Here is a 50575-nt window from a genome sequence, read left to right on the forward strand (position 1 = left end):
TTTTGTTAGCTATTTGCGCAAGTAAATTGCTAAACGAACACTAATGTTTCCAATACTCACTGCACGGGTAGGAACAGCCACGTCTCTTGCTCGTGTTCTTTTAATGTAGGTCGGGTCTTGACCCGACGCGCTGTTGGGTAAGGCACCCAACCTACGCTGGAGAACAACATGGACAGTAACAGAATGAATGAACGCGCTTTTATTCATTACCACACCGCGAAACAGAAACAGTTTTTTAAAGCCTTTGCGCGCGACTACTTAACCTATTTAGGGAATCCCAATCCCAGCAACAAGCAGCTTGCTGAAGTACAAACCTTGCTGTCACGGGCGTGGGTGCAGCGGCCGCTTTGTATCGATGGGCGTTTAACCCCGCGTGAGCAGCAGTGTTTGTATTTATCCTCGCTGGGGAAAAGTATTAAAGAGATTGCTACCTTTTTTGCTGTGTCGGAACGGCAGGTTGTGTGGCTTCGCAATACGATTTTTCAGAAACTTGGTTGTAAAAATATAGCGGAGGCGATTGCCAAGGGTTTGCGCTATGGGGAAATCGCAGCGCCTGAGTAAGGCCAATGGAAAAGGGGTAGCTCCCCGCCTGCGGGGAAACATTATGGCAACACGATGTTGGGCGAAGGGTCCAATCGACAATAAAGGAATAAATCATGACACAACTTTTAATCGTTGAAGACAATGTTATCTGCCAACAAATGTATCGTTCGTTATTGAGTGATGAGTATCAATTGACTCTGGCAGAAACGGCACAACAAGCATTGGAAACACTGGCCACCCAATGCTTCGACTGCATCCTGCTTGATCTGGGTTTACCGGATAGGCCGGGGGAGGAAATTTTACCGTTGATTCGGGCAATCCCTCTCTATGAAAGGACACCCATTATTGTGATTTCAGCGCATGTGGATGAGCCTTTAGGGAAACACTGTCTGGCGATGGGAGCGAATCATGTTTATGTGAAACCCTTGTTGCCGACCATGTTGCGGCGCATGGTGGAGAGTGTGTTGATTCATTGATGTTGAGGGTGTGTTGAAATCCCCGGGTTACAGCCTTGGCTTAACCCGGGCTACAGGCTACATTTTTGTCTGTTAACGGTTATTCATCTTCCCAGGGATTAATTATTTCGACAGGAATATGTACAAAATCTTTAACATTTCTAGTAACAAGTTTTAGATTATGTACTATTGCAGTAGCAGCAATTAAAGCATCTATGGCGGATAAATGATGTCCCTTTAATTTACTTTGTACTTGTCCCCACATATCAGCTATTTTTTGGTCGATCGGTAAAATACGCTCTTCAAAATAATCAGGTAGTTGTACCTCAAGAAAATGAGAGATAGTTCCATATTTTTGAGGGTCGGTAATTCCATTAATCCCTTTCCTTATTTCACCCAGTGTTAGGACACTAATAAAAAGCATTGAGCTATCTTTCTCCTGCAGCCGTCTCATTACTTTTTCATTCGGTTTCGGTTTTACCAATTCGGAAATAATATTAGTGTCTAATAAATAACTCGAAAGGACATCTAAAAAATTACTCATAAGTCGATATCCCTCATTCCACTTTTATCGCGAGTTATTTCTAAATTTACATCGATTAAGGGTGATTGGCGTAAAAAATCGACTAGATTAGGTTTTGGCTTAATAAGTTTCTTATATAATTCCATGGATAAAACTACCACTGTCGGTTTACCCCTTAAGGTGATCTCCTGAGGTTTGCCAGCAGATGCTTCTCTTACTAAATCACTTAAATGAGCTTTTGCTTGCTGTAATTGCCAAGATTGCATTTTATTTTCCAATAACTAGTCAGACTAGTTATAAATATAGTAAATAAGTTATTAAATGTAAATAGGTGCGGGGCCGTAGAGCAGTTATGATGACCGGGCTTGAATTTTGATTGTTGAATACAAGATTCAAGCCATGACCCTATTTGAATCATGTTGATGTGAAACCCTTGTTGCCGACCCTGTTGCGGCGCGATGTCGTCTTTCGTGAAGAGGACTCCCGACTTCGCAAGGATTATGGGGCTGAAAATTTCGCCGTAATTAGACACATTGTCCTAATCTTCTAAAGCAAGAAAAATCAAAATAAATTGAGCTTAAAAAGAAAAGGATACATGGCAACATTGGAACCCAATCTCTTGAAAAAATAGTAGAAATTGTATGAGATTTTCAATATCGGCTGTCCTGGGGGTCAGAAAGCGTTTTCAATAACTAATAATTCCTTAAGAATCATCGTATATTATGACCGTGATTTTTAATTTGCATGAAGACTGTAATAGTTCGATGAGTTAATAGAGGTTAATGATGAGTAAAGGCCGGGCCCAAAAAAATCTGAATGAACGTACACACTTAATTCAAAGTCAACTAACATCACGTCATAAAAAATTATCGCAGCCCATTGAAGCAGCTAAAAAAGGCAGCCTGGATCTCGAAAGCTTAAAGCAATTAAAAATAGAATTAGAAAAACCAGTTAGATTATCAGAAACTTTGTCTATTCAAATAGAGGATTGCCATCCTTCTACGGGTAAATACAAACGCGCACTACCCAAAGGCTACCAATCAGATATTACTGCCGTCAATAAAGCAATTACTCGAGCTCAAAAATCCATCCAAGCTGAACCCATCGAAGAACAGCAACCTAATCTAGAGGGGATGAAAGCAGACATCCAGGCAAGAAAGAGAGAAATTGCTCACAGTTTTAATGTCAAAGCTAAAGATGGTATCCAAAAAATAAAAGACATCTGTCAAGAACATAACATAAAAGAAGTTGGAAAACAGATCGCCGATTTTTTTCATGACGAACATCGAAATTTAGATTTAGAAGCCATTGGTGATTATTTAAGTGGTCCAGATGCCGAGAATAAAGAAGCATTACAGGCATTTACCGCTCGGATCAATTTAGCGGGTCAGAAATTTTTACCCGCTTTAAGAAGTTATTTAAAAACCTTCCTATTACCTAAAGAATCGCAAAAGATTGAACGGCTTTTAGAAAGTTTTAGCGAAGCTTATTGTATGCAAAATCCTCAAGGGCATCTTGCTGATAAAACAGCTGGCTATGTGTTAACCATGCAAGCCATGTTTATGGCTACTACTTTTCATAACCCCAATGCAGCCCAATTTAAAATGGACTTTAAAAAAGTTAAAGATATCTTAAAGGGAGCTAATAGTGGCGCAGATTATGACGAGAATTTTTTACAAGAGATCTACAATGATATTAAAGCAAATCCTTTTGAATTGAATTTCGTTAAAGCGAGCCCTGGATATGAATTCAATTCTCCTACACTCGACCATGATTCTACGTTTAATAAATTAGATTTATTGTTGCAATCACCTGCAAAAGCTCAAGTTATTTTTCCTGGAATAGGTGAGCACGTCAAAGCAACTGCCGATCAACCAAAATCTTGGTTAAGTACTTTGACTGGATATCAAGGGACAATCACTCTAACTAATGAAAATACACAAGAGATATTAGCTACTCTCCAGGTTTATAGTCCGAGTGTCATTTCCAAATGGATATTTGGAGACACACACAGAGTAATCATACAACCTGTTTCCCAAAATGGACTAGTTGCTCAAGCGAACATCGATTTAGCAGCAAAAATAGCAGCTAGATTTGAGTTACCAGTAACTCACGTTAAAGCAACCTACCACTATCTAGAAGAGGATTTACAAGCTGCTTATGGTAAAGAGAAAGCACTTATTCCTCCAACAAATTCATCCAAAAACCGCCATAGCTGGTGGTCATTCACAGCGGAAAAATCAGAAGCTCAACAACCTGAGAAAAACATGTCTCTAGGAAGCAACTCCTAGTTAGACCTGGCAGCAGTAACCTGATTGTTTACTTGGGGGGGAACCCCCATTGCGGCATCGTACCTGTTAGGGGTGTTTTGAAATCCCGGGTTACAGCCTTTGGCTTAACCCGGGCTACGCGGGAAGACAAGAGTTCCCAAGGTATTTTATGCAACTAAATTTAGTTGCAACATTCTTCAAACTACCAAAGACGCTCATTCTTTTTCAGAAAAAGAAAAGATAAAAAAGCACGCCAAAAGGAATGTCATAATAGCGAGTGCTAAAGGTTGGGCGAGGTGCCCTACTTACTGAGAGATGGTGCCCGCCCGAGGGGAACCCGACATAAAAGAGGCGCTGCACTTAAAGCTGCAGGTTCCTATTATGGCAAGGAGTCCAGCTTCGCAGATTTTTTATGGTTTTTTTGTTTTTTAAACATAAAGGAAATTTGTCCCCCACGCTCAAGAATAGCCTCATAAATAGGTTCTATGGTGTTGATGCCGTGTTGAAGCCTCAATGCCTGTAAAATATCATTTGAAGTAATGCGGCAACACTGGAGGCTTTTTCTCACGTATCTTCCATTTTTAATGATAATAACTTTCTCCCCTTTGATGTACTTTCCAATCCCATGACTTTTATACGTCAAGTAAGCCAGGAAACGGTAAACCAAAACAATCAGCATACAGACAATCATTGAAGGTAAGAGGGGAATATTATTCACAATGGCCTCACCGAGTATGGCACCAAGGATGATGTAAATAATAAAATCCAATGGGGAGTGATTCCCATAAAGGCGTGACAGGTTCACCCTGAATAAGATAATCGCATACAAGGTAATGATGAGGCCGCGTATATATAAACCGTAGTCCCCTATTTCGCCGAGCCCAAAGAACTTTTCCATGTTAGAGATCCTTTCTTTATCGTTAATTCTAGCATAGCAACGCACAGCACCTGTTTGACGGCCGTCTGTTCAACTGCACATTCGGTGATGTTGGGCGAATCAGATGGGTATGAGGTGGATGCCTCCGATCTTGTCCGTATCGGCAGCAATTGGTTATTGATTGGGCGGTAAGACCTCTTCCCCGCTTTCGCGGAGAAGAGCAAAGGAATGAGAAGGCTTAGTCTAACTCAACATCGGTTTCTGTGTCGGTTTGTGCCAGGAATTTATCTTCGTGGTCGATGATGAAACCAGCAAAAATACGGACTAAACGATCATCAAGTTTTTCCGGATAATGTACGCTGACAGTCCAGGTTTTATCGCCCAAATTGCGATTGATTTCAGCAAGTGGGTGAGGGTTATCAGGGGTTTCCAGGATCGCAAAACGGTGGAAATCGGGAGTTGCGTAGGCCGCTGCAATCTCTTTGTAATTTCCTTCTTCATCGTATTCATAGATAGTGAATTTTGCGGCTTCAAGCGTTGCAAACTTTCCGCTGATTAAACCAATTTTTACACCGCGGGTATCATAAACATCAATATCTTTTGCCCAGTGATACAAGATGCCAGGTGACAGCACGCGAGTGATACCAGTCGCTTGCCAGCCATCTTTATTCGATAAGTCATAGTTGTCACGAATACGGAAGGCACTCTTCTTTACTGTTCCGGGGTAGGTGTCTTGTTGTGTGGATTTAATCTGGTATTGCTCAGAATATTTATAAACATGTTTTGAAATGGTAAAGGTATAAGGATGATCCTCATGAACGCTTGCCAAGGCTACAGACGACAATATTGCAAATAGAACAAACAGGCACGATCTAAATGATTTTCGCATTTTCTACTACCTTATATTGATTAATAATATTGCAGCAAGCATGAGTCAGGATTCAGTAAATAATCCAAATAATTTACAGAGTTACCTAACTTCAGGCAGCAGTATCATAAAGCAAATTGCCAAAAAAGTACTAAGGAAATTTGTTACGGTAGGTATCAATAAAATTGGATTCTAGGCTTCCACAGCAACGGCATGCCCTGCGCCTGGTTCAGGCTTGGTAATCCACACGATGGGAATGAGAGCCAGGAAGATAAGTGATGAGACCCAGAAAATATCATTTAATCCCAGCGTATCGGATTGTACATCGACGATTCGATTAAACAGTGCATAACTTTGTTGTTGGTCGATACCTAAAACATTCTGGCTCAGATTGATGAAGTCATTAAAGGTGGTTGTGTAGGGTGTTGATTGTTCGGTTAATTGCGAGTGATGCACAATGGCGCGATTATTCCAGGTCGTGCTCGCAATGGAGGTGCCAATGGCGCCGCAAAATACGCGTGCAAAATTGGATAAGCCTGCAGCCGCCGCGATCTTATCGGTAGGTAATCCGGCAAGAATAATCAGTGATAGCGGGATAAAGAACATCGCGACAGGAATCCCTTGTAATAAGGTAGGGATCACCAGGGTCCAGGTATCGACATCACTGGTATAAAGCGAGCGTAGATAGAAGACAAGTGCAAAAAGAAGAAAGGCAATGGTTGTGATCACCCGGGCATCGCACCTGGGTAAAATTCTTCCGACAATGGGTGAGCAAATCACCGCAAAAACACCGAGGGGTGCCATCACTAATCCGGCATTGAGCGAGGGATAGGCCAGATCTTGTTGCAACCATTGCGGTAATAAAACCAGGTTACCAAAAAACACGCCATACCCCACCGCAATAGCGATTGTACCGCCAGTAAAATTGCGGCCGGCAAAGAGGGTAAGATCGATCACCGGATTTTTCTGGGTTAATTCCCAGACGAGAAAATAGCAAAAGCCTACCCCTGCAATAATAGCGAGGATAACGATTTCGGGTGAGTTAAACCAATCGAGATTTTTGCCCTTATCGAGCATGATTTGCAGGGCAGCAACCCAGATGATCAGGAGTATCAGGCCGATTGTATCAATCGGAAAAATTTTTCTGGCCGTCTCACGATCATGATAAATCCACCAACAGACGACAGCAGCAAACAGGCCGACTGGGATATTGATATAAAAAATCCAGGACCAATCATAGCTCGCCGTTATCCAGCCTCCCAGGGTTGGGCCGGCAATCGGGCCGACGGTCGCAGTCATTCCCCAGAGCGCTAAAGCAATGGAGCTTTTTTCCCTGGGGTAAGAGCCCAGCAAAATAGCTTGCGATAAGGGAATCAAGGGACCTGCAACAAAGCCTTGCAATATTCGGGCAAAAAGTAAAAAAGGTAAATTGGTTGCCAAGCCGCACAGCCAGGAGGTCAGCACAAAGAGTATAATAGCCCCCGTAAACAAACGAACCTGACCAAAACGCAAGGTTAACCATCCCGTTAAAGGGATCGCGATCGCATTAGCCGCTGCAAAGACAGTGATAACCCAGGTCCCTTCATCGAGAGAGACACCCAGATTACCAGCAATGGTGGGAATGGCGACATTGGCGATTGATGAATCAAGGACAATCATAAAGGTAGCAAGGGCAACAGCAATCGTTGCGATGACAAGCTTAGCCCCTTCTAAAGGAGGCAGGGCCGCGTGTTGCGCTTGTTCGCTAGTCATTGGGAAGTTCCCTTTGCTGAACTGGGGGCAGGCTCTTGCTCCTTGGGTGCGAGATTGATGGTTTTGGCTACATTTTCCTGAATGACTTTCATGGTCTCGATATCGGCTTGCTTCCCTAAATCATCATAAATCGTTGTGGTATACCCGGGTACTTCGGAGGCTTCACTGATGTATTTTCCACTTTGATCACGAATATTGACGGTGACTAACATGGATAAGCCAATACGCAAAGGATGCGCTTTCAGCTCTTGCGGATCAATCATAATACGAACGGGCAATCGCTGGACGACCTTAATCCAGTTTCCTGTCGCATTTTGCGCGGGCAAGAGCGCGAAGGCACTTCCTGTGCCTGCGGAAAAACCCACAATCTTGCCATGATATTTGACGGAAGAACCATAGAGCTCTGCGATCAGGGTGGCTCGCTGACCAATACGCATATCCCTGACCTGTTTTTCTTTAAAATTGGCATCAACCCAGACTTGCTCCAAGGGAACAACGGCCATTAATCGGGTGCCTGGGGCGATACGTTGTCCAACCTGCGCCACGCGTCGGGAAATTTCACCAGCAGCGGGTGACCGTATTTCACTGCGCTTATAGGCAATATAAGCTTCCCGAAATCTTGCTGCTGCCAATAAAACACTGGGATGCTGTTGCAGGTTTGTATTTTCGGTTAAGGCCCGGTTTGCTAAAAGCGCGGAACGGGCTTGCGTTAGCGAGGCATCAGCGCTTGTCAGGTTGTCTTTCGCATGCGTTAATTCCTCATTCGAAACGGCGCCATAACCTATCGCTGCTTTACGGCGGCTTAAATCTAGATGTGCTTTAGCCAGCGTTGCTTCCTTGTCTTTAATACTTGCAGCTAATCCCTCGTTATTAATAAATAATTGCTGGGTATTGCGTATGGTGGATCCCAGATTGGCTTCGGCCTGTTGCAGTGCAATAAAACTGTCAATCGGATCCAGTTGCACTAAAACCTGACCGGTTTTTACAAACTGGGTGTCGTCCGCTTTTACCGCGATAATCGTACCGCCCACTTGGGAGGTGATGGGGATGACATTGCCATTCACGTAAGCATTATCAGTTTCCACATAAAAACGCCCTACGAGCAACCAGTACAAGCCATAAAGGACCGCTATCAGCAAAAAAACGAGGGTCATTGAGGTAAGAATAACTTTCCGCTTCTGATGCATTCGCTGTTCATCATCGGGCTGGGTAATAACCTGTTCTGACATTAACTCTCCTGCTGTACTTTTTTGCATTTAGCAAATTGGGGCTGCAAAGCCCCCGCCAAGTGCCTTAATGAGTGCTATCTGCAGATTACGGCGACTTGTCACAAGTTGCAAATGTGCTTGTTGTTCGTTCAAATAGCTAAGCTGGGCATCCAAAACCACTAATTGTGAGGCAAGGCCGGTCCGGTACTGAACACGTGCCAGATTGTAGGCATGTTCGGCTGCATGGAGGGCTTCTTTCTGCGGCCCTAATTGCCTGTCGACGGATTGAATCGAGGCTAGCTGCATCGCCACCTCACCCAGGGCGCGATTAAGCGTGCTGTTATACTCAGCGACGGCCTCTTCATAGAGTGCGTATTTGCTGCGAAGTTGGGCCCGCAGGGCGCCAGCATCAAAGATAGGTAAACTAAACGCTGCGCCCATAAATCTTACATTGGCAGTGTTCGTTATATCGCTCAGTGCAAACGCCAGGAAGGCTGCGCCGGCGACTAAATTCACATCCGGATAAAATCTCGCCTTTGTGCCTTTTATACCATGACGGCTTGCTTCTACTTTCCAGCGTGCTCCCACAATATCAGGCCGCCGACCTAAAAGGTTTAAGGGCAAATTGTCAGGTAATTGCGGTGTCCTGGTCATTTTTAATCGCGGCTGGGTAATCCCCAATCCCCTATCCGGTCCTCCACCGAGTAAAACACCTAATTGCTGGCGCAACGTGATGATTTCTCCTTCGGCAGCAATCAGCTGGGTACGGGCTGTTTCTGTGCTGGATCGTGATTGGTAAACTTGCGTTTTGGTATCCAGGCCGGTACGTAAACGCACCATAGAAATTTTATTCAACCCCTCGCGTTGGGCAACTGTCCCCTTTAATACATCACGTAACGCGTAATAGTAGGCCAATTGATTGTAGGTTGAGGCTACCGAAGTGGCCAGGGAAAGGCTGGCTTCTTGCGCTGCAGCCTCTGCCGCCTTTTCCTGTGAAAGGGCTTCCCTGAGGAAAGAGATATTTTTCCCCCACAGATCCAAATCCTGATTGATATTTAAAAGGAAAGCACGCTGTGTGAAGGTGGCATTATCGATATCGAAAGGAAGGTCGGCAGAAGAAGCAAACCTTACCCGTTCAATGGCACCACGCGCATTGGCTTGCGGATATAAAGCCGCTGCTTTATTAGATGCCAGTGCTTGCGCTTGCTTGATCCGGGCCCTGGCAGCTTCCAAATCGGGATTGCAGGCAATGGCCTCATTAATTAACGTGATCAGTTGCGGATCGCCAAATTGGTTAGCCCAATCCAGTTTAGGCCACTGCCCATGTTGTTTGGGGATACTTTTTCTGGTTTGAAACTGTGCGGGATTGGCCATTTTTTTATGGCTGTGAATGCCGAGATAATTGACGCAACCAGTCAGGGCGGCCAATAAGAGTATTGGCACAACGCATTTTAATAATGATTTGATGTGAACATTCCCGGAAATCACATTGACCCTATTTATCTGTTGAAAAACGGTTTTGGCCCATTCACAACTGCTGAATGCACGTTATTAATCCAAATTCACTATGCGTTAGTTAACTTATCTGGTCAATGGGCGTTTCGCAATAGCAAGGTTAGCTGATCTGGACAAAAAGTACTTGTTTTTGCTTGAAATTTACTCAAAAAAGCGAGCCGATAAAAGTACTGCTACACTAAATAAACACCCCTACTGATAAAGGATTATCAATGAGAATAGTCTACTATCTGTTTCTTCTCTTAGTTAGCTGTAGTTGCTTGGGACAAACGCGCGAAATTGCCCTGACCATCGATGATTTACCGCTTGTTGCCTCACAAATGAATACACCAGGCAATCAGCAACGCTCCACGGAGCGTTTCAATCGAATTATTCAAGCGCTGACCGAACATAATGTCCCTGCCACAGGCTTTGTGATTGCAGGAGCAATAGGAAAAGGGCAATGGGAATTTCTTGAACAGTTTCGTGCTGCAGGATTTGCGATCGGCAATCATACTTATTCGCATTACAATTTAAATCAAATGAACGCTGAGAAATACATTGCCGATGTGGCACGCGCCGATAAAATTCTTGCTCCCCTGATGACGGAGCCAAAATATTTTCGTTATCCCTATCTGGCAGAAGGCAACAAGAACACGAAGCCCAAGGTTCTTGATTATCTTAATGAACATCATTACACCATTGCGCCGGTCACGATTGATAGCAAGGATTTTGCCTTTAATGAACAGCTTTATCATGTTCCTTATCGCTCGAGAGATGCTTATGTAAAAAAGATGAAGGCCCGTTACCTTGCTTTTATCTGGAAACAAACCCTGAGAGCAGAAAGGTTAGCCAAAGATCCCAATGCCAAACAAATCTTATTAGTGCATGCGAATTTACTGAATAGCTATCTCCTGGGTGATGTTATTCAGATGTATAAAGACAATGGTTATACCTTTATTACCTTAACTGAAGCACTGCAAAATCCTGCGCCAGCCCTTAGCATTCCTTCGACTGCAACGACACCCTCGGAGAGTGATATCTTAAAAAAAATTGGCAGTGAGCTTTTTCCCTCGCAGCCTGAAAATGGGGCAAATTAAACCGCGTTGAAAACACGCTGTTTAATGCTGCAGCCAATCAAATGCTTTTCCCGTGCGCAACGACAAATAAACCCTGACAATAGCTCAGGGTTTGTCCAGGAGGCCCGGTTTAATTAAGACTTGGCATTGTCCTCACCAATCATTTTCTCAACCTCTTCTTTCTGCAAAAACGCCAATTCTTTTTGTCCTGTTAACGTCAAATACAAGGCTGTTTTTAGCACGGCATTTAGAGCAGCACCCCAAGTTAGCCAGAATAAAATAAGCAGCAATAAAGCATAGAACAGATAGTCATCGATAATTGCCTGGTAGGGCTCTGGGATCCAATAGGGCGACAAATGGATAAGCAGGTAGAGCGGTAATAAATACAGAGCCAGGAGCAACAAGATATTAACCTGAAATACAGCTGATTTGGAAAAATAGTGTTTGGCTTTGTCAAAGGCAAGGCTGGGGGTTAAGTGCTCAATCATAATAAAAGGCATGATTAAAAAAGCGCAGAGATGCCAGCCAACATCGACTGCTTTAAAAAAGAGCCTGCCGAAATTACCGGCGCGCGAGAGGAGTGATAAAAGGAATCCGGCACAGGTAAAGAATACGCCCCAGGAAAGTAATGCATAACGCTGTGACCAACATTGTTGCAATCCTTCTTTAAGGGATACGTCTTTCCCCGATAAGTTAAAATTCGCCATGTATACTAACAGCGCACTACAGAAGGTATTGATACCTACGATTAAAAAAATTAACGTTAGGAAACCGGCGATTTGCAGGTACCAATCGTATTGAGGCATGTTGGGCTGCAGGTTAAGCTCCGCCCCCAAATGAACGCCCCAGCCCAATAACACGAATCCTGAAAATGTAAAAACAAGCGCAACCAGAGGAAGAATAACAAACAGTTTATGGGTTACTGCGAATCGCAGCGTTTGCAGAAACAAACGATTGGTTGCTCTCAGCTTAACAAGGAACATAGTGCCTGATAAATAAAGATCAGTAGATAACAGTATAGACGGTGGCAGCATCGCCTGACGGTTAGGGCGGAGAGGCTAGCCAAGATCCCAAACCATTTAATGGCCTGCATTAACAGGCAAAGTTAACACAGGCGCAGTCTGTGAATTTCCATCCAAGCCCGCAGTTAATGCCGTCAATCTTACTAATAAGGCAAAGGTAATTTTTGAGTTATGATCCGAGGCGCGAATAAAGAACCAATGGCCGTTATAGCGCGTTTTTACAAAGGCATCCAGGGGTTCTTTATTACTGGAGTAAATTCTCATGATACCCTGCAGGAGTGGTTTCCAATCGAAACAGCGCCCTTGCGTGTCCTTTGTTATTTTGACCAGATTCGCTTTGACATCTTCTTCTGGCACTTGCACCGCATGAGACAGAAACAACATTATCCCATAAACGGAGCGAAGACGAGCAAAAACAACATTCTTCGCCGGCGCAGTTTTGGCTATGGTAATGAATCCAGCGTGGTTCACTGTGGTGGTTGCGATGTCGGTGTCCATAATAGCAATGTCCGGGCTGTTTTGGGGCACCTTGAGAAGTGCTTTAAGGGCTAAGGCATCCCGTGAGTAGGGACTATTAAAGTGAATAATCAACCCTAACTGCTCTTGATAATTGATCGTTTCAATCCTTACTTTCTTTTCATGCAGCATTTTTTGCAGAAGAGTAATGAAGTGTAGAAATTTTTTGTATTCATAGTGGTCAATGGGTGAAAGATCCGTGCTATTAGTGCCGGTGGCAAATGACGCGTTATTCAGTTCCCCAAGTCGATTGATCACGACACGCAGAATTAACTGGTGATCGTGAATACCCCCATGAAAAAGTAATACCAGCTGCTTAAAATTGATGGGCTGGAGCAGTGAAGCGACAAAGTCTGCACTGTCAATGGGGACATAGGAAATGGTGGGGGAATCGGTATAGCTCACACTGGGCGCTACGGCGACGCCAACCGTAGGTATCGTTGAACCCGTATCCGTGGTGTTTCTGTCAACCGGCCAGTTCACATTCCCTGCCAGGGCGGAATTTAAAGAATAGGAGGCTGTAACGCTCGTTACCTTTAAATGGGAGGTAGGTTCCAGATAACGTAAACGGACGAGATTTTTTAATACCTGTGCATTATCCGTTTCACGGACAATATCGTTATAACGTGCCCTGTCGAGATGAATTTGTCTTGGCCCGATGGACGTACATCCAGTTAACAATAAAACACTTAAACCCAGATATCGGAAATACAGGAATAGAGTTCGGTGAATTCGTGGGTAATCCATTACGTTGGTAAAATCCCTCTTTGCGCTTGTCTGGCATCATAGCCCAGGATGAAAAAAATTAGCAAGTGCCGATCGGTTACTTGCCGTGACTAAGGAAAATAAGCCCTCCACGATGACGACAGGCGTTGATATTATTTCCAATAATCGAATAGCAAGCCCTCTTCTCCAAACAGAGGATCCCTGGCTGGTAATCCTACCTGCTTGATGTTGTCGACGACCTGGGGATGTTCTTCCGCTTTGCCATAATTCATGTCGCACGCGACATCAAAAGGATAAGCACCAATGCATTTGAAATCGTTGGTTGAACGCCTGTTTTTATGGGCCACACCGGCAGGGAGAATAATGACATCACCGCGAGCAATCTCATAAATTTTACCCTGATCGCCGCCAATCTGAACCTGGCAATACCCTGCAATCACAACCAATAATTCATGCGTGTTACTATGGTAATGATGGTTTTTATAGATTCCATCAACCCAGGAATTGATCCATTGGTTCTGTCGCAAAAACGCCTGAATGGCCTGCGGCGGTTGGTCAGTAAAGGCAACCATGTTTTTATAAATCAATAAGGGATAGTGCGGGTTGTTAGGGAAATAACCGTTTTTTCTGATTAATTCATGAATCACTTCTTTGGGCTGCGCGAGTTGTCCCTTAGTCATTGCATTTCCTAATTATTGTTCCCGCCAACTGATATCTAATTGTAGTCGCTGTAACGTATCTAAATAATCCGTGAGGGAAATCTGCCCCATACAGGCTGTAGCACCGGATAACCGCTGTTCTTCATCACTTAATCGCTCCGCGAGCAAAATCGCCGGGATACAGGGTATATAGAGGCCATCTCCGTGTTTGGCGTAAATATCAAAGCGTATTTGTTTAACCTGTTGCTGGTGATCCAATCCAGAGAGCTCCATATAAAAACCAGTATTATCATGGCCAAATGCATTGAACCAATGAGAGATTTTAAGGAGCGCTAAGGCAGATTTATCGAGAGAGGGAAAGAGATTAAGTCTAACCAGCCAGGACATAAAAAATAGAATTAACTGCAAGGTTCTTAATTCCAAACTCGCCTGAAAGCGAATGGTTTTTAACTGGGGATAACGTTCAGGAAACAAGGCTAAATCAGGGACATCACAATTACCGAGAAAGCGCTTATTCAATTGCCAGAATGGTTTTAATTGCAAATCTTGCCAGCCATAAATCAGCTGTTGTTTGCCATCAATCAGGGTATAAAAAGGTTTCCCGGCGTAACTTAGAACACCGGCCGTTGTTGCTAATCCCTGATTGGTTAATTGCGCCGTTGCGATGGCATAGTCCACTTTCTCCAGGACTGAAAATTGATCAAGATAATGGTCGATAACAGCGCTGGTTAATGCTGGTAAGGAGCTTGCGCCACTGCAAATGAAAAGATTTTTCTCCGTGGCTTCCGAGTCCAGTTTAGAGATGCCATCCACAAAATCCCGCGAATCAGCCAAATCAATGTAATGACAACCTTGATCTAGACAGGCTTCGGCAACTCGATAGTCCTGGCCTTGGAAAGGACCAGCAGTATGAATAACAATATCGGGTTGAACTGCTGCAAAGATCGTTGCCAGGTTTTGCGAAATATCGCAGCGAATAGCCTGGGCAGGATGAATCGGCGCCAGGGTTTTAACAAAGGCCTGCGCCTTCTCAAGGCGTCGCCCGCCAATGATTAATTGGATATTGGGATTCGTACTCAACACCTTTGCAATGTAACGGCCAAAATTGCCGTACCCACCAAGAATGAATACTTTTTTTATTTTCATTTCAATATCTCTGAAAAACTTCTTGCGCCGACGCTTATTTGTGCCCTCACTATAATTAACAAACGTCCAATCTCAAAATGGAAATTTATTCTTTATTTTTTGACCGTAATAATTGACGTCGATGACACGCTGTCTCTTTAATCAGATCTAAAGCCATCGCAGGATTGCTATGCTTCCCGGTCAACCGAAACCGGGCCGGCGTGTATGCACCATGAATTAACAGGTGGCGAATACCTGGAGGAAAGGAGTCGGGATTGGGTGCGATACCCAAGCGCTCAGCCAAGGACAGTGTAAATTGTACTTCGTCGCGATGGGTTGGTGTTTCCGCAATTTCTTTTAGCATCTGCTCGGTTGAGGGCAAGGTATATCGACCGCTAAATACGGCACAAGCCAATTCTGCCTGGAGTTCAGCCAGTGGGAATACCGCCCCACGCGCCCCCGGGTACATACCAATAAAAGCAATGCCCTTAAAGTCGGTGGGAAAGGTATCTTCATAAAGGGGGGATTTTAAGCGCAACGCGTCGGGCAGGAAAGATAAATTTCGCTGATAACCGGTGCAAAAAATGACGACGTCAAAATCAAGGCACTCACCCGTTTCCAGCATGACACTGGTTTTGTTGAAATGCTTGATATCACCGCGTACAGGTTTCAGTTTACCGAGACGAACCCAATGCAAATACTCCTCTGCAATAACAAAATCGACGGGTGAGTGAGGGTACATACGCCATTCAGGAAATTCATTTTGCTCAGCACAATGCTCAAGCATCCGTTGATAGTGTTCTTCGTTTGAAAGTACCTCCTGTGCACTCGCATAAGATTTCAAAAGATCTCTCGGCAGCAGAGGGCCATTATTTTTGGGATCGGAGGAGCGGTATCTTTTGATCATCCAACGCTCTTTACGAATTAAGTGAGTCACCGAGGTAATTTTTGCCAATTCCTCTGCAATGGAAGTACCACTTAACGAACCGCCTACCACTAACACCTTTTTATCTTTAAAGGGTTCTGGACCGCGATATTTGGCGCTATGGAGCCAGTTGTCTTTTAATTTCTCCAATCCTTGAAAAGGGGGAATAAAAGGATGCGAAAACTTACTGGTGCAAATCAGGACGGAGTCGAAGGATTCTTCTTGAGTTTGCTTACGATCGGTTTGCCATCGAACAAGCCAGTGTTTATCTTTAGGGATTATTTGAATAATTGGTGAGTTAAATCGAATAGAACGCTCAAGCTTATGATGCTGGGCATAATGACATAAATAGTCATAAACCTCTTGAGTGGTGGGGAAATCACTGGCCTCCTTAGGCCAACTGAAATCAGAAAAGGTTCCTGTATGACGAGAGATATTAACCCGCATGCCTGGCCAGGCAGTACTGGCATCATCAATGCTTCGTTCATCCGGACCCCAAACGCCACCTAGCCGATAGGACATTTCAAAAAGGGTTGGGGCTAATCCCTCTTTAATGGCTGCTACAGCAGAAGTCAGGCCTGATGGACCCGCGCCAATAATAGCTAATTTGTGCATCTTTCTCTGATCCAATACTGAGAAAAACTTATCAAAAGAATCGTTGCTTAGTAGAGAATAGATGATAAGGGTAAACTTGTCTGTTTGCGAATACCATTAGCCTGATTAGTCAATTTCTCGTCAGGGCTCGCCCTTTGTATTTTGTCATTCAGGATAATACTTACTCTCTCCAGCGCCTAACGCTTGTTGGCTTTATGACTAACCTGTCAACTCTTGCCCTGTCGACTCTTTCTCCTTCCGCACCGCCTGAAATTTCCTTCAGCTCTTTATCAGATAATTTATTTAACTTTTTCTCGGTGGGTTGTTTGTCTTTTCTCTTTGTCATCGTGGTTCTCCGTGTTAGGTACTAAGAAAATTATAGACCACACGATCAATACTTGCTCACTCCTGCAAGAGGCGAAAGGTTGAACAAAAGCTATACCAACTGTTAAAATCGAGAGATTAATTTTTCATAGATCGCTTTTTTGTAGACATTTTGCATGCCTTTATCACCAATAAATCAACTAAAAGACTCCTTCTTTTACAAAGCCCCCAGGCAGCAAAGCCATTTTGATTTTAGGGCTGATGATTTTACCTTAAATCAACTGGATGCAGAGTTTTCGTCGATGTATCAGCTCTTTATTTCCAATAAAACCCGTTGGGAAAATGACCGTGAAAATGAAATCGTCCTCATGGTAGATGCATTGTGTGATTTGATGATTCACTATTACGAATCCCATTCTGTGCAAGCGAAGTTAGATGATCTTAAGAAAAAGAAACGTGACATAACGATTTTTAGAAACAATAATCCCTTATCCGACAATCAAAACGATAACAATCCGGCCAGCACCTTTCTCTGGAATAAAGCGATCGATAAGTTCCTGGATTTTGCCCGTTCCTTAATTAGTACAGCCAAATTAAATGACCATTTGTCTCATTTAGATGACTATCGTACTTATTGGAATAACTGTCACAATCTTGCACACCATGTCGTGCTGTCGCTGCAACCTGCACTCCCTGATTTTATTCAGGGGATAAACAGGAAAATGGGAAACCATTATAGTCCGGATGAGTTCCTCCAAATACTCAATAAACCCAATAATTTTTTATCCGCCCTCAGTGTGGGAATCTATTCCTTCCGTTTCATGATTAATCTCGTGATGATGTGCAAATATACTCTTCAGGCTCATCTGGGTAACCAATTATCCAGTGAAAAAGTTTTTCAGGATGAGCTGGAACAACGTGGTTTTACCATGCTAAATGACATCGTTTGGGGTACCGTCAATTTATTAATATATCGCCAGGAAATGTTTCGTTTATCAACAGCAGCGATAGTCAATACCGTTGCTGTTTCTTTGGTTTTTAATGTCGCCCTGGTAGTAAGCCATTGGTTATTTGACGCAACAAAGCATCATCACCGGATCCAGGAATTAGAAAGACAAACAGAAAATCTGCCTGCCGATTCGCAAAAATTGGCAATCATTAAGCGACAAATGGATATATTACAGGATGAATGGGACGCTCAATCGGCCTATTATGCTTTTAACTTCACTGCGGCCTGCTGTCAGGCCGTTGGATTTGGCGTGATTTTCCTGTTGTTTGGCGGTCTTTCCCTGACTTATGTGTTCAGTATGATGTTAGGCTCTGCCTTATACGCCACTGCCAATGAATTCAAACAGTGTGCCCAGGCAAACCTCGCTGTACAACGGGAGTTATTAAACGGTCAACAGATCAATGACCCAACACACCAGAAACTACTCACAGAATTAACCGTAGAGCGCCATAACGCCAATGCCAATTTCTGGAAAAATCTAGTTTATAATACAGCCGGGCCGACTTTTATCGTCACGGTCGCTGCCATATCCTGGCCCGCTGCTTTACTCATTACAGCAGCCTACATGGCTTATCAATCAACGCATACCAATCAACAACCGCGTTCTGAAGCGCATCAGGATAAATCTGGCATTTATCGTCTATTTACTCCCCCGCCTAAGGCTGACAATCATGGCAGGTTGGGAAATGGAGTACCTCTACCACAGTACGGCGCTTATTAAAATCCCATTTCGGACGCTTCGAAGGATAAGACATGCCGATCAATCACGATGATTGACGATGCTACAATGTTTAATTTGTCATTTGCCCTGGGTTTCACACAGGGCTTGCAAAATATCAAGAAAAGGTTTGGTCGCTGCACCAAGGCGGCCATCCTTGAGGATCTCTAACTCCCGTGCCGTAATGGCACTTTTATTAATCCCATCCAATATATCGATCACTTTGTTTGCTGTACAAATCTTGTCTTCAGCATTAAAGCGTGATTTCCACCACATCAATTTATATCTGAATTTTAACGGATCAGGATTTGTATTGGTTTCGTCGGAGCTAACTTCTGCATTTGAAACACTCTCAGCCTCTTCCGCCCTTGCTTTGATGTAGCATTGCAAAACGTATTTGAGCCTATCCGCAGGAGCCGCAGACTCGGCAGGTTTGGTATAGGTTGTTGCAATTGCTGCGGAACAGATTTGTTTAAACGCTTGCTCCTGACTCAAGTTTTCTTCCCGACCCCCTGCCTGAGGAAATGGCAACTCATTGACGGGGCCTCCCCCTCTTTTGAATTGACTTAATTCGTCTAATTCCTCCTGATGAAGCTCTCCTTCTGGATGGTGTATAGCTAACTCCCTAAGAGGGGGATACTCGGAACAGTAAGGATAATAAATAGTCTTCCCGGGAGACTGAGTGAAATCATGTAATTTTCCCGGCTCCCTATTTAATTCGAAAACGATATCCAGGGTGGGATCACAGATAACCCTATCCTCATCACTCCCCAAACTGACTACAATATGACTGCTGCCATTGACCCCAAGGACAGCCAGATTCATTTCTGCAAGTTGTTGGGGGTAATTGTTCTGGATATAGTGGAAGGCCAGTGTGGCAAATTCGCCACACTGGCCTATTCCTTTTTCTAAAACAAAGAGTTCAAGGGCGTGCCTTCTAATTGACTGACCGCGTTCAGAGTATTCGTCCACCCCTTTATACTGACAAAAAGCTTCCCATAACTTATCGGCTTGGGCTCGCATAGCAGCAACGTTTTGCTCATAAAGCGCTGAAGAGTTTTCTTCCAGTTCATCGCCGCCAGGTGTATCGCCTTGCTTTATATATTCCCTGGCATGTGCACAGGCATCTCGCGCGATATTCAGAAGCTCAGCGTTATTCATAGAGAAAAATAGGGCAATTGATTGATCATTATATACGATGTATCCACTCTTTGCTGGCTCCTGAAAAGTCCCTCTTTTTGTTTAAAGTCATAGCCAGGTCGGATCAAACACTTTCTGAAGCCAATAAAACCCGGGCCTTTATCACCGATTTACTTCCCCTGCCTAAGGCCAAAATCATAATGGTTTTACCGATGATTCCTTTACAACGGTGCGACGCTTGTTAAAATCCAGGTTCTGACGCACGAGTTAGGAATAGGACATGCCGATCAATCATGATGAATTACGATGCTACAAAGAAATCGAACTCAGTGAGCAGGGGAAACTGCAATTCTTTTTAAATAAACACAGCACTAAAGAGGGAACCTGGGGTCTTTTGCAACTACGGGAAGGTGAAGCCGATTTTATTTTCCTTAATGGCGCTGAAGAAGAATTAGCCCGGCATCGACTTAATCAGCAGGAACCCCAATTATTAATACCACCGGCTTCCTGGCATAAAATTATCCCCCTCAGTGACAATTGGAGTGCATCACTCCAGTTTTACTGCAAGCCGCAGCGCTATTTTTATAAAAAATATGGTCTTGCTCCGATCCATAGTGATTTATTGCAGGTGTACCAGACGTATCTTCACCAGCAAGAAAAAATGGCCGTGCTGGATGTAGGATGTGGCTCCGGAAGGAATCCCTTATTTTTGGCCTCATTAGGGCATTCCGTGACGGGCATGGACATCAATGAAACCGCCATGCAGCAAATAACTGAGATAGCTCAGAAGGAGGGGCTGACAACGATTCAAACGATTATCCAGGACTTTAATTTGCCATTAAATCCCGGCCATCAAGCCTATGATTTTGTCTACTCAACGGTTACCTTGCAATTTTTAAATGCGAAACGCATCCCGGCTTTGTTAACTGAACTCCAACAAATGACCGCTCCTCAAGGCTTTCATTTCCTGGTTTTTCCAATCAAGGCAGAGCCCTATCTTTACCCTTCATCGTTTACTTTTTTGGCAGAAAAAGACGAGCTGTATCATTTTTACCAGGACTGTGGCTGGTCAATTCTGGAATACAAAGAAACGGTAGGCAACCTTCATAAATTGGATGAGCATGGTAAACCTATCCAGGGATTATTTGGTTTCTTATTTGCGCAAAAACGGAGATAACAACGGATTAAATCAGAAAAAGGCAAAACGAATCAGGAAAAGCCAAAGCAACGCTTTGGCTGTCTTGCAAAAATAAGCGATCGTCAGGTTATCAATCTGAATACGGCAATCAATTTGTTTTAACCGCTTAATCAGTCGTAACCCTGGCAGGCATGCTACGTGCCCGTGCCAATTTTGGAAAAAATGGCCGCAATTTAATGAAGAACTCATAAGCCATTAATAGTGCACCAAGCGCAAAGACCACATCCCCGGGAAGGCGTAACCATTGCCATAACAAGGTGGTATTGTAAAACTCAAGACTTCTTGCGTGGGCAAGCCCATTTTCATAAACATCCATCAATTGAGCCCAACCAATGGGGAAGAAATTTAAAAAAATCCATAAAACCAGACCCGCATTATAAAGCCAGAATGCCCATACCCCTAAACGGTCACTCCAGATCAGTTGATTCCCTGCCGCATAACGCAGGCAAAAATAAATTAACCCCAGTGCGAGTAAACCAAACGCGCCGAATAAGGCGGTGTGGGCATGATTCAGGCTAAGGAAGGTACCGTGCTCGTAAAAATTGACTAGCGGGGCATTCAGTGTCCCGCCGCCGAATACCCCTGCTCCGACAAAATTCCAAAAAGCCGCGCCCAGAATATAAAGATAAGCCAATTTATAAGTAAAATTACCCTGTTTCCTGATGCGTTGATAATCCTCAATCGCATCAATAATTAACAGGACGAGAGGCAATACTTCAATAAATGAAAACATGGTTCCCAACGGTATCCAGATATCCGGTGTACCCGTCCAATACCAATGGTGTCCTGTACCAATAACGCCACCCAGAAAAATCAGGATTGATTCAAGAAGGACAATACGCTCCGCTAACCGTCTGGAAACTAATCCGGTACCCATTAAAAGATAGGCCGTGGCGCAGGCGGTAAAAAATTCAAAGGACTGCTCTACCCAAAGATGCACAACCCACCAACGCCAAAAATCAGTGATGGTGAAGGATTTTTCAATGCCCGTTAAAGGGATCATACCAAAACAATACATTACAGCGACGTTGATTGTGCTTGCCCAGAAAAGATGTTCCAGGCGGATTCGACCAGTCCAGAACTCCACGGTGGCTGTTTTTAGTTGCTCCCATGTCGGCCACATGCCCCTGAAAACAATAAAACTCCAGAGGAACAGGCCGATACAAAAGCCGATTTGCCAGAGCCTACCCAGTTGAATATAGGACAATCCTTGGTTACCCAACCAAAACCAGACAGGATTGACATAGCCCATAATGCCAAGATAATTCCCAAGAATCGCTCCACCAACCACCAATAGAGTGACCCAAAACAGCAAATCGACTAAAAACCCCTGTCCTTTGGTTTCCTTGCCGCTAATGATTGGCGCGAGAAATATGGCCGCGCTAATCCAGGAAAGCCCTATCCAGATAATGGGTGTTTGCGTATGGACATCCCGCAGGAAATTGAATGGCAAAAATGCATTAATAGAGAGGCCATAAAACCCATCCCGTTCGGTATAGTAGTGCGCCATGATCGCACCAACCAGGATTTGGGTTAATAGAAAAACGGCCACAATAGCAAAATACTGGTCCAATTTTCGCTGACTGTCTGTAAGCGGTTTAAAGCCTAAAAGGACAGGGCTCTTGACGCCCGTATCCACTTCGCTTAAGTAACGATGATAGACATAAAGCACAGCCCCAAGACCAAGGAATACAAAGCAAAAAGAAATCCAGGTCCAGCAGAAGGTTGCGGAGGTAGGGAGATTGCCCATGGTGGGCTCATGCGGCCAGTTATTCGTATAGGAATAATTTTTCCCAGGCCGGTGGGCAATGGTTGTCAGCGAAGAATAAAGTCGTGGGCAACCTATGTGCCCCTAGCTGATTTTATTGAACAAATTAGGCTTCTTTAGAAGCCACTTCCTATTGAACCCGCTTTTTTTATTGAAAATAAAAAGGCAGTTATGTATCATGCCCCCCTCATTGAAGTACCGGTTGTACCTCAGAAATATGGAAAAGGTTTTATACGTTCAACTCATGGATAAACTCTGGAAATTCTACAGTACCCCAACCCTACCCAGGTTGTTGGTTGTCTTTCCAAGTAAATTAAAGTGTGAATCCAAAGTTGTATGTCAGAATAAGAAAATTACAAATTACAAACCTCAAAGAATATCATTACTCTGTTATAGAGAGTGGTTCAGAAAGACAGATTATCCATATTTTTAGAGGGACGCTGATCAGTAACCGTTACCTGGTGATGCGTTAAAGGATAAAAGCATGTTAGAGTATTTTTCTGAAATAGAAATTGAGCATTTAAGAGCGCTCAAAGCAAACCTTTCGGTAAAGCCCAAAGACTATTTTTTTCATCGTATCGAGAATTTCGATGAGTTTAGGCAAATTAATGCCTCAATGTGGTTATGGCAGTGGCGGTATTTGTATTCCGGACTTACCCTGGTTGTTGAGACTTTTAAAGAACTGGTTAACGCAGTTTCTTCCTTGCTCACACTCCATTTTTCCGTAGCAGAAGAGCATTTCTATAAGGCACCAAAGGCTGCCTTGGCGGTACTTGCAAAACTCACGTTGGATATTGGTTTACTGTGTTTACACCTGACCCGTTTAACTACTCTTCTCATCGCTACTTTTTTTCCGCAGCTAACCTGGTTGAGCCTCACTGCTGCTTCATATGCGATGACTTTTTTGTCTTATCCCGTGCTGGGTACTCCTGGCTTGGTGATTGGGTTAGGGGCTTATACTCTGTGCGCCTCCCTTTTTATTCAGTCAGTTACTCATGAAAAACCCAAAAAATACAAACGACAATCGAACTGGCGTCAGGAGCTTGAAGATTTTGATAGTCTGCTTGATCAAGTTATTTCAGACAGACAACAGATTCGTCAGGTTTTAAATCAAGCTATAGAAGAAGAAAATATGGAGTTTTCCAAATTACCTCAATTAGATAAATCTCCTGGTAAGCAACAAAGATTTTTTTCAGATCCTGCTAAATTAAAAAAAGACTACCGGTTACTAAAAGGGGCATCTGAGACAACAAAAGAAATGAAAGAGACCATTGCGCAACTGTCTTTAGCTCTTGAATCTTATCCTGATTTTTGTTCTAAGCTCGCTGTCTCTGATCCTCATTATATAAGCCAAATTTACAAAGATACGGCTGAACATCATGCCACAGTATTGGCACTGGCTAAAGAAGTTTTGGGGCTAATTGAAAACTTAGGACATCAACGAAAGGGAATATCTGAAAATCGTACGGAATCACAATTTTCTTACCAATAATTTGTTAACTATCAATATATTAAAAATTAATAATAAAGTGCAATATGAAAATTAAATCAATACTAACAGGTACAGCATTGTCTGTAGGTACGGGAGGCCTGATTGCTAAGGGAGCTGCTGTCCTTCTTCATATAACCTTCCCCGCTGCTGCAACTTTGGGCTTACTAGTAGCAGGAGCATGTCAAATAAATAATTTAGTAGGGCTCATTAATGGTGAAAATGATGCGAAAGAGGAGTTCAAAGAAACCGAAGATTCGCGGAATGAAAAATTGGCTGAGAAAATAATATGTAAAGTGAAAGATAAGAAAAATAGTGAGAAACAGAGGTCACTAAATGATGTCGTGCAGCCGCAAATTGATGCTATGAAAATGGAAATTGATAGCGGTTTCAAGGCACACAATACTAGAATAACTAATCTCGAAGACCATGTGCATGAAAATCAGGCCAGATTAAATCCAGGAACATCCAGGGTCGATGATTCCCCTAGCCCGACTGGAGTTGACCTTTCCAAGCCAGAGAAAGTCGAACATCAATCTCCGGGACTACCCACAGCAGACTCTCAAGACAATTCAGCCAAGGCACTCACTCAACATGGCTTTTATGCAAGTTCAAATCAGAGCAACTTTAATCCCTCACCACAGGTAGCTGCCTCAGATACCTCAATGTCTCAAAGGAAAAAGCGCGTAGAGATCAGAATCTAACGTTAGTGCACTCCCAGGGGTGCCAATTCAGTTTTATACTAAAGCAAGGAACCGAAGGAACATGCCAGGTACAGCCGAACTTTTACCTGTGGGAACCCAGGATCTTGGTGTATTACCCCGCAAGGGGCGAGAAGATTATTTACCCGAGATCGAGTGGCATGACCAGCACAAAAGGCATGCCCTAATCAAACCCGATGAAAACAATGAATACACGATCACAGAAAGCCTGATAAAGGCCAGTTCCCATTGTGCGCTTTATGATAATCAAACGAAAATTTTAGAATGGCATTATGGAGAGGATGGCCGTTTAATTGTGCAATCCTATACTGAAAAGCAGGTGAATTTATTTGCTGCGCTTAAAGTTAAAGAATGTTTGATTAAAGCCCAAGGTCCTTTATTTTTCAAAGGAAAATTAGATAGTGAGGCTACTGTCGCTATTGATGCAGAGGCTTTATGGTTGGCTGATGCGGTTACCTCTGAAGGCACTATTGTTTTAAACACACGTCAAGGAGTCGGCCTTTTAGCACCGGTTAACGGGCAGCACTTGGTAATTAATGCCTCATACATTCACCAAGAAGCGGACCTCCAACTTTCAGGACAATTGGATGTCTCTACGCAATGCTTTAAACAAGATGCTTCTGTTAAAACCTCGGTAACCTCGTTACGCTTTATTGCTGCTCAATGTGAGATGAGAGGCGAGCTAACAGTTAACAGGGAATGCTTTTTGACCTCGACTATCCTGGTTTGGGGACATGAAACAGCACAGTCTACTTTCCGTTTCTCTGGTGATAATCATATCCATGCCCGCTACTTGCAACTGCACGGAGACACGCAGGCCCGTATCGGGAATTTAGAAGGAAATAAAGAAGGGAGCTTTATTGTTGACCAGGAATTACTGGTTGATGAAATTGCTGTTGCTCATTTTTTTAATACAAAATGTTCTATCAATAAAACGGATAACCAGGGTGAACTCTTATTCGATCAATGCAGCGCGGAAACCCAATTTGTTAAACAAAGCGGGATATTCGACGCACACCAATCCCTGTTAACTGTTGCTGGCGAGTTTACACAACATAACCACGCATTCACGGAACTAAAAGATTGTGTTTTTAATGCCTCCCTGACCAATGTGTGTGGTGGTGAGTTTTTTGTAAGCGACACTGCGTACAAAGGTCAATTTTGCAAGGTATATGCTGGTTTTTTGGCACTTCAAAATCGATCCGAGATTGAAATTGAAAAACTATTTTTAGCCAGGGAGGCTCGTTCAATAGTTCATGATTGTAATGTTAAAGCGCATCATTCTATCGAAGCATCAGGAGAACTGTCTTTTGAAAGCACTGATGTAGAAACAACCTACTTAAAAACTATAAATGGGAAGTTTACCAGTAAGAAGTCAACTATAAATGCTGATGCCCTCGTGCAATTAAGAGGTGTTACCGAATTAGCGGAGTCACATATTGTAGGAAAGACAATGACTCTGGATGGTGAGTTGTCAATTAATAAAGCCCAATTGAATGCGGATTCGTTAAAAATAATATCTCAAAAAGCAACCATTAACTTATTATTTTCTCATTCAGGGTACCTTCAATTGCAGGGCAGCGAGAATGCAGAACAAGTTGTTTTTAAAGGATGTGGGTTAACCACTCAATTACTTTCTTGCCTGGATCACATCACTTTTGACTCGTCTACTTTTTATGGTGTTTCTGAGAAAAAAATCATTCATGATTTGCGAGCCCATTTAAAACTCAATAATGCAAAATTTATTACGGAAGATCATATAAGAAATTATATGAATGGTGAGATTGAGTTAGAGAACAACAGTATTATGAAGGTGCGGCTGTTGCATTCGCAAGGGGCTATGAAGGCTAAGGATTCGCAGTTATTTTGCGAAATTTTATGGCAGGAGAATGCGGCTCTTGAGCTTGAGTCAAGCGCCATTAAGATCAGGGATGAACTTCGAACAAAAGCCAGTAAACTCGTGTTAAATAAAGGCTCTGTCATATTGGCAGCATCCACTCAATTGAGGGAGGCTTCTGCACTTAACTTGAACGAAGGAAGTACGCTCATTTCCCAATCTGGGTTGGTTAATAGTTCAGATTCCACAATTACCAGCACAGACTCAAGAGTTTTTGCCAAAAAATTTAAAGCATATGGACGTACGGAGTTATGCTCCAGCTTATTAGTTGCTGATGAGCTGCTTATTTATGACGGCTTTGCAGCTAACTCTATGTCAGAGGTTACTGTAGATGGCTTGATTGTTATTGCTTTAGAAGGTCATGCCCGGCTGGAAAATTCAGCAGTAGCTGCAGATACTCTTACAACCTTTGGCAGGATGGATGTAAGTAATTCTGCCTTGGTAACTAAAGAGGACGTACAGGTTTTTTCCTCTGCGACGTTAACCTTGGAGGGGCGGTCAAAGGTAGAAGCTGAAAACATGCTCGTCAGGGGTACTTTGGATGTTCAGGATAAACCCGAAGTAGATAGTGGGAAACAGCAAGAAAAAACCATTTCTTTAATTAAGGTGAATAAAGAATTACATGCTGCTGAGGCTGCTACGATAAAAGGGACCTCTGATTTATTGATTGAAGCTGAAAAATATGTGCATTCAGGCACTACAAATTTTACTGGGAAACTGAGCGTAACCGGAGGAATGCTCACTAATCATGGTTCCTGGGAAGCACGTAGCCTTTATCTGGGATTGGATGATCAAGTACGCAATTTTGGCTCTTTCTCTGCCGAAAATATGACGACTCACAGCAATTTTCTTAATTTAATGGGGCAGGTTTATGCCAGAAAATCATTATCCGTAGCGGGTTTTTATGGCGTTAATTCTGGTCTAATTGCAGCTAATAATTATTCAAACTCTACATTATTGTCAGTTAATGGTGGATTAGTACTTCCTAACTTCTCCGCAGATCCTCAGCATCTTTTTACATGGGGTAATTTTGCAGCAGTAGGCAAAATAGCCTTGACCACCCTGTTTCCCGGATACAGTAATGCGGTTAACCTGGGATTTATGGGCTTAGGGCTTTGGTACAACGAGCCGTCTCTTTATAACAGAGCTAAAGATTTTAATTTGGATAGCATGACTAAAGATTTTAATTGGAAGCGGTATAGGAGCATGCGTCGACATGAGTTGATGGCAGAGCTTTGCCAGCTTAAAGGTCTTGCTTCAACTGCATATAGTGCTTTTAATATGGCTTACTCAATTCCTGGTGAATTATCCAGTTTGAGTAAAGATTATCCTGCTATGAAAAGGGTTTTTGATCTCGAGAGTTACTCCTATTCCCATCTCAAATCAGCCGCATCTCAGTTTGATTACCAAAATTTTGGCAGACGTTCCGCAAGTATTGTTCTAGGTAATTACTTCGATGACTCTTTAGTTAATATCAACTTGGGACTAAGCGTGGCCCCAACTACCAAGAAAAGAAGTCTGTTTAGTATTAATACTGGGGCGGAGTGTTCTCTTCTATCACACAATGTCGAGAACCTGGCGTTTTTTAATAGTGGCTGGTCTGGCGGTAGCGAGGCATGTTTCTCAACTCGTTATGCCTATAACACAGGTGGTATACAAGGCGTTAATCGGTTTCTCTTTAATGCGGGTAAAACAGTAAACAAAGGAGACATTCGGGGTAATAATGCCTATGTGGCTATTGATCGCCTCACCCAAGAAGGACAGTTTGACTTAAGTAACGGTCAAGCAAGAATAGAGGAATTTAATGATAACAGAGACGCCGTAACTGAATATTCTGATATGTGGGTTACTGGCACCAGTTATGGGTCAGAAGGCCATTTTGCTGCTCAAAGAGCCCGATTCATTTATATCGATAAATTCAGAACCTATGAAAATTCTACAGCCAACACCTCCCAGGTTTTTATTGGTGCGCAGGAGTTCTCGCTTGGCGGGCAGTTAGCACATCAGGATGGGCTTGTTATTGAAGCAGATAAAGCGGTTTTAGCAGAAGATTCAATTGTAACTGGCAAACAAACCAGTAAAGACGAGTTATTTGTACCTAAAGCCGAAATTCCCAAGGAACAAACTGCATCAACAGGTGAACAACCCATGTCAGGTAACGATGCAGCTACAGTAGATGTAGAAAAAGAGTTTAAACCCCAACATATTTTGCAAATTCATGCACGTGAAGTGGTATTTGATGGCAAAATGAGCGGCGGTGATTACACGCAAATCCAAGGAAAGACAGCTCAATCGACTGCGTCGACCCAAACCGGTGAAAATAAAGAAACTACGGTTGCCAAGTTTGAAAAAATGACTGTAGAAGAACATGCCGACATTAAACTGACCAATGGCTCTATCGAAGGCATAGCCACAGAAAATTCAGGCCAGTTGGAGCTTTCCAAATTCTCTCTAAATATGCATGAGCTGGAACAGAACGCTGTAATGAGGCTTGATGATTGTGTTGGGGAGATTAGTGAAGTCACTGATTCTGTTACTGCGACTACTGCTATAGAAGGCTATTCATCACTAAAGGGTACAAGTTTTGTTTCCGTAGGAGGGCTTACAGCTCAAAGCACCCGTTTTAATTATACCGATGAGTTTGTCACCGGGGAAACGAGCCAATTTAAGACAGATAATGTGCATGTGGCTACCGGTCATTTCGAGGTTGGAGGCAAAGTTGACTATCAAAATGCTTTATCAGTCTCTGCGGAAAGGGCTCATTTAAAAGCCGGTTCTGTAATAAACGGCAAACAGACCGCAGAAGATGAATTATTCGTGGCCAAGGAGGAAACAGCAACACAATCTGGTAATACTCCAGCCCTTGAAAAAGAATTTAAACCGCAAAATACGTTTGCCATAGAAGCCGAAAAAGTAAAGTTGGATGGGGCAATTAAAGGAGGCGATTATACGTCAATCAAAGGTGTACAGATTGAAAAAGCAGAAGGTGTAGACGCTGTTGTTGAAAAATGTGAGACCCTGGAGGTAGGCGAATCCGCAGATATCGATCTGACCTATGGTTCTATTGCCGCTAAGAGTGGTGATATTTCAGGGCTAGCTCATTTAAAAAATTTTGATGTAACGCTTGATAAAACACGAGTAGACCAGGATGGGCAATTGTCACTTGAAAAATCCGCGCTCAAAGGTACCGCATTGACAAATGTGGACGGTACATTAAGCCTGGATAATTCTGTGGTTGCATTGGACGAAATGAATTTAAGTACTCGTGGACGCGAAACCATTAAAGATTCCACCATCACTACCGGGAAGTTAATCGATAACAGTCAATTACTCTATCAAGGTCAAGCAGCCCTCTTTACTGAAAGTTATGAACATGGTGGAAAAGTAACTTTTCTTAGCGCACCTCATGGGGGAAGCAATAATGGCAACCTGTTTTATGTAAAATCCAAAACAGCAGATTTACATGGGGCTTCAGCTATCGATAATGCGGTTTTTGATATTGAGCATTTTGCCCATGCTACGCAATTTACTTCCGGTCTGGGACGATACGGAAACTATGGTGTGACCAGCAATCTTGAATTGGATACGCTGGATTATATGACTCTTAATTCGCCCTTTTATCGTGATTGCAATTTGACTGTAAAAGCCAGCGGCATAACGATGACGGCAGATTACAACAGGGCAAAAGATCTCAGCCTGATTTCCACTGTGGGTGATGTCTCCTTATTAAGCACTATTATTAATAATAATTTGTATGTTAAATCTGCTGGAAGTATTCGAACTAACCATACTCTCTACAGTAATGGGCTAGCAAATTTTGAGGCTTCAGGTGGTTTTTATAATTTAGGCGGAACAGTTAACGCTAACACGGTCGCTATTAAAGCCAGCACCATTAAGAACGTCTCTGCAGGCTCTCATGCCGCGTCGGTGGCTTGGGGGGTACCGATGGGGAACGCTGGCATTATTAATGGCCGCACAGATGCCTATCTAGAGGCAACCGCAGCTAATATTGAAAACTATGGCGGGATTATTCGTTCAGGAAATTACACGCAGTTAATTGCCCGGGGAAGTGTCCTTAATCAGTGCAATATAGGTTCTTACCAAGGTGCTTATGATTTGATTACTACCTATAATGGCGGCCTGATTGCCGGTGGTAGCGGCGTGGGCACCAATGGTATTGGCCTTTATATTAAAGCTGACGGCCAAGTTTATTCAGATGCCTCCAATTTCGTCAGTAATGGCGTCAATTATATCGAAGGGGACAAAGGCCTTGAATTTGCTGCCCGGCAAGAAACCCATATTTCAAATATTACAACCACTAAAAATTGGTACGGAAAAACTACCCGTCATGTAACCATGACGACTACTGTTACCAACTCTGTGGTTCATTCTGCAATTGGACAGAATATTTTAGTCACTAAGCATGGAGGAGTTAAATCAGTAGCAACCCGTTTCTCATCGCCTGGAGGAACGCAAATTTATGCCCGTGATAATGTTGATTTATATAGTCTAAGGACCGAATCGCGCGATTATCAATCCACGCGCAGTTTGTGGGGATTATCAAAACACTCCCGATTACAAATTGATCAGGAGTCCACCCCGACCTTATTTATTGACAATGGGGTAACACGTATCCATTCTTCAGAAGGCTCTATTGACGCACGTGGTGCTTATTTTACAGGTGCTGGCGATTTAGACTTAAGAGCCCATGGTCGCATTAAGTTTGGCGTGGATATTCTTGACCATGACGTTGTGGAAAAAACACGACGTTTAGGCATCTCGGTACCTGGTATGGGAGCCTGGCAAGCTTGGAAGAGCACTGGTAACTTGATGGATACACTCACTGCTGAAGATGCAACCTTAGCCAAGCTAAATTCCATGCTATCCAGTAACAATACGAGCGAATTATTAGCTAACTCAGCCAACTTGGGTATTAATTTGTATAACACCACAAATGGCATAATGCGCGGTCTTGGAAACGATAACCTGACTAGTGAATTATTAGCACGCTATGGACTTGGAGGAGCCAATGGATTTTCTCCAACCATTACTCTCTCTATGACTGAAAGCAGAACAACAGCCCAATACCAAACGCAAGGGGTAGGTGGTGTTAATCGAGGTGGCGATGTTTACCTCGAAGCCAGCGAAGGGATTGACCTGGAAAATGGAGTTCGGGTTCATGCAGGCGGCGATATGGAAGTTAATGCACCTGAGTTGATCGCTAAAGCAGCGGAGTTACATTCCTGTGTTGATCAAAAAACGACAGCCCAAAGCCTCGGGCTCTCTCTGACTGGGGAATTGCAGGATGCGTCTGTCGGATATTCTCACCAAAAGACACAGGCAACCCATTATGTAAATGCCGAGTTATCTGCTAACGGCAATATGGATTTAAATTACCAAGGGGAGGCCATGCATCATGTCAGGCTCGATGGCGGTCGAATTGAGGCACGTACGCTGGATGCCAAAATTGAAAAATTAGATGTGATTGACAAGCAAGACCTGACAGTGACTCAAACTGAATTTGCCAGTGTCAGCCTGTCAGGTCAGGTATCTGCCTATAAAGGTAAAGGGACGTCAGCCATTACTACTGAGCATAGCGCTATCCATGTTATTGAGGGGATTAATAACAACGGACATTCCTTTCATGTTGATGAAGCCTCCATGCATGGCGGAGAAATTCTTACGGAGGGTGTCAATACTATTCAAATTGACCGACTAGTTACTGAGCAAGTCGTCGATCACCAATCTTACAGCGGGATTGGCATTAGCCTTAATGTGAATGACTTGCAACGTTTAACAGGTCAAAAAGCAACAAATGAAACAGGTGAACAGGCCATTGCTGTTGCTGAGATGAGTTTTGACCGCATTGATTATAAGGCAGAAAAAACGGCGGTGATTCACGGAACCCAAGGGACACAGGCACAGATTAAAGAATTGGTTGGCGAACTGCATACTGAATCTGTTGATGGAACCAAGGTTATTAAACAGGATGAATTGCATTTAACTTTAGATATTCCTGTTACTAATAGTGATTATCTTGAGAAATCCCGTGCCAACATTCAAGCCGGTTTAGATAAAATTTCCATAGCTTTAGGGATAAATGAGGTACCTGAAGTTGAGATACCTTTGCTGGATGAAAAAACACTGCCTTCAAGAAGAAAGGATGATGATGAGGAAGAAGAGGAGGAAGAAGAAATAGACAATAGTCTTGAAAAAGACAAGACTAGTGAAAGAAAAGAATCCGCTTCTGAGCGAGAAAAGAGTGCTGAAGAAAAGATTGTATTCTCTCCTGAGGAAGAAAAAGCGCTTCTAGAGGCTGCTTTTTCACTCATACCGAGTGAGGAGCAAGAGCAAATTAAAATACTTGTTTCTGAGCTTGAAAATAAGCGGAAACAAACTGGGAAAGTTGATCCAAAGTCCCAGATGGTTCTTCAACAACAAATCAAGTCTGCCATTCTGCAAGTATTTAAAGCTGCTTCAGAAGATAGCTGGGGTCGGCTCAGTAAGCAATTGGGCCCCGGGACTAGCGAAAAACTTGGCAAGATTCTTTCGTCTCCCGATGCGGCCTCTAAACTAGGGATCAAAACTTATTTGGGTACTAAAGGTGTATTCATTACGTTTGCCTTCAATCTTGGTTTGAAATCCGTAGATGGTGATAAAGATCTACTTAAAGAAGCAATTACTGATACGGCAGGAGATATTAGTTTTGGTATTTTATTAAGTTATACCGCCGGCTCTTTAGCCGGCCCCATTAATTGGACCTTTGTTGGTTTAGGGATTGCTGATTCATTTTTATATGATGAAAAATCCGTCGATCAATTATTCAAGGATAGCCTCAGCACGATGCGTGAAGGCCAAAAATTGCTTGACCAGGGTGCGCTATCAGAAGGTCTTGGCGCGCAGATTACTGCTTCCGCACAACTAAAATTGGCCAGTCAGGCCCAGGCCGCTCACTATCTGTTGACATGGCCATCTTATTTCGCAAAGCCTTTTAGTTACGTTTGGGATAAAGTAGCAGGAAAGCGGGAAATCCCTGAGGCTCCCCAAATACCTACCCCCGCACCCAATCGCAATAGTTTCTTTTCCCAAACACCCGGTAAATCTGGAGACCAGAAAAAAGAAAATGTTGTAAAGGAAAGTTACTCACAACAGGAAAAACGTTCATGGTGAACTTGAAAAAAACAAAGCTAGTGTTGCTACTTTTCCTTTTACTAGGGTTAAGTCACGCCAGCTTTGCCCAATTAACTCCATGGGAAAAGCTCGAGAAACAATATTTAGTCGCAAAGAAACAAGGGCACTTCCAGGAAGCCCTTACGTTTGCGCGCCAGGCTTTTGCGGTAGCTAGGCATAGCGAGCTGAAACAATTCCCCATGAGTTGTCTTTATTTAGGCGCAGCCTATCATGATCAGGGTAACTATAAGCATGCTGAAATGATGTATAACTATGCTTTGTCCCTGTGGACAAAGATTTATGGCTCCGATAGCCTTGCAGTTGCTGGAGCAATGGATAGTCTTTCTAAAAATTATTCTGCCCAAGGAAAATATAAAGAGGCAGAGCAGTTTGCTCGCAAAGCGATGAGAATCTTAGGTAAAAAATACGGTAAAAATGGCCGCATGTGGGCTTCACAGCTCGCTAATTTAGGTTGGATTCAAGATGAACAAGGCAATTATTTAAAAGCTGAGGCGCTCTATAAGAAAGCACAAGCACTCTTGGAGAAAAAGCCTGTGCAAAACGTACGTCAACTTGCTACTTTATTAAACAATCTCGCTTCTCTTTATGAAACACAAGGGAAATATGAAATGGCCGAGCAACTTCACCATCAAGTCATACAAATGGTCGAACGAGCTCAAGGGCAAGACCATCCAACGTTAGCTACAAATTTCAATAATCTAGGCTCCCTCTATATTACTCTAGGGCTTTATAGTAAAGCAGAGCCACTTTTGAATCGTGCTTTATTCCTTGAAAAAAAATATTATGGCTCAAAACATATTATGACAGCGGTCACACTCAATGATTTAGGTCTCTTATACACGGAGCAAGGGAATTATCAGAAAGCCATATTAATGTATCAGCGCTCTTTAACAATTGATAAAAAAATAGAGAGGGAGGGACCCGATGTTGCAACTTCTTTAAGTAATCTTGCCAGAGTCTATCGAATTCTCGGGCAGTATCATCAGGCTGAAGAATTTGCTTTGGAAGCTCTAAAAATGGATAAAAAATTCTTACCAGCAAATCATGCTTCCATTGGGCGTGATTTGAATAATCTTGCGAGGATTTATGACGCTCAAGGGCAGGCGGCGAAAGCTGAGGATTTATACCAGCAAGCGGTATTAATTTTAGAAAAAGCCTATGGGACTGAACATCCTGAGTTTGCCACTTCTTTGAATAATCTTGCGACTGTTTATGCTGAAAAAAATCAACACCAAAAAGCGGAACAACTTTATCTGCGTGCCATTGCTATCAACGAAAAAAGCTTACCCCCGGAAAGCCCGAATGCAGCTGATGCATTGCATAATCTGGCAGAGCTTTATCTTCGTGAAGGTAAGTACAGCGAAGCGGTAACACTTTCTCAACGGGTAGTTAACTTGAGACAAAAGGCTTTAGGCGTTAATCATCCTGAGGTGGCTAGCAGTTTGAATAATTTGGCACAGGCCTATTCCAATCAGGCTTTATACGCCAAAGCAGAGCCCCTTTACTTGCAAGCCATAGGCATTGTTGAAAAAACGTTGGGACCCGAACACCCTGATCTGGCTACCTATATGAATAATCTTGCCGAATTATACCTGGCTGAAAAACAGTACGCCAAGGCGAAACCGCTCTTTGAAAAAGCGTTGCTAATCAGTACCCAAAGCTTGGGTGCCAGACATCCCACGGTATTGGCAATTCAGCACAATTTAAAACAATGTAAGGAATGAGTCTATTGGGCCAGGCGCTCAGGGGAAAGCTGGCTTAATGACAGAAACCGGGATATGGCGAAGCAAGCTGCGGAAGAGTGGTAGACACACCGAGCTTGATGAATGCTCATGAGTGCTGAAGAAAGTCAGATAATAGGGCTGCGATTTGAAGTCCCTCCAAATGCCTACTAATATGACATAAAGTAAGGCACAGGGAGAGTACCATGATTAAAGCCAAAGGATATGCTGCAAAATCCCCTACGAGTTTGCTTGAGCCGTTTGCTTTTGAGCGCCGAACCCCTGGCAGTGAAGATGTACACATTGCCATTCTGTATTGCGGTATCTGCCATTCTGATCTGCATACAGCGCGCAATGAATGGCAAGGGACGGTTTATCCGGTTGTACCGGGTCATGAAATTGTTGGCAAAGTGATCAAGGTTGGGGACAAGGTAAGCCGATTTAAAGAAGGGGAAACCGTTGCGGTTGGGTGTCTTGTCGGCTCCTGCCAGAAATGCGCCAGCTGTCAGGATGGACTGGAGCAATATTGCGAGACTGGGCAAGTATTCACTTACAATAGCCCGGAGAAAGAAACGGGTGCGATGACCTATGGCGGTTATTCCGACAGCATTGTCGTCAATCAGGATTTTGTTTTAAAAGTACCGTCTTCCCTGGATGTTAAAGCCGTTGCTCCCTTACTTTGTGCCGGGATTACCACGTATTCACCAATGCGTCACTGGAACGTTAAAAAGGGAGATAAAGTAGGTGTGATTGGCTTAGGTGGCTTGGGACACATGGCTATTAAAATTGCCCATGCACTGGGTGCTGAAGTCACTATGGTAACAACCTCGCCAGATAAGGAAAAAGATGCCAGGCGCCTGGGTGCATCCAAGGTTTTAATTTCTACTCATGCAGAAATGATGGCTCAATTTGCAAACTATTTTGATTTTATGATCAATACCATTCCCAGGACTCATGATCTTAATCCTTACCTGAATTTACTAAAGCGCGATGGCACGATGGTTATTGTTGGCGCAGTGGAGATACTTCAATCGCCATTAGATACGCGTCCTTTAGTTTTCGGGCGCAAGAGTGTTGCAGGGTCGCTGATTGGTGGAATTAAAGAGACACAGGAAATGCTGGATTTTTGTGCTAAACATAACGTATTACCTGATGTCGAAATGATCCCGATTCAGAAAGTTAATGAAGCCTACGAACGTATGTTAAAGAGTGATGTGAAATATCGTTTTGTTATTGATATGGCCTCATTAAAACAATAAAAGTTCATTGCAGGGGAAAACCCCAGGCAGGCTTGAATTATCCTGCCACATCACCAAGATACGCTGGCGGAGGTGGAGGCATGATAAGACTGACTTGCACGCTATTGTTTATGTTTATACTGACTAATGGGCTGGCTTATACGCCTCAATTTAATAAGGCAGAGCAGGTTAAAAAGCTTAATCCCTTGCAGTATGACGTTACTCAAAATCAAGGAACAGAAAAAGCCTTTGATAATCCTTATTGGGATAATAAAGCAGAAGGTATTTATGTTGATATTATTTCAGGGGAACCCTTGTTTAGTTCCAAAGATAAGTATGATTCAGGAACTGGATGGCCCAGTTTTACAAAACCAATCGATGCGTCCTATCTGGTTTTGCATACTGATAGAAGTTATTTCTTCATTGTACGAACAGAAGTTCGTTCTAAATACGCAAACTCCCACTTAGGCCATGTCTTTCAAGATGGCCCCAAACCAACCGGGTTACGCTATTGTATGAACTCTGCCGCCCTGAAATTTATTCCGAAGGAGAAAATGGAACAGGCCGGTTATGGAGAATATCTTTATCTCTTTAAAGATTGACTCCCGAGAAGACAGACTTAAAAGAAATTATCCATTTAAGCGATCATTGACTGGAAAAGCGGTCATTTTTCTCTTTTGGGAACTCCAAAAAAAAAGAACTTAAATTACTGCTAATTTGTACTAAATGCCCATTTTAGTATCATGTTAACTTATCTCAAAACAATTAGTGTCATTTTTTTATTCATGATGAATTTATAAAATCTAATCTGTTAATATTTTGTTAATAATTGCTCTTTATAGTTAGCGCAAAAATAGAAGAAGCTAGACATAAAGAGGTTAAAAATGAGTAGAGAAAAAAGAGAAGCGCCTACAATGGAGGCGCAAAATACATTACGCGCAAGATGGGCTGGGATGTTCGGTTTAACGCGACAAGAATGGCATCAAATGACTTGGAGTGCTTTAAATTTCACTACTGTGGCTGCCATAACCAGCGGTAGTATCTCACTGGTACAGAGCCCGGCAAGAACTGCGCTTGCGCACCTGAGCATGAATGGAACGTTTATGCCTCCCGGCACCACCCCCAACATTGGTTTCTTAGCAATTATGAGGACTTTGTATGCTGGGACCACGATGTCTTTAAAAGGTTCAGCAGTAAGAACCGCTTATGTGACTGGCGTTAAAGGGAATAAACCTGTTGAGGGTTTAAGTGAAGAAGCTGCTTCTCTAATTAGAGAAGAAGAACTGATTCAAGAAGGGAGAGCCAAGCAACTCTCGAAGCAAAAGATGGGATTTGTTGCATCCGCGACTTTAGGTGATATGTTCGTAACCCAGGTTCCCGGCACATACACGACGTTGCGAAAAATACCCGGACTGTTACCTGATAATTTTAGATTTACCAAGCCTGCTAACATTTTGCAGGCCATGAAAGCAGGATTTATACCGGCTTATCTGGCTGGATTGACTAATTACACCAGTCTTCTTGTTATGGAGCCCTACATTGCGGGATATATGGCGAGGAATCTACGTATCGAGGATAGAAAGGCCCAGCACTTTCTTGCGGGTGCTGTCAGCGGGTCATTAGCTGCCTTCTTCGCCTATCCTTTCGCTGCTACTTGCGATTATATGGTAGTTCGAACGTCTGTTACCAATCAAGGTATCTTATCCAGTAGAAGTACTCTGAGCATAGCCCAAGAGATTGCTAAAACAGTTAGAGATAATCCAAAACAAGCCATCCATACATTTTTTGGAAATGCTGCCAAACAGCTGCCTATAAGAATGGGGCTCACTGCAATCATTTATTCTATCGTATCAGGGGTTGGTGAAACATTGGGAACTGAGCCATTGAAAGCGGTTGTTCCTGAGCGGTTCCAGCCCGGAAATAATTCACAGGGATTTTTTGCTAAACCCCCTGTTACTGAAGAGGGCTCTTCTGTAGGGAATACTCAAGTCCCACCTCAAGAAACTCCCAAAGGGCCCTAACCAGTTAGGGTGCCCGGGCAGGAAAACCATCTTTGTGTTATAAAAATGGTTTTCCTGCCTGATTTGCTGTATAATGGACATTTTCAAGCCAACTAAATTTATTAGGGATAGAATTATGTTACGCTTTTTTCAAAATGCAGCTTGGCAGACTGCCAAAGGCACTGGAAGTATTTTAGCTGCAGCGACTGTTACTCATGTGACCTACTCCCTGGGTTCCTATGCGTATAGTTATCTAAACTCAAAGCTTCCGCTATTCTCAAACAATCCACCACTGCCCCCTAAAGATAAAGGGACTACCGATCATTCAAATGATGAAATAAATTCAGGATCGCATGGACTGGGCTTTTAAAACGCTCACCACACCCTAGCCCCGCCAATTTTCTGCCTTCTGGAAGAAGTCCAGGAGGTTGGATTACAATGACTGAATTAACGCTTCAGATGAATTGATATATAACTTGTCAATAATCCTTGTAATTAGAGAAGCTGGGCCAGGGGCATCGCAGGAAGTGGGGCCAACGCAATGGGCATAAAACTCCACTGCATTTCTAGCAGCGATGTACCGGTCTTCCTCCACTGAGTGAAAAACGCCAATAATGGCAGAAAGCAAACTGCCTATACCAGCTACTCGTTGCAGCAGATTGGAGTCAAAATTAAAAGAGTCCACTTTATCCTTATCAGCCACAATATGTCTTTTTCCACTGACAACAACCGTTAACTTGTATTTCCCTGCTAATAGTTGAGCTTTTTCAGTCATGACCGTAAGATTGGTGACACTATGATTTTGGAGCCCGATTTGCCCAGTCAATAAACCGTCAATTTCACTGGGATAAGCGCGAATAACGGAAATAGCATGATTATTGATAATTTCGATGGCGGTATCCGTTCTATAGTGACTGGCCCCCGCGCCTACCGGATCTAAAATAATAGGGATTTTGAATTGATTCGCTGTTTTACAGATGTGATTACACAGTTTGATAAAATCATTGTCCAGTTTTCCCAGATTAATCACAACCGCCTTGGATAGGTTCAGTAACTCCTCAACTTCTTGCCTGGCATTATTCATAATAGGTAATGCACCGATACTCCGCACTCCATTCGCTACCAGGTCGACCGGGAAATAGTCCGTCATATTGAGTATGAAAGGTCGTTGCTCCCTAATTTTAATTAGAATGTCCCTTATCTTCGGCGTCATACCAATTCCTTTTTAAGTCCTGTGGCAATAAAACATCATAACTGTTGTTTTTCTAATATAAAACCATCAATCCTGTTGTTTCTGCGAGTTAGTTTTTTACTGCCATCTGATCCAGTTTTATAAATAGCAACTATCCTAATAGAAGAGCATGGACAAAACCAATTCAATTAAGGTGACCATCTATTATGATTTGGCTATATCTGGTTGTTGGTGCACTAACTGCTTTACTCGTCGGTGGATTGCAATATTATTTCCGCAATAAACCCCAAACGACATTCGGGATAACTGCTTTTGCAGTCGTTGTTGTTCTGCTGATAGTGAAATGGTATGGCGTACCTTACTACCAGGCCTGGAGCTTTGAGAGTGATTTAAGGAAAGAGTCTACTTTCTTCGATTTACTTGCCCAAAAATCACCGCAGGCGTTTAAAGAATATATCGATAAAACAAAAAAAGACATCATTCATAATGATTCACAAAATGTTATTGCCTACACCAGTGAGTTGGTTAGCTCGCAAATGACAAAATATGGTGCACAGGCAACCAATGAAGCCATTTATAACCAGGTCAAAGCCACTATTGATTATTACAATAAACTTGACGCAATTAATCCTGTATTAGTCTTATTCCTGGAATACCCCAATATTTTTGCCGATAAATTGAGTGAGAAGGAAATAGAATCAGTCTCCGAAGGTCCTGAAAACCCTATACCAACAGCCAATCAGAACATCATAAAAAGTGCGTTGGAAACGCCTCAGCCTCCGTTGTCTAAAGCGGATAGGATCAAGGCTCAAATGATACTCAACAAAATCATTGAAACACTATCAACACAGTATGGTGAGAAAAAGGTAGAAATGACTTTTCAACATCCTGATGATCCCGCTTTAGATAAAAAGACGGCAGCAGAAATCATAATAACCTTTTATCAATTACTGGTTGAAAGAGGGGAAAAAGATACGGGGTTAGTGATTAGATATATCTCGAGTTCGAATCGTTGAATTGCTTCGTCGATACGGTGCTCGAATCTTCATGGACTGACGTGTACACTGAGGTTCTGCACGAGTTTCGAAAAGAGTAATACGTTATAAGGGAATGGGAATGTTTCAATGGATAAAAAATTGGTGGCATGGGTATCTTATCAGGCACTCAGCAATCACCGATATGGAATGGCAAACTGCTTTTAGAAATTTATCGTTGCTCCATCGTTTAAGTGAGGACGAGAAGATAAAGTTAAAAAAATTAGCCATTTTATTTCTTCACTATAAGTCCCTGGAAGGTGCGGGAGGTTTTGAAATAACCTCCTCTGTACGCATAGCCATCGCGCTGCAGGCTTGTCTGCCAATCTTAAATCTTGGATTAGACTGGTATGAAGGATGGGTTTCCGTCATTATCTATCCTGGCGCTTACCGCAGGGAGAATGTTGAAGTGGATGAATGTGGCATAGTCCACCAGGGCGTGGCGAATCTGAGTGGTGAATCCTGGCAACACGGTCCGGTCATTTTGTCCTGGGGGGATACCTTAAATCACAGTGAAAATGATGGTTCTAATGTAGTGATTCATGAATTTGCACATAAATTAGATATGCTCAACGGAAAAGCCAATGGTTTGCCACCGCTCCATCAATGGATGTCGGTACGACAGTGGGCAACGGTTTTCAATCGCGCCTATGCCGACTTGGAAATCCAGTTACAACAGCACAAAACGATTCCCATTAATCCCTATGCATTGACCTCCCCGGCCGAGTTTTTTGCTGTTTTTAGCGAGATTTTTTTCGAGAGGCCGATGGTTATTAAACGGTATTATCCTGAGGTTTATGAGTTACTGAGGAGATTTTACCGCCAGAATCCATTGAGGCCGCCAGAGAAATGAGGGCAACCGTGTGATTGGCCAGGTAGATTGCCCCCATTGGATAACCCTAATCAGCATCAGGTGGTTTAAGATCAGTTTTTAAAGGATTGAGGGTGCTTGATTGTTTTTGTATTGCGGCGTTGGTCATTGAGGGAGCACTGTTTTTCTCTCGTTGATCCACGACTGCACTAAACTGGCTTATCTCAGTAATTCGTTGACTTTGCTCGGCACTGCCAAATTTTTCCTGGCGTGCCTCCTCTTGCAGCTGGCTTTTTATATTCGCCGCACTGCCTTCATAGAGCTTGCCAGAATTATTTGAATACATGTAGTTGTCTATATTCTTGAGGCCATTATCGCTAGTGAGCACACCGCCGCAGCAAAATGAACACATCCTGGCTTCATCTTCATAAAACTTTTTCTTCTGCTGCGCAGAAAAGGAAAGGATGGGTGGAAATTCGTCTAACAACGATTTTCTTCGTTCATTATCGGGATCATTATCGTCCAAACATTCTTTTTTATACCGATCAATAAAGGGTGAATCCGATGTGCCAGGGACCAGGTTTTGAAAATAGAGCAAATCTTTTGGTTCGTTACGCGCACCCATTTTACTTAGTTTCATAGTTTCCCTCCATTCCCTTTTTCCTCTTCAATCGTCGTTTTTTACACGTTTTAACTGACCGTGGTTATAAGGTATTGCTCATTGATAAAGCCTATCACATTAAGAATAGCTCGGTTTTTAAAGGTGATTTTAATTGAAACTATTGAGGTTAAGTAAGAAACTGTAAAGTATACTCTTTTTGTTTTATTTTAAGAGTGAAAAGGTTATTAAGCACCCAAAAGGCCGCTTGTGGAAAAACTGACAAAGGGGAGGAATCCCTTGCTCAGGTTAAATCGTTTGACTCCGACTTCTCCACGTCTACTCTTATTTCAGAACTGATCCTATACTAAGCAGAGTAATTGGGGTGTAAAACCGTGACAAAATAGACAAGGAACTTCTATGTTACAGAACCCGCTCGATAATCGCTCCCTTTATAATTGGTACGATTTTACTATGAGGGCTATTCAGCCTTATTCGGATTATTGCCACACCCTATCAAAACGCTTTCAACGGCTGGCAGATACCTTGAGCCTACCAATGACTATTCCCTTTCTTTCTGAATTACAAAATGAACTATTAAAAAATATCGCCCAAGCAGGAATACAAAATTACAGGGAAGTTGCTGGCTACCTGTATGTATACCATATGATCACCAATATTTATGAAAAACCGGCATTTGATATCAAGGAAGTTAAATTAGGCGATGACTATTGTGATATTTATGAAGAAACCATCGATCAAAAAAGTTTTTGCAATTTAATTCGCTTTAAAAAAAGAGAGATCTTGCGGGAAAAACCCTTCCCTAAATTGCTGGTTGTTGCACCTATGTCAGGCCACTATGCAACCTTGCTCAGAGATACGGTGAGAGGACTATTACCTTTCTATGATGTTTACATCACCGATTGGAAAAATGCCCGTGATGTCCCGCTAAAAGAAGGGGGGTTTGATTTAGATGAGTTTATTGCTTATATCATTTCCTATTTCAAACTCTTAGGGCCTGATCTGAATGTTTTGGCTGTTTGCCAACCTACAGTTCCCGTATTGGCAGCGCTCGCATTAATGTCAACCGACAATGATCCCAAATTACCGCGCTCGGCTATCTTGTTAGGAGGGCCCATTGATACGTCTCAATCACCCACTGCAGTTAACGAACTCGTTGCTTCCAGGGATGATGATTGGTTTCATCAGAATGTTATTTCAATGGTTCCAAGTCGTTTTCCTGGGGCAATGAGGCTTGTTTATCCGGGATTTATGCAGTTGTCCGGTTTTATGAGTATGAATTTACCACGGCACATGGAGTCACTTAAAAATGCTATTAATAGCTATGCCGTAAACCACCGCGATAAGGCATTGAAAATTATCCAGTTTTACCTTGAATATTTTTCTACAATGGATTTAACCGCTGAATTTTATATGCAAACGATTCATACCGTCTTTCAAGAGCAATTACTGGTAAAAGGACGCTATAAATCAAAAGGAAAAGACATTCGATTACACGATATAAGAAATACTTCGCTGTTAATCATTGAAGGTGAGCGGGATGACATTACCGGCCTTGGACAAACCAAATCAGTCATTGATTTATGCAAAAATCTTCCTGATAAGATGAAAAAATATTATCTGGCGGAAGGGGTCGGCCATTATGGATTATTTAATGGCAGTAAATTTCGCAAGATGATCGTTCCTGAAATCAATAAATTTATTGGTATATAAAAAACACCCCTACCAGGTAGGGGTTGAAAATAAATGAGTGCTGATCACTCAACAGCTATTTTTTCCGCTGCAATTTGGTTGAAAGAGGATTCATAGCAAAAGGAGTGTCAAACTTATCATTTTGATCCATTTCCTCTTCCTCCTCATCTTTGTCCTCCTCAGGATCCTCTAATGGGTTTATTGGTATCACGGGAACTGGCTTTGGAGGACTTGGTTTGGGTTGAGCGCCAAGCCCCTTTAGCATTTTGGAGTCAGAAAGCTCTGTATTTGTATCTTCTTCTACCGTGGGATCTTCTTTTTCAAAGCTTTCCTGTTTATCTTCTTCTTTCTTATCCTTATCACTTTGGGGTAAAAACATTAACTGAAACGTTAGCAAAAAACTTTTCATCATATGAATAAGCCAATCAAAAGGTTTCTTCTCATCGATGTCTTTTGATTTATCCAATTCATGATTCAGTTCGCTTTGAAGCTCTTTTCTTTCCTGCTCCAACTCTTTGTCTTTTTGATCAGCCATCATTCTTCTCGCTATCAATCAGCCTGTTAGACCTATTATACAATTTATGTGATCATGTTTTGACCATTTTTAATGTAAAATATTAGAAAACGCTTCTTTACTATCCATTATAGTCCACCGATCGCCGACCAGTAGCTTATTCATAAAAAAATCAAATAATTCAATTGGTTATCAAATTGAAATCGTCAGTCCTTCTTATTGTTTTATGACAGGTTACCTATGCCGGGCCTGTTGGAAAGAATATAATGAATCACTGGAATGATTTAGGTGAAGAGGCAATGGCAGCAGATAATCAATGTTACTGGGTTTACATTTTACTGTGCAGCAACAATACCTATTACACCGGCTATACCACGGATCTTGATAAACGCTATCAATCCCATGTTAATGGTACGGGACGATGTAAATATACACGCAGTTTTAAACCGGTTTGTATCGCCCAGTCCTGGAAAATTAATGGCTCCAAGGCTCAGGCATTGAGAATAGAACGCTACATTAAAAAGCTGTCTCACCGTGATAAGCAAAAAATTATTGCAGAACCACTGGACTTTTTAACCCGGGTAATGAGTGAGTCAGGAGTAGCGTAAATAAGGCACCATTTAGCAATTCGGGTTAAAGCCTGCAGGCTTTAACCCGGAAGATTATCCCCGTCCCTCATTAATTCCAGCGGGAAGCCCCGTAATACCACCAGGACAGAAGGTGATGATATAACTGGTAGAATTAGGTTCCCCGGCCACATTGATATTATTGGTACAACCAAAACCACTGGTTTTGTCATCAAAAGGATAAACATAGGCTGAGGGGCACGCCTGCTTCATCCATTGAATCATCGGTTGAACAAGGGAATTCCACTGAGCATTGGTTTGTGGTTGCGAAGCGCCCACTTGCGTACAACTTTGGGTATTGGAATTGGCAGCAATAGCCACATTATTTGTTTGCGCCGGATTCCACCAATCCGCACAGCCGCAACATTGCGCGATGTCGGTCGCTGAGTATCCTGGATAGGCATTATAACAAGTATTATATCTTGGACCGGTATAACCAGTAGGAACAGCGCATAGCATCAAATTAGATAACACTGCTCCAGATGGATAAAACGGTGTAGTCGCCGTGGGGAGTGCTTGATTACATTTAAAGTAGCTTTGCACTGCGGCAGGAGGATTAGCGCCACAGACTTGATCAGCAGACCAGTATCCCAGGAAATTTCCACAGACCTGGTTAAAACTGCTATCGAGCCCACAGAATGTATTCGCTGGGCAACCCTGATTGCCTGCAGTAATAGAGCAAGATGTTCCGCCGTTCGTAACCCAATAAAATCCATTACCTGGCACTTGATTAATAACCGGCACTACCGCGTTATTCCAATTGCAGGCACCAAATCCATTGGTTGCCACGTTATTACCCGGTGTTCCGCAATTGTAATTATTGGGAGTGGCCGGAATAGAAGTTGCCCCGGATTGATAATAAACCGGTTGCATGGAAATCGGGATGTGGAAACCATTGATCACTTCCACATCATAGCTATCTGCACTGGTAAGATTCATAGTGATTTCAGCCTGGGTTGCTGGTTGGGTGAACCCTACTCCCGGTGCACAGGCTGTACTACCACCGCTATTACCGCAAGAGGCTTGCTGGCAGGAAGATGTTCCGTTACATAGTGTACTTGCAGAGATATTGCCGCTCCATTGAATACTGGGATCGGTCCCTGGATTCACATCGATAGTCACATTATTGGTGCCGCCACTGGCAGTTAATAAATAAGCCTGGGGAGCAACAACAATATTGGGTGGGGGATTATTCCAATAGCATTTGTGAGTAGAAGTATTACAGCTGGTACCGGCAGGACAAGCTTGGGTTGGGCAATTCGGTGTACTGGTCAAGCTGCTGCCGTTGAGTGAAAACCACACATCGAAATCACAGTCATTGACCAAGGTAACAGTTCTGCTTGTTGGCAATGCCGTGACGACAGAGCCCGAAGTAATCGCCGTAGCAGCGGGTTGAGGAGCACCACTAACCGAATAAGGAACCTGCGCTGTTAACACATAGGTATCGGGTGGGTTATTGGCTACAGGTGCTGTGAAAGTTACGGTTAACAGGCAAGCAGCGTTGGTGAGGGTTTGCGGGATCAGACAACTGCCAGCGACTGCTGATAGCGTTGCTGAACAATCATTTCCTCCCTGATCACAACTAATCGTTGCCCCCCCGGGAATATCGACGGAACCGGTTGCTGTAAATAGAAACTGAACTTGATGGACACTGTTTTGCACAATCAACGGCGGTAAAGCGAACTCCGTCACGACCGTACCGACCAGAGGCGCTGCCGGATTCACTACCTGGGTTAACGTACTCATTTGAACCGGGCTATCGGGCGGGCCACTATAAGAAAGGCGTGCAGTGACTTCCTGAATCGAAGGAGTAGTCGAGGTCACCGTATAAGTCCCTTCTACATAGCAAGTTCCCCCGTTTGCCGGAAGCGTACCGATACAAGTGGAGGTGTGATTTGGTATCCCCAGTGTTTGCGTGACATCCACTGATAGACTCGTTGCATCGATTGCACTGTTGTTGGTGAAGGTAAATTTATAGCTGGAAGAGGAACCATTCGTTACCTGGAATGGCAAGGAGTCAGTCACAACCACTGTGACCGCACTTAACGATTGGCCCGTTGCGATTGTCGTTATTTCTGGTAAAGGAACTCTATCCCTGCTATAGCCTGCGATAGTCAATTTCAAGGATTTTTGGCCAATCACCAGTGGGTTTAAGGCGATAGTGACTGTACAGGATGCGCCTGAAGCTAATAGACGACCGGTGCATTGGTCATTAAAAATAAATTCCACCGAAGAACTTGTCAGATGCTCGATCACTAATGGCCTGACTAAAGAAAAAGGTAGCTGGTTAGTGAATGTATAGACAATGGTATACGTTTGACCAACTGAGGTTTGTGCAGGAAAGGTATTTGAAACCCGCCAGGCGATAGGATCTTTCCCTGCATAAGCAAAAAAAGCAACGAAGAATAGAAAAAAACTTGTGATGATACGGGCAGAGCGGTTCATGATGGTCCTTTCTCATTATTCTGATGGCGTTTAAACGCCATCTCGCTTAAAAATTACACTCATTGAAAATCAGTGGTATTTCGTTCTCATCCCTGGCCTGTTTGCGGATCCCCGCCTGTGCACAGGAATTGGTTCTAGCCATGAAACAGATAGGTCATTCCGAATACCGCAGCGTTGCTAGTCAAGTTTCGAGACGATAAGGTTGCGTTACTCCATTCTTGAAGACCTGGTCCTGAACGGAATTTACCTAAATCCGTGTATTCGTATCCTAAAGAAACCAACCATTGTGGTTTGACCGCCCAATCCAAGCCAGCACCTAACTGGTAAGCAAACGACGTTTGGTTGTGATTAGAAAACCCGGGGCTCACACGTGGTGTTACATTAGGCAGTACCGTTTCACTGTAGTCGCTCGCATGATTAATACTGACGCCAATACCACCCTGAACAAATGGCGCGACATGATGGATTTCCAGGAGATTAATTTTTGATGACGCTAAAATTAAATCGGATGACAGCTTCCATTGATAATTATAATTGGTGAACTCGGGCAAGCTGTACTGCCTAATTTGCCCGTTAATTGTTCTGTTAAAGAAATGAGAATAATTGATTCCAACCGAGACCGCCGGAACAATGAAATGAGTAAAGCGATAACCGCCACCAACCCCTAGCACCGCAGAGGATTCTGAGTCCATCGTATAGGTATCTTTATCACTAGGGCTAGAAAAACCACTGCCGTTATCCACTGTTAATTGATCATCGACATGGGTTCTTTGAGCGCCAATTTTTGCTGTCAAATACCAGCTATTATTTGCTTCCGGAGAAGAGGCGAACCAGGTTGTGGCTTTCGTGTTATTTGCTGCCTTGACTGGCGTTAATACAGGTGGATTAACCTGAACTGGATTAGTTTGCTGATGAGGGACTTTCTGTTTCCGTGTGCAGCATTGCTTTAAATTCCCTGAAAATTGTGCCCCAAGTTGATGGAGTTCCTGCGCATTGAGCGGTCCTATACGAACAGCAAACATAGTCGATACAGGGGTAATGGTGACAGGAAATTGGGTTTTGCTTTTAATTTTCCTGGCTATAGTTTGAGCGTTACTTTTGTTAGAAAACGCGCCTAATTGCAAGAAATAAATTTTCTTATGGGGGTTTCCCACAAAACGCACCGCATTTTGTGTTCCATAAATAACCTGTGATGACCAAGCAGTACTAATAGCGCAACAACTAAATAAGGTCAACAGCAAAGACAGGGTCCACGGACCCGGGTTAATCCTTAACAAAATTAAATCCATTTAATACTTCGAAGGGTAGAAAAGGTTACAATAATTTCCCTCCCAGACGCAAGGTCATTTTCGATTTGTTTATTAGGAATATCTCTATACATCGAGGTGCATTCAAGCCACCCTGTAGCCATTAATAAAGAGCCAAGTGATCTTCTGTTAATCTTTATGTAATAAAAAAGATCTAAAATAGAACTATGAGACCTATTATTAATAGGGGTCACCGTGCCTATTATTACTCCATTCTGGCAGTACCGCCATGCCTCTTTATTTAAGCACGATAAGATAAAGAAAAGTGATATTGAACAGTGTGTGAAAGACTGGACCAGAGGTGAGGAAGAAAATATTACCGTCAACGGAATCAGGTTTGACAAACTACTTGCATCGCGTGGACTGTCAGCCGAAACCCTAACCGGCGAACAGTTAAGAACAGTTTGGCGAGAAACGCTGCTTGCCGAGCTGCCAAAGGCCGAGCAAGATAAAATGCTTGCATTCATGGAACAACTATTTCATCAGGGCGGTGTGCCTTGTGCATTGCGAAGCCGGCTTACGGACGTCGCTTCAGCCAAAGGACATATGGTCGGGGCAAGTGGTGTTAATGGCACGATGAGTTTTTACTGTAGTAGACAATAAGCTGATTATCAAAGAAGACATGCATTTGGATAAAATGCTTTTGAATTCAAATTCCAAGCACGGCGTAAAGCCATTATTGGCAGCAGAAGGGGAGCATTTACTCAGTGGGACAGCCGTTTATTCTATTGATCTAACCGCTAAAGAACCTGCGGTAGAATGCGTCGACCTGGTATTAAATCACCACAACGATACGACAACAAAAATATTTGATACCCGAGGAATCCTTGCAAAAGTCGTGGATTTTTTGAAATCACTGACTGGTATGAATAAATTAGTCGATCCCACTGAAACACAAACACAAGCACCGAGTATGTAAGGGTAGGTTGGGTCACGACCCAACAAAAACCTCTGAAATATCATTTCAGAATTCTCAGCGATTGCGGAAGCTAATTCCAAACTCCGAACCGATGTAGGTTGGGTCACGACCCAACAAAAACTTCTGAAATATCATTTCAGAATTCTCAGCGATTACGGAAGCTAATTCCAAACTCCGAACCGATGTAGGTTGGGTCACGACCCAACAAAAACCTCTGAAATATCATTTCAGAATTCTCAGCGATTGCGGAAGCTAACTCCTGACTCCGAACAGAAGTAGGTTGGGTCACGACCCAACCTACATAAGGTAGCAATCCGCAATAGTCCTTTAAATCAACGTACTCTCCACCATGCGCCGCAACATGG

At 43.0% G+C, this 50575-nt stretch carries 40 protein-coding genes and 1 pseudogene; 20 read left to right on the top strand and 21 right to left on the bottom strand.

The features are described 5' to 3' along the window. Positions 1-168: 168 nt before the first annotated feature. Together ACN4Z1_RS14570 and ACN4Z1_RS14575 are read left to right on the top strand one after the other, a co-directional pair. Entirely contained in the window at positions 169-561 is a 393-nt protein-coding gene (locus tag ACN4Z1_RS14570) for a response regulator transcription factor (protein WP_419388266.1), read from the top strand. A gap of 95 nt (positions 562-656) precedes the next feature. Continuing rightward, on the top strand, positions 657-1019 hold the full coding sequence (locus ACN4Z1_RS14575; RefSeq protein ID WP_228363397.1) for a response regulator: 363 nt from the start codon (positions 657-659) through the stop codon (positions 1017-1019). A gap of 79 nt (positions 1020-1098) precedes the next feature. On the opposite strand, the gene ACN4Z1_RS14580 is transcribed toward ACN4Z1_RS14575, so the two are convergent. Further along, a complete protein-coding gene (locus tag ACN4Z1_RS14580; protein WP_228363398.1) occupies positions 1099-1542 on the bottom strand; it encodes a type II toxin-antitoxin system VapC family toxin in 444 nt (147 codons plus the stop codon). Next, the gene (locus ACN4Z1_RS14585) at positions 1539-1787 is read right to left on the bottom strand and encodes a type II toxin-antitoxin system Phd/YefM family antitoxin (protein ID WP_228363399.1); all 249 of its coding nucleotides are present in this window, start codon (positions 1785-1787) and stop codon (positions 1539-1541) included. The genes ACN4Z1_RS14580 and ACN4Z1_RS14585 overlap by 4 nt, the downstream gene beginning before the upstream one ends. A 516-nt stretch (positions 1788-2303) precedes the next feature. On the opposite strand from ACN4Z1_RS14585, the gene ralF reads away from it, so the two are divergent. Continuing rightward, a complete protein-coding gene (ralF, locus tag ACN4Z1_RS14590) occupies positions 2304-3812 on the top strand; it encodes a T4SS guanine nucleotide exchange effector RalF (protein ID WP_228363400.1) in 1509 nt (502 codons plus the stop codon). Positions 3813-4170: 358 nt separating this feature from the next. On the opposite strand, the gene ACN4Z1_RS14595 is transcribed toward ralF, so the two are convergent. The 5 genes from ACN4Z1_RS14595 to ACN4Z1_RS14615 form a co-directional block, all read right to left on the bottom strand. Beyond that, positions 4171-4689 (bottom strand): DUF421 domain-containing protein, encoded by a 519-nt coding sequence (locus ACN4Z1_RS14595; RefSeq protein WP_228363401.1) that lies wholly within the window; start codon positions 4687-4689, stop codon positions 4171-4173. A gap of 217 nt (positions 4690-4906) precedes the next feature. Next, complete coding sequence (locus ACN4Z1_RS14600) at positions 4907-5557, bottom strand: hypothetical protein (RefSeq protein ID WP_228363402.1); 651 nt, start codon at positions 5555-5557, stop codon at positions 4907-4909. 171 nt (positions 5558-5728) lie between these two features. Continuing rightward, positions 5729-7288, bottom strand: a complete 1560-nt coding sequence (locus ACN4Z1_RS14605) for a DHA2 family efflux MFS transporter permease subunit (RefSeq protein ID WP_228363403.1) — start codon at positions 7286-7288, stop codon at positions 5729-5731. Beyond that, positions 7285-8517, bottom strand: a complete 1233-nt coding sequence (locus tag ACN4Z1_RS14610; RefSeq protein WP_228363404.1) for an HlyD family efflux transporter periplasmic adaptor subunit — start codon at positions 8515-8517, stop codon at positions 7285-7287. The genes ACN4Z1_RS14605 and ACN4Z1_RS14610 overlap by 4 nt, the downstream gene beginning before the upstream one ends. 27 nt (positions 8518-8544) lie before the next feature. Then, complete coding sequence (locus ACN4Z1_RS14615) at positions 8545-9939, bottom strand: efflux transporter outer membrane subunit (RefSeq protein WP_228363405.1); 1395 nt, start codon at positions 9937-9939, stop codon at positions 8545-8547. Positions 9940-10223: 284 nt separating this feature from the next. On the opposite strand from ACN4Z1_RS14615, the gene ACN4Z1_RS14620 reads away from it, so the two are divergent. Next, positions 10224-11090: a polysaccharide deacetylase family protein gene (locus ACN4Z1_RS14620; protein WP_228363406.1), complete on the top strand. Its 867-nt coding sequence runs from the start codon at positions 10224-10226 to the stop codon at positions 11088-11090. Positions 11091-11203: 113 nt separating this feature from the next. Here the strand turns inward: ACN4Z1_RS14620 and ACN4Z1_RS14625 are convergent, their stop codons facing one another. The 6 genes from ACN4Z1_RS14625 to ACN4Z1_RS14650 all read right to left on the bottom strand — a co-directional run bounded on the left by ACN4Z1_RS14625 (position 11204) and on the right by ACN4Z1_RS14650 (position 16982). Beyond that, the gene (locus tag ACN4Z1_RS14625; protein WP_419388267.1) at positions 11204-12052 is read right to left on the bottom strand and encodes a DUF6159 family protein; all 849 of its coding nucleotides are present in this window, start codon (positions 12050-12052) and stop codon (positions 11204-11206) included. Between the two features lie 96 nt (positions 12053-12148). After that, positions 12149-13354 carry a hypothetical protein gene (locus tag ACN4Z1_RS14630; RefSeq protein WP_228363408.1) on the bottom strand — a complete coding sequence of 402 codons (1206 nt, stop codon included), beginning with the start codon at positions 13352-13354 and terminating at the stop codon, positions 12149-12151. Between the two features lie 131 nt (positions 13355-13485). Next, positions 13486-14013 carry a cupin domain-containing protein gene (locus ACN4Z1_RS14635; RefSeq protein WP_228363409.1) on the bottom strand — a complete coding sequence of 176 codons (528 nt, stop codon included), beginning with the start codon at positions 14011-14013 and terminating at the stop codon, positions 13486-13488. A gap of 12 nt (positions 14014-14025) precedes the next feature. After that, complete coding sequence (locus ACN4Z1_RS14640) at positions 14026-15138, bottom strand: saccharopine dehydrogenase family protein (protein ID WP_228363410.1); 1113 nt, start codon at positions 15136-15138, stop codon at positions 14026-14028. A gap of 85 nt (positions 15139-15223) precedes the next feature. After that, entirely contained in the window at positions 15224-16657 is a 1434-nt protein-coding gene (locus tag ACN4Z1_RS14645; RefSeq protein WP_228363411.1) for a flavin-containing monooxygenase, read from the bottom strand. Positions 16658-16817: 160 nt separating this feature from the next. Continuing rightward, complete coding sequence (locus ACN4Z1_RS14650) at positions 16818-16982, bottom strand: bacteriocin (protein ID WP_228363412.1); 165 nt, start codon at positions 16980-16982, stop codon at positions 16818-16820. Between the two features lie 154 nt (positions 16983-17136). On the opposite strand from ACN4Z1_RS14650, the gene ACN4Z1_RS14655 reads away from it, so the two are divergent. Then, the gene (locus tag ACN4Z1_RS14655; protein WP_419388268.1) at positions 17137-18690 is read left to right on the top strand and encodes a hypothetical protein; all 1554 of its coding nucleotides are present in this window, start codon (positions 17137-17139) and stop codon (positions 18688-18690) included. Positions 18691-18768: 78 nt separating this feature from the next. Here the strand turns inward: ACN4Z1_RS14655 and ACN4Z1_RS14660 are convergent, their stop codons facing one another. Beyond that, positions 18769-19848 (bottom strand): hypothetical protein, encoded by a 1080-nt coding sequence (locus ACN4Z1_RS14660; RefSeq protein ID WP_228363414.1) that lies wholly within the window; start codon positions 19846-19848, stop codon positions 18769-18771. 259 nt (positions 19849-20107) lie between these two features. On the opposite strand from ACN4Z1_RS14660, the gene tehB reads away from it, so the two are divergent. Continuing rightward, positions 20108-21004, top strand: coding sequence for an SAM-dependent methyltransferase TehB (gene tehB, locus ACN4Z1_RS14665; protein ID WP_228363415.1), 897 nt, complete (start codon positions 20108-20110; stop codon positions 21002-21004). 127 nt (positions 21005-21131) lie between these two features. Here the strand turns inward: tehB and ACN4Z1_RS14670 are convergent. Next, positions 21132-22856: pseudogene (locus ACN4Z1_RS14670) on the bottom strand (cbb3-type cytochrome c oxidase subunit I); the annotation flags it as partial. Between the two features lie 421 nt (positions 22857-23277). Between ACN4Z1_RS14670 and ACN4Z1_RS14675 the strand changes: the two are divergent. The 8 genes from ACN4Z1_RS14675 to ACN4Z1_RS14710 all read left to right on the top strand — a co-directional run bounded on the left by ACN4Z1_RS14675 (position 23278) and on the right by ACN4Z1_RS14710 (position 39421). Further along, a complete protein-coding gene (locus ACN4Z1_RS14675; protein ID WP_228363417.1) occupies positions 23278-24285 on the top strand; it encodes a hypothetical protein in 1008 nt (335 codons plus the stop codon). 44 nt (positions 24286-24329) lie between these two features. Then, positions 24330-24986 carry a hypothetical protein gene (locus ACN4Z1_RS14680; protein ID WP_058445757.1) on the top strand — a complete coding sequence of 219 codons (657 nt, stop codon included), beginning with the start codon at positions 24330-24332 and terminating at the stop codon, positions 24984-24986. Positions 24987-25047: 61 nt separating this feature from the next. Next, entirely contained in the window at positions 25048-34071 is a 9024-nt protein-coding gene (locus ACN4Z1_RS14685; RefSeq protein ID WP_228363418.1) for a hemagglutinin repeat-containing protein, read from the top strand. Then, positions 34065-35816: a tetratricopeptide repeat protein gene (locus ACN4Z1_RS14690; protein ID WP_228363419.1), complete on the top strand. Its 1752-nt coding sequence runs from the start codon at positions 34065-34067 to the stop codon at positions 35814-35816. The genes ACN4Z1_RS14685 and ACN4Z1_RS14690 overlap by 7 nt, the downstream gene beginning before the upstream one ends. A gap of 203 nt (positions 35817-36019) precedes the next feature. After that, complete coding sequence (locus ACN4Z1_RS14695) at positions 36020-37072, top strand: NAD(P)-dependent alcohol dehydrogenase (protein WP_228363420.1); 1053 nt, start codon at positions 36020-36022, stop codon at positions 37070-37072. A gap of 110 nt (positions 37073-37182) precedes the next feature. After that, positions 37183-37653 (top strand): peptide-methionine (R)-S-oxide reductase MsrB, encoded by a 471-nt coding sequence (msrB, locus tag ACN4Z1_RS14700; RefSeq protein WP_370634573.1) that lies wholly within the window; start codon positions 37183-37185, stop codon positions 37651-37653. Between the two features lie 282 nt (positions 37654-37935). Next, a complete protein-coding gene (locus ACN4Z1_RS14705) occupies positions 37936-39072 on the top strand; it encodes a hypothetical protein (protein WP_228363422.1) in 1137 nt (378 codons plus the stop codon). A gap of 115 nt (positions 39073-39187) precedes the next feature. Further along, positions 39188-39421, top strand: coding sequence for a hypothetical protein (locus ACN4Z1_RS14710; RefSeq protein ID WP_228363423.1), 234 nt, complete (start codon positions 39188-39190; stop codon positions 39419-39421). Positions 39422-39484: 63 nt separating this feature from the next. Here the strand turns inward: ACN4Z1_RS14710 and ACN4Z1_RS14715 are convergent, their stop codons facing one another. After that, positions 39485-40264, bottom strand: a complete 780-nt coding sequence (locus tag ACN4Z1_RS14715) for a hydroxyethylthiazole kinase (RefSeq protein WP_228363424.1) — start codon at positions 40262-40264, stop codon at positions 39485-39487. A gap of 185 nt (positions 40265-40449) precedes the next feature. Here ACN4Z1_RS14715 and ACN4Z1_RS14720 point away from each other — a divergent pair, with 185 nt between their 5' ends. Both ACN4Z1_RS14720 and ACN4Z1_RS14725 read left to right on the top strand, forming a co-directional pair. Beyond that, positions 40450-41259 (top strand): hypothetical protein, encoded by an 810-nt coding sequence (locus ACN4Z1_RS14720; RefSeq protein WP_228363425.1) that lies wholly within the window; start codon positions 40450-40452, stop codon positions 41257-41259. A 100-nt stretch (positions 41260-41359) separates the two neighbouring features. Then, positions 41360-42130: a zinc-dependent peptidase gene (locus ACN4Z1_RS14725; protein ID WP_228363426.1), complete on the top strand. Its 771-nt coding sequence runs from the start codon at positions 41360-41362 to the stop codon at positions 42128-42130. A gap of 46 nt (positions 42131-42176) precedes the next feature. Here the strand turns inward: ACN4Z1_RS14725 and ACN4Z1_RS14730 are convergent, their stop codons facing one another. Further along, positions 42177-42728 (bottom strand): hypothetical protein, encoded by a 552-nt coding sequence (locus ACN4Z1_RS14730; protein WP_228363427.1) that lies wholly within the window; start codon positions 42726-42728, stop codon positions 42177-42179. 378 nt (positions 42729-43106) lie between these two features. On the opposite strand from ACN4Z1_RS14730, the gene phaZ reads away from it, so the two are divergent. After that, complete coding sequence (phaZ, locus tag ACN4Z1_RS14735) at positions 43107-44420, top strand: polyhydroxyalkanoate depolymerase (protein WP_228363428.1); 1314 nt, start codon at positions 43107-43109, stop codon at positions 44418-44420. A 55-nt stretch (positions 44421-44475) separates the two neighbouring features. On the opposite strand, the gene ACN4Z1_RS14740 is transcribed toward phaZ, so the two are convergent. Next, positions 44476-44934, bottom strand: coding sequence for a hypothetical protein (locus tag ACN4Z1_RS14740; RefSeq protein ID WP_419386812.1), 459 nt, complete (start codon positions 44932-44934; stop codon positions 44476-44478). A 245-nt stretch (positions 44935-45179) separates the two neighbouring features. Between ACN4Z1_RS14740 and ACN4Z1_RS14745 the strand changes: the two genes are divergently transcribed. Further along, positions 45180-45521 carry a GIY-YIG nuclease family protein gene (locus ACN4Z1_RS14745; protein ID WP_228363430.1) on the top strand — a complete coding sequence of 114 codons (342 nt, stop codon included), beginning with the start codon at positions 45180-45182 and terminating at the stop codon, positions 45519-45521. 54 nt (positions 45522-45575) lie between these two features. On the opposite strand, the gene legT is transcribed toward ACN4Z1_RS14745, so the two are convergent. Both legT and ACN4Z1_RS14755 read right to left on the bottom strand, forming a co-directional pair. Beyond that, a complete protein-coding gene (legT, locus tag ACN4Z1_RS14750) occupies positions 45576-47984 on the bottom strand; it encodes a Dot/Icm T4SS effector LegT (protein WP_228363431.1) in 2409 nt (802 codons plus the stop codon). Positions 47985-48118: 134 nt separating this feature from the next. Beyond that, positions 48119-49261 carry an outer membrane beta-barrel protein gene (locus ACN4Z1_RS14755; protein ID WP_419423050.1) on the bottom strand — a complete coding sequence of 381 codons (1143 nt, stop codon included), beginning with the start codon at positions 49259-49261 and terminating at the stop codon, positions 48119-48121. 225 nt (positions 49262-49486) lie between these two features. Between ACN4Z1_RS14755 and ACN4Z1_RS14760 the strand changes: the two genes are divergently transcribed. Then, complete coding sequence (locus ACN4Z1_RS14760) at positions 49487-49894, top strand: hypothetical protein (RefSeq protein ID WP_419388379.1); 408 nt, start codon at positions 49487-49489, stop codon at positions 49892-49894. A gap of 19 nt (positions 49895-49913) precedes the next feature. Beyond that, positions 49914-50210, top strand: coding sequence for a hypothetical protein (locus tag ACN4Z1_RS14765; protein WP_419413463.1), 297 nt, complete (start codon positions 49914-49916; stop codon positions 50208-50210). Between the two features lie 145 nt (positions 50211-50355). Here ACN4Z1_RS14765 and ACN4Z1_RS14770 read toward each other — a convergent pair. Then, positions 50356-50575, bottom strand: a 220-nt coding sequence (locus ACN4Z1_RS14770; protein ID WP_419413464.1) for a hypothetical protein, incomplete at its 5' end; no start/stop codon positions are given.

The sequence above is a fragment of the Legionella sp. ST3F1 genome (assembly GCF_048553315.1).
GTDB lineage: Bacteria > Pseudomonadota > Gammaproteobacteria > Legionellales > Legionellaceae > Tatlockia > Tatlockia donaldsonii.

What these genes read in the sequence shown, in the direction of transcription:
- ACN4Z1_RS14740 (WP_419386812.1), bottom strand. Translation starts at nt 44,934, where the DNA reads ATGGCTGATCAAAAAGACAAAGAGTTGGAGCAGGAAAGAAAAGAGCTT.
- ACN4Z1_RS14610 (WP_228363404.1), bottom strand. Translation starts at nt 8,517, where the DNA reads ATGTCAGAACAGGTTATTACCCAGCCCGATGATGAACAGCGAATGCAT.
- ACN4Z1_RS14765 (WP_419413463.1), top strand. Translation starts at nt 49,914, where the DNA reads ATGCATTTGGATAAAATGCTTTTGAATTCAAATTCCAAGCACGGCGTA.
- ACN4Z1_RS14645 (WP_228363411.1), bottom strand. Translation starts at nt 16,657, where the DNA reads ATGCACAAATTAGCTATTATTGGCGCGGGTCCATCAGGCCTGACTTCT.
- legT (WP_228363431.1), bottom strand. Translation starts at nt 47,984, where the DNA reads ATGAACCGCTCTGCCCGTATCATCACAAGTTTTTTTCTATTCTTCGTT.
- ACN4Z1_RS14650 (WP_228363412.1), bottom strand. Translation starts at nt 16,982, where the DNA reads ATGACAAAGAGAAAAGACAAACAACCCACCGAGAAAAAGTTAAATAAA.
- ACN4Z1_RS14630 (WP_228363408.1), bottom strand. Translation starts at nt 13,354, where the DNA reads ATGGATTACCCACGAATTCACCGAACTCTATTCCTGTATTTCCGATAT.
- ACN4Z1_RS14655 (WP_419388268.1), top strand. Translation starts at nt 17,137, where the DNA reads ATGCCTTTATCACCAATAAATCAACTAAAAGACTCCTTCTTTTACAAA.
- ACN4Z1_RS14640 (WP_228363410.1), bottom strand. Translation starts at nt 15,138, where the DNA reads ATGAAAATAAAAAAAGTATTCATTCTTGGTGGGTACGGCAATTTTGGC.
- msrB (WP_370634573.1), top strand. Translation starts at nt 37,183, where the DNA reads ATGTTTATACTGACTAATGGGCTGGCTTATACGCCTCAATTTAATAAG.
- ACN4Z1_RS14720 (WP_228363425.1), top strand. Translation starts at nt 40,450, where the DNA reads ATGATTTGGCTATATCTGGTTGTTGGTGCACTAACTGCTTTACTCGTC.
- ACN4Z1_RS14580 (WP_228363398.1), bottom strand. Translation starts at nt 1,542, where the DNA reads ATGAGTAATTTTTTAGATGTCCTTTCGAGTTATTTATTAGACACTAAT.
- phaZ (WP_228363428.1), top strand. Translation starts at nt 43,107, where the DNA reads ATGTTACAGAACCCGCTCGATAATCGCTCCCTTTATAATTGGTACGAT.
- ralF (WP_228363400.1), top strand. Translation starts at nt 2,304, where the DNA reads ATGATGAGTAAAGGCCGGGCCCAAAAAAATCTGAATGAACGTACACAC.
- ACN4Z1_RS14600 (WP_228363402.1), bottom strand. Translation starts at nt 5,557, where the DNA reads ATGCGAAAATCATTTAGATCGTGCCTGTTTGTTCTATTTGCAATATTG.
- ACN4Z1_RS14705 (WP_228363422.1), top strand. Translation starts at nt 37,936, where the DNA reads ATGAGTAGAGAAAAAAGAGAAGCGCCTACAATGGAGGCGCAAAATACA.
- ACN4Z1_RS14710 (WP_228363423.1), top strand. Translation starts at nt 39,188, where the DNA reads ATGTTACGCTTTTTTCAAAATGCAGCTTGGCAGACTGCCAAAGGCACT.
- ACN4Z1_RS14685 (WP_228363418.1), top strand. Translation starts at nt 25,048, where the DNA reads ATGCCAGGTACAGCCGAACTTTTACCTGTGGGAACCCAGGATCTTGGT.
- ACN4Z1_RS14635 (WP_228363409.1), bottom strand. Translation starts at nt 14,013, where the DNA reads ATGACTAAGGGACAACTCGCGCAGCCCAAAGAAGTGATTCATGAATTA.
- ACN4Z1_RS14570 (WP_419388266.1), top strand. Translation starts at nt 169, where the DNA reads ATGGACAGTAACAGAATGAATGAACGCGCTTTTATTCATTACCACACC.
- ACN4Z1_RS14575 (WP_228363397.1), top strand. Translation starts at nt 657, where the DNA reads ATGACACAACTTTTAATCGTTGAAGACAATGTTATCTGCCAACAAATG.
- ACN4Z1_RS14725 (WP_228363426.1), top strand. Translation starts at nt 41,360, where the DNA reads ATGTTTCAATGGATAAAAAATTGGTGGCATGGGTATCTTATCAGGCAC.
- ACN4Z1_RS14625 (WP_419388267.1), bottom strand. Translation starts at nt 12,052, where the DNA reads ATGTTCCTTGTTAAGCTGAGAGCAACCAATCGTTTGTTTCTGCAAACG.
- ACN4Z1_RS14660 (WP_228363414.1), bottom strand. Translation starts at nt 19,848, where the DNA reads ATGAATAACGCTGAGCTTCTGAATATCGCGCGAGATGCCTGTGCACAT.
- ACN4Z1_RS14730 (WP_228363427.1), bottom strand. Translation starts at nt 42,728, where the DNA reads ATGAAACTAAGTAAAATGGGTGCGCGTAACGAACCAAAAGATTTGCTC.
- ACN4Z1_RS14690 (WP_228363419.1), top strand. Translation starts at nt 34,065, where the DNA reads ATGGTGAACTTGAAAAAAACAAAGCTAGTGTTGCTACTTTTCCTTTTA.
- ACN4Z1_RS14620 (WP_228363406.1), top strand. Translation starts at nt 10,224, where the DNA reads ATGAGAATAGTCTACTATCTGTTTCTTCTCTTAGTTAGCTGTAGTTGC.
- ACN4Z1_RS14675 (WP_228363417.1), top strand. Translation starts at nt 23,278, where the DNA reads ATGTTAGAGTATTTTTCTGAAATAGAAATTGAGCATTTAAGAGCGCTC.
- ACN4Z1_RS14680 (WP_058445757.1), top strand. Translation starts at nt 24,330, where the DNA reads ATGAAAATTAAATCAATACTAACAGGTACAGCATTGTCTGTAGGTACG.
- ACN4Z1_RS14715 (WP_228363424.1), bottom strand. Translation starts at nt 40,264, where the DNA reads ATGACGCCGAAGATAAGGGACATTCTAATTAAAATTAGGGAGCAACGA.
- tehB (WP_228363415.1), top strand. Translation starts at nt 20,108, where the DNA reads ATGCCGATCAATCATGATGAATTACGATGCTACAAAGAAATCGAACTC.
- ACN4Z1_RS14585 (WP_228363399.1), bottom strand. Translation starts at nt 1,787, where the DNA reads ATGCAATCTTGGCAATTACAGCAAGCAAAAGCTCATTTAAGTGATTTA.
- ACN4Z1_RS14605 (WP_228363403.1), bottom strand. Translation starts at nt 7,288, where the DNA reads ATGACTAGCGAACAAGCGCAACACGCGGCCCTGCCTCCTTTAGAAGGG.
- ACN4Z1_RS14695 (WP_228363420.1), top strand. Translation starts at nt 36,020, where the DNA reads ATGATTAAAGCCAAAGGATATGCTGCAAAATCCCCTACGAGTTTGCTT.
- ACN4Z1_RS14745 (WP_228363430.1), top strand. Translation starts at nt 45,180, where the DNA reads ATGAATCACTGGAATGATTTAGGTGAAGAGGCAATGGCAGCAGATAAT.
- ACN4Z1_RS14595 (WP_228363401.1), bottom strand. Translation starts at nt 4,689, where the DNA reads ATGGAAAAGTTCTTTGGGCTCGGCGAAATAGGGGACTACGGTTTATAT.